Below are 56,315 nucleotides of genomic sequence, written 5' to 3'. Positions count from 1 at the left end.
ACGATGGACACGGGGCCCTCGACCGGCGACGACGCCGAGCCGAGCAGGGCGAGCTCCTCGAGCTGGCACGCGATCTCGGTGATCACCTCGTCGTCCCTGTTCATCAGCTCGGCGAGCACGAGCCCGCCGTCGACGGCCTGCGGCTCGGAGATGATGGCGCCGGGCGCCGCATAGAACGTCGGCGTGACCACCCGGACCAGGTCGCCCTCGGTGGTGATGATCAGGCGGGCACCGGACGCGTCGGTCCAGATGTGCACGCCGACCTCGCCGTCCTTGGCGATGGTCTCCGCCTCGGCGCGGGCCGATGCCACGAGGTCGCGAAAGTCGCTACGTCGCCAGACGTCCAGTCCGATGCAAGCCAGGTTCGATGCCACGGTTGCCTACGCTAACCCGGCGGCGCGCGAAGGACGCGGCAGAAACCCCGGTCCCGGCGACACTCCGGGGACACCCCGGCGACACTCCGGCCCTACTCCGGCGCGTGCTTGTCCAGGAAGGCGTACACCTCTGCGTCGTCCACCCCGGGGAACGCGCCGCGAGGCAGCGCGGCGAGGATCTGCTGGTGCATGCGCCCGGACGGCCAGGCCTCGCCGGACCAGCGTTCGGTGAGCTCCATGGCCGGCCGCTGGCAGCAGGCCGGGTCCGGGCACGTGGAGACCCGCCGCACCTGGGTGGCCCGCCCGCGGAACCATTTGGCGTGCGCGTACGGCACCCCGACGGTGATCGAGAAGGCGCCGGACCCGCCGTCCGGCCCACCGGACGGCGACATCGACCCGGTCTGGGTGGAGCACCAGAAGGTGCCGGCCGGTGTGTCGGTGTACTGGTAGAACTCGGTGGCCCGGTCGCGCCGCTCGAACGCCTCGCGCGCCGCCCAGCGCCGGCAGATCAGCTGTCCCTCGATCGCGCCCGTGACGTCCTGCGGGAAGGGGAGGCCGTCGTTCGCGTAGCCGCGGAAGAGCGCGCCGTCGGCACCGACCCGCAGGAAGTGCAGCGGGATGCCGAGGTGGTGCGTCGCGAGGTTGGTGAGCCGCATCGCGGCGGCCTCGTGCGTGACACCGAACGCGTCCCGGAAGTCCTCCACCGCCAGGTCGCGGTCCCGCTTGCGCGCCTCCAGGAACGGGACCGCCACGAACTGCGGCGCGAGGCAGGCGGCGGCGAAGTACGTGATCTCGACCCGCTGGCGCAAGAACTCGCCGTAGGAACGCGGCCGGTCGTGCTCCAGCACCCGGTGGGCGAGCGCCTGCAGCGCGAGGGACCGCAGCCCGTGCCCTCCAGGGGTCGACGCCGGGGGCAGGTAGATGCGTCCGTTCCGGAGATCCGTCACGGAGCGGGCGGACCGCGGCAGGTCGTCCACGTGCAGCAGCGTGAAGCCCATCTGCTCCGCCATCCGCGCGACCGTGCGGTGCGTCAGCGCGCCGCCCGTGTACCCGGCGGCCCTGACCAGCTGTTCCGCGACCGCCTCGAACTGCGGGTAGTGGTTGTCGCGCGCCTCCCGCTCCAGGCGCAGCTCGGTGTTGGCACGGCGCGCCTCCTCGGGTGTCGCGATGGCCAGCTGCTCGCGCCGCGACAACTCCTCGTGCAGGCCGACGAGCTGCTCCAGCACGGGCATCGGCAGCTTCTGGCTGGGCTTGACGGCGGGCACGCCCAGGGTGGTGAACAGCGGCCCGCGCTGGGCCCGGTCGAGCGCGATCTCCAGGGCCGCGCGGCGCGACGGCGGCTCCGCGCTGAGCAGCTCGCTCATCGGCACGCCGAAGGCCTCCGCGATCGATCGCAGGAGCCCGAGGCGTGGTTCACGCCGCCCGTTCTCCACGAGCGACAGCAGGCTGGGCGCCGAGCCGACCTTCTCGCCGAGCGCGTCGAGGGTGAGCCCGTGCGCGGTGCGCAGGTGCCGGATGCGGCGGCCCAGGGTGATCAGGTCGGTCTCGCCACGCGATGTCGACTCGTTAGTGCTCGGCACGGCGCCTCCAATCGTGTGATGGCCGTCACCCGGCGACACCCGGGACAGACCAACAGGAACCCACTCCTTCACACTACGTGAAGATCGGCGATTCTTGACGGCCTGAGGACTGGAAATCGGGCGGATCCACACACAAGAGTGGAAACAAGCCCGCCACCGTGGCCCGCCGTACGACGATCGGAGCGCACATGTCCGTCCTCGCGAACCCCCGCCGAACCCGGCTCGTCGCCGAGCTCGTCGCCGACATGACGACCGGCCAGGGCTCCAGCACCTCCTCCGAGGCACGGCTGCGCGCCGTGCCGCCCGTCGGGGAGCGGGACGTGCGCGCCTGGGTGGCGAGCGTCGCCGAGCTCACCCAGCCGGACGAGATCGTCTGGTGCGACGGCTCCCCCGAGGAGAAGCAGCGCCTCATCGACCAGATGCTGGCAGCGGGCACGCTCCTCGAGCTCAACCAGGAGAAGCGTCCCGGGTCGTACCTTGCCCGCTCCAATCCCGCCGACGTCGCCCGCGTCGAGTCCCGGACGTTCATCTGCTCGCAGAACGAGGAGGACGCCGGCCCCACCAACAACTGGGTGGCCCCTGCCGAGATGCGCACCGAGCTGAAGGGCGTCTTCGAGGGCTCGATGAAGGGCCGCACCATGTACGTGGTGCCGTTCTCCATGGGCCCGGTCGGCGGCCCGATCTCGCAGGTGGGCATCGAGATCACGGACTCGCCGTACGTCGTCGTCTCGATGCACGTCATGACTCGCGTGTCCGCCGAGATCCTGGGCCTCATCGACGCCGGGCAGCAGTGGGTCCCCGCGGTGCACTCGGTGGGCGCACCCCTGGCCGACGGCGAGGCCGACGTCGCCTGGCCGTGCAGCGACACCAAGTACATAGTCCAGTTCCCGGAGACCCGGGAGATCTGGTCGTACGGCTCCGGCTACGGCGGCAACGCCCTGCTGGGCAAGAAGTGCTTCGCGCTGCGGATCGCCTCGGCGATGGCGCGCGACGAAGGTTGGCTCGCCGAGCACATGCTGCTCATCCGCATCACGTCGCCCGAGCAGCGCCAGTACCACCTGGCCGCCGCCTTCCCGAGCGCGTGCGGCAAGACGAACCTGGCGATGCTCCAGCCCACCATCCCGGGCTGGAAAGTCGAGACCCTCGGCGACGACATCGTGTGGATGCGCCCCGGCCCCGACGGCACGCTGCGCGCCATCAACCCCGAGGCCGGCTTCTTCGGCGTCGCGCCGGGCACCGGCATCGACACGAACCCGACCGCCGTCGCGACCTTCGACCGCGACACGATCTTCACGAACGTCGCCCTGACCGACGACGGCGACGTCTGGTGGGAGGGCCTGACGGCCGAGGCGCCCGAGCATCTCATCGACTGGCAGGGCAACGACTGGACGCCCGCCTCCGACAAGCCGGCAGCCCACCCGAACTCCCGCTTCACCGTGGCCGCCGCCCAGTGCCCCACCATCGCCGACACCTGGGAGGACCCGGCGGGTGTGCCGGTCGACGCGATCGTCTTCGGCGGCCGCCGCGCGACCAACGTGCCGCTGGTCGCGCAGTCGTTCGGCTGGGAGCACGGCGTGTTCATGGGTGCCACCATCTCGTCGGAGCGCACGGCAGCCGCCGAGGGCGCCCTCGGCGAGCTGCGCCGTGACCCGTTCGCGATGCTCCCGTTCTGCGGCTACAACATGGCCGACCACTGGGCGCACTGGCTCGAGGTGGGTGCGGGCATCGAGGAGTCCAAGCGCCCGCGGATCTTCCAGGTGAACTGGTTCCGCAAGGGCGAGGACGGCCGCTTCCTCTGGCCCGGGTTCGGCGAGAACTCGCGGGTCATCGAGTGGATAGTCGGCCAGGTCGAGGCGGGCCGCGGGCTGCGCGAGGACGTCTCCGTCACCACGCCGGTCGGCACCGTGCCCGCTCCGGGCGCGCTGAACCTGGACGGCATCGAGGTGCCCGACGCCGACATGACCGCCCTCTTCGACGTCCCGACGGAGCCGTGGCTGGCCGAGGCCCAGCTGACCGAGGAGTTCTTCGCGCAGTTCGGCGACCACACCCCGGCCGCGCTGCATGCCCAGCTGGACGCCCTGAAGGAGCGTCTGGCCCACTGATCTCGGCCGGCCGGCGACGCGACAACCATGGGTGGCTACCCGTCGCGCCGTCGGCCGTCCGAACCAAGTTCCCCGGCCGGGTTATTGAGGCATCCCGGCCGGGGATCTCTTTCGGTACGGTCGACCCTCCGTCAGCCGCAGTGGCCGGGGAGGGAGACGATCCGGGTCGAGCCGCCCCAGACGATGGCGCCCCGGGCGGCGACGCAGTCCCCGTTCACGCCGCGGATGTACGCCTTGCCGCTGCGGTAACGAGACGTGCCACCGGTGTGGGCGGAGAGCTCCCCGTTCCAGATGGTCACCGCCGTCGTCGTCTGCTGTCCCCAGGCCGGGCCGGCGTGCACCACCTGGGCGCACTTCGTGGCCGTGCTGCGGTTGTGGTAGAGGTTCGCCCACGCGACGGTGCGGCCACCGGCCTTGATGGCCCGGTGCCTGACGAGGGTGCCACCGCATGTGTCCGCTGCCTGTGCGGCGGGTGCGGCAACGACCGGAGCCATGCTGACGGGCGCCGCCACCGCGGGCACCGCCACTGCCGCGGCACCAGGCAGTGCCAGGGTGAACGCCGTGACCAGAGCCATGGCGCGCTTGCCCCAGGGCTTCTGAAGTGCAGTGATCATGTCTGTCCCCTTCGATCGACATGCGCGACGATCGCACGCGCGGCAACCGTAGAGCCGGCCGCCCGGGACCCCTCCCGGCCGATTGCAACCGAGCGGCCCGTCAGTACCGCATGCCCATCAGGCCGCGGACGTCGTCGAGGGTGCGGTCGGCGATCGCGTTCGCCCGGGCGTTGCCACGCGCGAGCACCTCGGCGAGGTGTCGCGGCCCCGCCGAGGCGAGCTCCCGGCGTCGGGCACGAAGGGGGCGCAGCCCCTCCACCACCGCCTCGCTGACGATCTCCTTGAGCCGCCCCGCACCAGCCGAACCCACCTCGTCGGCGAGCGCCTCCGGGGATGCCCCGGTGAAGTGGGCGCCGATCTGGAGGAGGTTCGCGATCTCGGGCCGACGGTCCGGCTCGTAGGTGATCACGCGGTCGGCGTCGGTCCTGGTACGCCTGAAGTAGGCGACCGTCTCGTCGTCGGACGCGCGCAGCTCGAGCGCGTTCCCGCGCGACTTGGACATCCGGTGGCCGTCGCTGCCGAGGATCGTGGTCGACGGCGCGATGAGCGCGTCCGGTTCGGGGAAGTACGGCCGCGCCGCCGCGTACCGCTGGTTGAAGCGCCGGGCCACGGTGCGCGTGATCTCCAGGTGCGGCAGCTGGTCCACGCCGACGGGCACGAGGTTGCCGTGGCAGAACAGGATGTCGGCGGCCTGGTGCACCGGGTACGTGAACAGCAGGCCGGAGGTGCCCCGCTTCTGGCGTGTCAGAGCGGCCTCCGCCTCGGCCTTCACCGTGGGGTTGCGCTCCAGCTCGGCGACCGTGACCAGCGACAGGAACGGCAGCAGGAGCTGGTTCAGCGCGGGTACCGCCGAGTGCGTGAAGACGGTGCTGCGCTCGGGGTCGAGCCCCGCCGCGAGATAGTCGAGCAGCACCTCGCGGACCGTGCCGGGCAGGTCCCCTGCGTCGTCCCGGTCGGTGATGACCTGATAGTCCGCGACGATCAGGAACACCTCGACGCCCAGGTTCTGCAGGCGCACGCGGTTGGCGACGGTGCCGAGCAGGTGTCCGAGGTGCAGCGCGCCGGTGGGGCGGTCCCCGGTCAGGACGCGGTACTCCCCCGGGCTCCGGGCGATCAGCTCCTCCAGGACGGCGCTGCGCTCGCGGGCCGCCGCGGCGGACCGGGTGGTGCTGCGCGGTTCGCGGGGTGTGCCCGACGGCGGGGTGGTCGCCTCGGGCGTGGTGGTGACGGACATGTGGGTCTCCTTCGGTCAAGGAGCTGCCCACGCACGGCTTCGGGCACAGAAAAGTCCCGGGCTGCGGCGAGCAGCTCGGGACGTGTGTGCGGGGTGGGCGCGTCAGGTCACGGCTGCGAGTGCAGCCGCCACCAGTTCAGCCCGTGCGTCATGCGCCCAGGTTATGCGGAGGTCCGGAGTTCAGCAATGCCCGCGGGTGCCCGACGGCGGGACGACGCCACGTCGTCGGGCAGCGAGAATGGGACCGTGCCGAACCACGCCGACGCCCCAGCCCCGCCCGAGTCCCCGCTCGCGCACATCGTGTACTTCGAGCCCCGCATCCCCGGGAACACCGGGTCCGCGATCCGGCTCGCGGCGGTCACCGGGGCCCGGCTGCACCTGGTGGAACCGCTCGGCTTCGACCTCTCGGAGGCCAAGCTGAAGCGAGCGGGCCTCGACTATCACGACCTCGCCGTCATGGACGTGCACCCGTCGCTGGACGCGACGCTCGACGCGCTGCCGGACGCCCGCGTCTTCGCGTTCACGACCCGGGCCACCACACGTTTCACCGACGTCGAGTACCGGCCGGGCGACGTCCTGCTGTTCGGGCCCGAGCCCACCGGCCTGCCGCCCGAGGCGCTCACGCACCCGCGGGTCACCGACGAGCTGCGGATCCCGATGCTGCCCGGCCGCCGGTCGCTCAACCTCACGAACGCGGCGTCGATAGCGGTGTACGAGGTGTGGCGGCAGCTGGGTTTCCCCGAGGGCGCTTGACCGGCGAGCGATCGCACAAGTGAGCTACGGCCGGACGACGAGCACGCGGCCGGGCGCCAGCTCGTACCTCCCGGGCAGCACGCCGGGGCTCGCGGGGCCGGCCTGCGCGACCACCGTGACGGGCGGCTCGGCCACCACCCGGTCCGACGTCGGGAACCACGTGCGGCCGGGGCTCACCAGGATGAGCATGCCGTCGATGTGCCCGGTCGGGCTGAACGTAGCGGAGCCGTCCGGGTAGCGGCCGATGCCGGCATCGGTGAGGCGGTCGGCGGTTCCTGCGACGTCGGGCACCGCGATGCCCACCTCGCTCACGGAGAGCAGGTCGCCAGGGCCGAACGGGATGAGCTGAGCACCGGGTACGTGCGGGCTCGAGGCCTTCGCACCCGACACGTTCCCGGCGCTCAGCGGCTGGAGCAGATCACGGCGCGCGATGACCTCCAGGACCGACCGGTCCGGCCCGGGGAAGTAGAGCGACCGCGCGTTCCAGGCCGGCTGCGCCTCGAACTCCGTGCGGTCGCCGTCGCTCAGCAGCCCGGGACCCGCCGCGAGGAAGGCTCGGGCCGCGTCGAACCGCGCGTCGTCGATGAGGAAGGCGTAGTGCTGGTCGCCCTCGGCGTCGGCGTCCTCCCGGAACCGGACCACCGATCGGCCGACGGTGACCTCCACCGCGCCGATCTCCTTCCGCACCGGTAGGCGAAGGACCGTCTCGTAGTACGCGGCGGTCTCCGCGATCGATCGGGTCACCGAGTCGACGCTCATGATCTGCATGCGGCCCAGCCAACAACCTCAACCTTGGTTGGGGTCAAGCACCTCTTTCGCGCCCGCCGGGGCAGGGGCTAGGCCAGCAGCCAGGACACCGAGCGGCGCAGCAGCTGCTGATGTCCCGCCGAGGCGTACGAGCGCGCGTCGTGGCCCAGGGCCGAGTACACGCTCCGCCCGCCGTGCGCGTCGTTGACCCACAGGATCGGCTGCTCGGCGCCGTCGTCGTCCGGGGTGGTGCCGAGGATCCGCGTGGCCGGGGCCACCCGCAGGCGGCAGTACCGCTCGTCGAGGGCCTCGACGGCGTCGAGGCCCTCCGTGACCGGGTGCCCCTGCCCCAGCTCGAACCGCGCCTGGCCGATGGGCGGGTGCATCGACTCGCCCGGCACCCAGCGGCCGCCGAGCACCGCGGACCAGTCGGGCGCGTCGTAGAACGTGTTCGCCGCCTGGTGCAGACCGAGCACCGCTCCCCCTGCCCGCGCCCAGCCCGCCAGCCGGGCATGGAAGGCGAGCCAGTCGTCGTCGGACCCGTCGAAGCCGGGGTCCCGGCGGCCCGAGCCGCCGTTCACGACCAGCAGGTCCACGGAGTCCAGGTCGTCCAGCGCGTCCCGGAAGAGTCCCCGGACCTCGACGACGCCCAGGTCACCGATGATCCCGGCAACGACGTGCGACGTCGCCGCATGGTCGTGCCAGGGGTCCTCGTAGCGCCCGCGGCCGGCCAGGATGAGGATGCGCTTCGTGGTCACGGTGCGATCCTGCCACGACGTCCGCGCCAGTCTTAGCCTGCGTCGCGGAGATAGCGGTCGAGCGCCTCGCGGACAAGTGTGCTTCGGCTTACACCCCGCTGCTTCTCAAGCTCGTCCAGAAGCAGGTCGAGGTTCTCACTGATCGCGACATTGAGCCGGGGCGACCGCGTTCCCTTCGGCCCACCCCCGAGCCGTGGGCGGCCACCGACGTTGCGTTCGACCTGCTCGACGTTCACACCGGCGGCTTCGAGCAGCGCGCGACCCGCAGCAGCCGCATCGTTGCCACGCCGCACCCGACGCGGCTTGAGCTCAGCATTCTCGGCCCACTCAACGAGCGAGTCCTCGGCCGGCTGGTGCTTGTCAGTCATCGTGATCACTTCCCCGTCTCCTCATCGAAACCAACGCTCAGACGCGTGCTCTCACGCAACCGCATCACATGAAAAACGTTGATGCCGCTCGGCGGTGTCACCGTCACCATCACTTCCAAGGTCCCGTACCTGCTGGGACCGATGTAGAGCGTCGGACTGCTTTGAAAGCCCTCCCTCGGAGGTTCGAAGTCTTCGTAGACCGCCTCAGCATGAAGCATCGCGTAGAGCGCTTCGTCGTGGGGGATCCCATGCTTGTCAGCGCTAGGCGCCCAGGTCACTGCCACCCAGGTATTGTCATACTAAACCTGTCCGGCCGCGCGGGGAACCATCGCACTCGCAAGAGCCTCCCGTCCCGATGCCGCCGCCTACGGCACCACCAGGATCTTGCCCCGCGCCGCCCCCGACTCGAGGCGCCGGAACGCCTCGACGGTGTCGTCGAGCCCGTAGCGCTGGTCGATCCGCGGCACCACGGCGCCGGTCTCGAGCAACCCGGCCAGCTCGTCCAGGTCCGCTCGCCGGCCAGGACGCCAGGAGAAGACGCCCATCCGGGTCCCGGTCAGCCTGCCGACGACCGGGCCGAGCAGCGCCTTCTCGGCGAACGAGCCGATCCGCCGGGCGATGAGCACGTACCGGCCGCCCGGGGCCAGCGACCGGCGGAGCGCCACCAGGGAACGGGTGTCGGCGATGTCGAGGACGACGTCGAACCGCCGGTCACCTCGCGTGCAGTCCTCACGGGTGTAGTCGATCACCTCGTCCGCGCCCAGCTCCCGGAGAAAGCCGAGCTTGTCGCCGTGGTCGACCGCCGTGACCACCGCGCCACGGGCCTTGGCGATCTGTACGGCGAACGGCCCGACGCAGCCGCCGGCGCCGTTGACCAGCACCGTCTCGCCCGGCCGGATCGGCCCGGCGGCCCGCAGGCCCTGCAGGGCGAGCGACCCCGAGTGCGGGACGGTGGCGGCGACGTCGAACGGGACACCGTCCGGCAGGGGTGCCAGGGCCGACGCCGGGACGAGCACCCGGTCGGCGAGCGCGCCGTGCCCGCTCTCGAACAGGTCCGCCCAGACGCGATCGCCCGGCCGGAGCCCGGCGACGTCCGGACCGACGTCCTCGACCGTCCCGGCGACGTCGACCCCCACCCGGCGGTTGTTCGGCCGGGTGAGGCCGGTGCCGAGGCGGGCGAGGCGCGGGAGGCCGAGCAGGTGATCGAGGTCCGCCATGTTCAGGGAGGCGGCAGCGACCCGGACCACCACCTCGCCGGGACCGGGGACCGGGTCCTCGACCGTGGACACGCGGAGGATGTCGACCGGGCCGTAGTCGTCCCGGAGCACGGCCCTCACGTGGTGCCGCCCGCGGCGACCGGCACGCGCCGGAGGGCGAGGAAGTCGGTGACACCGAAGAGTCGGGCGACTCCGCGGTCCCGCCCGGACAGGTAGGGCATGGCCTCGGCCGGCTCGACGACCTGCGGCGCCACCCGGTGCGTGTGCCCCTCGACCCGCAGCTCCGCGGAGCCCGCCGCACGGATGTTCCGCAGCCAGTCCACGTCCGGCCCGTACGGGAGGTAGACGAGGAAGTCGTCATCCATCGGATACACGCCGATCGGTGTCGCGTACGGCGCGCCCGACCGTCGGCCGACGTGCCGGATCACCGCGGCGGACGCGCCAGGCTCCCCCGCGGTCCGCAGCTCGATCGGACGGCCGAACCGCTTGCCGAACCTGCGGATGACACCGAGCCCGCGACGGTTCTTCGTGCGCATGGACAGCACCAGGGCGAGGAACCCAGCGAGTGCCACCACCAGCAGCGCTACGACCGTCCAAAGGATCCAGGTCCACATGACGTCCACCTTCTCGAAGAGACTTACGGTGTAAGCCTTACGACGTAAGGTAGGCCGGTGCGCCGAGCCCGTCAAGGGTTCGGCCGACGTAGGATCGCGAGATCATGACTTCACCCAGGACGACGAGCACCACACCGCGGAGCGCCCTGACGCGCGCGCGGGTGCTCGAGTCCGCGGTCGCCCTGGCCGACCGCGACGGTCTCGGGGCGCTCACCATGCGCAGCCTGGCCCGCGAGCTCGGGATCGAGGCGATGTCGCTCTACCACCACGTCGCCAACAAGGAAGACCTGCTCGACGGCGTGGTCGACGTCGTCGCGGCGGAGATCCAGGACGCCGTCGGCCGGCTGGAGCCCCTCGCCGACGACGCGCCCCCGTCCTCGTGGAAGCCGACGATGCGCCGGCAGATCCTCACGGCCCGGGCGGTGCTGCTCCGCCACCAGTGGGCGTCGACGGTCCTGGAGACCAGGAAGTCCTTCAGCCTGCACGTCGTGCGGTACTACGACTCGCTGATCGGGCTGATGCGGCGCGGTGGCTTCTCGTACGACCTGGTCCACCATGCGATGCACGCGCTGGGCAGCCGTGCGCTCGGCTTCTCCCAGGAGCTCTTCGAGCCCGACGGCGCCACCGCGGGTTCGGCGGCCGGCGGCGGCACCAAGGAGGGCGCCGACGCCGCCACCACCGCGATGCTCATGCAGATGGCCGACCAGGTGCCGCACATGGTCGAGATGCTCGCCGCCGTCAGCCACGACGGCGCGGATCCCACCCTCGGCTGGTGCGACGACCAGACCGAGTTCGAGTTCGGCCTGGACATCATCCTCGACGGGCTCGACCGGCTGGCCGAGCGCGAGAGGCACTGACCCAGGTCAGCGCAGCTCAGCGCAGCGGGTCGAACGGCCGGATCTCCTCGGGCACCTGGCCGGTGGTGATCAGCGCCGCCAGCGCCCGGCCCGTCGCCGGGCCGAGCACCATGCCCCACATGCCGTGACCGCCGGCCACGTAGACGCCGGGTGCGGCCGTCCGGCCCACGAGAGGCAGCCCGTCCGGCGTCACCGGCCGGGAACCCACCCACTCGTCCTCGCGGGAGTCCAGGTCCACACCCTCGAACAGGCCCCGGACGGAGCTCACTATCGCGTCGACGCGGGCGGGCTGGAGCGGCTCGTCGGGCCCGCGGAACTCCATGGTCCCGGCGATCCGCAGCCGCCCCTGGTAGGGGGTGCAGGCCACGCGCCTGGCCGGGAAGTAGACGGGGTGGTCGATCGGCGGGCCCTCCACGGGCACGCTGAACGAGTAGCCCCGTCCGGCCTGCACCCGGGTCCGCACCCCGAACCGCTGCGCCAGCTCCGGGAGCCACGCGCCAGTGGCGAGCACCACGGCGTCGGACTTCACGGTGTCGTGTCCGCGGACGGTCACCTCGACCCCGCCCGGCACCGCACGGACACCCTCGACACGGGCGTCCGAGAGCACCTTCGCGCCGCGTGCACTGACCGACGTCGCGAGGGCCTGCACATAGGCCCCCGGATCGATGTACCGCTGACCCTCGAGCGTCCAGGTCGACTGCACCGCCCGGGAGAGGTGCGGCACGCGGACGCCGTCGGGCATCCTCGAGAGCCGGATCTCCCGGCCCGCCCGGGCCGATTCACGCAGCTCGTGCACGAACGGACGCGACTCCCGCTCCCGCTCGAACCCGACCACCCAGCGGCTCGGGTGCGACGTCGCGTGCACGCCGCCTGCCTCGAGCTCGTCGTACGCCTCGAGCGCGACCTGGTCGATCGGGGTCAGGGCCGCCATGGCGCGCTGCCACGCGCCGTGCGTCGCGTTCGCCATGAAGCGCGCGAGGAACGACCACAGGGCGCCGTCCAACCGGAAGGGGACGCTGAGGGCCGCACTGGGGTCCAGCATCGCCTTGGGCCCGTAGGCCCAGAGCGACGGGTCGGCCAGCGGCATCACCAGGCCGGGAGTGAGCCAGCCGGCATTGCCCCAGGACGCCCCGGCCGCGACGCCGTGCCGGTCGAGGACCGTCACCTCCACGCCGCGTTCCTGCAGGTGCCAGGCAGTCGCGAGGCCGACCATGCCGGCTCCCACGACTGTCGCGGTCTTCATCTCGGACATGCTCGTACTCCTTCTCTCCAGGGCCGTACCTCAGTACCCCTCCCCGTCGAGCGGCGGACCCTCTCATCGTCCCGCCACAGGATCGATTCGGCGCGACAGCTCGGTGAAGTGCGGTGAAACGTGTGGTGTGGATTCGCTGCAGACGCCGGGGCGGCGCCGGGCCGACGCCGGGCAGGCACCGGGCCGGCGTCTGACGGGTGCCGGCCCGGTGTCGGGTGTGGCATCAGGCGAGGGGCTGCGCCAGGGGCTCGATCGCCGCGATCTCGTCCTCGGTGAGGGGGCCGGCCGAGAGCGCCGCCACGTTGTCCTCGAGCTGCGCCACCGACGACGCGCCGATGAGCGCCGACGTCACGCGCGTGTCGCGCAGCACCCAGGCGAGCGCGAGCTGGGCGAGGGTCTGGCCGCGGCCCTCGGCGATCTCGTTGAGCGCCTTGGCCCGGCCCAGGTAGTCCTCGGTGAGCGCGCCGGACGAGAGGAACGGCGAGTCCGAACGCGCCGCACGGGACCCCTCCGGCGCCGCACCGGCGAGGTACTTGTTGGTCAGCAGGCCCTGCTGCAGCGGGGAGAACACGATGGTCCCGACGCCCAGCTCACCGACGACGTCGAGCAGCGACTCGCTCTGCCTGCCGTCGTAGGGGTCCTCGTGGGCGGGGTTCTCGATGTGCCGGTTGAGCATCGAGTAGGACGGCTGGTGGATGAACAGCGGGACACCCAGGTCGCGGAGGACCTGTGCCGCCTCGCGCGTCCGCGCCGGCGAGTAGTTCGAGACGCCGACGTAGAGCGCCTTACCCTGCTGGACCGCCGCGGCGAGCGCGCCCATGGTCTCCTCGAGCGGCGTCGAGGGGTCCGGCCGGTGGTGGTAGTAGACGTCGACGTAGTCGACACCCATCCGGGCGAGCGACTGGTCGAGGCTGGACAGCAGGTACTTGCGCGACCCGTGGTCGCCGTACGGACCGGGCCACATGCCGTAGCCGGCCTTCGTCGAGAGGATCAGCTCGTCGCGGTAGGGCTTCAGGTCGGCGGCGAAGTGCCGGCCGAAGTTCTCCTCGGCCGACCCGTGGGGCGGGCCGTAGTTGTTCGCCAGGTCGAAGTGCGTGATACCCAGGTCGAGCGCGCGGCGCAGGATGGCGCGCTGGGTGTCGAACGGGCTGGTGTCGCCGAAGTTGTGCCAGAGCCCGAGGGAGAGCGCGGGCAGGTCCAGGCCGGAACGGCCGGTGCGTCGGTAGGTCATGGTGTCGTAGCGGTTCTCCGCTGCGAGGTACCGGGGTTCGAGAGGCATGCCGTAATCGTGGCACGGCATGCCCGAACCTCCGCACCTGTCAGAAACCCCCGCACGTGTCAGACGCTCAGGTCACTCGGGTGACCTGAGCGTTTGACACGTGGGGCTGAGCCTTGGGGTCAGCAGTGGAGGTTGCCGCCCGGGTCCACGCCCAGCGCGCTCGTGAAGCGCAGGTACGTGTCGACGCGGCTCTGCACCTGGGCGGGGTTGCCGCCGTTGCACTCGATGCTGCCGTTGATGCTGCGGATCGTCTCGCCGAAACCGCGGCTGTTCACGATCGCCGCGTGCGGCGTCATGGTGCCCGGGCCGTTCTGGGTGTTCCAGTACCAGAGGCCGGTCCCCCAGGCGATCGCCGCGTCGGTCTGCACGAGGCGCGGGTTGTTCAGCAGGTCGATGCCGAGCGCGTCGCCCGCCGCCTTGTAGTTGAAGTTCCAGCTCAGCTGGATGGGGCCCTTGCCGTAGTACTGGTCGCGACCGGCCGGGCAACCGTAGGGCTGGGACAGGTCGCAGTAGTGCGGGTAGTTCGCCGTGTTCTGCTCGACGATGTGCACCAGGCCGCCGGTCTCGTGCGAGACGTTGGCAAGGAACGCGGCGGCCTCGCGCTTCTGGATGGTCTCGCTGCCGCTGTTGGCGAAGCCCGGGTAGGCGCTGAGCGCGGCGACGAGCCCGGAGTAGGTGTAGAACGAGTTCCGGTTCGGGAAGAACTGGTTGAACTGGGCCTGGCTGACCGGGAAGTCCTCGGCGCCGGGCGGGTCGACGGGCGGCTCACCGCCACCGCAGGTGCCGGTCCGCTCCCACACTCCCCACTCGCCGGTGGTGCCGGGCGTCTCGCCCTGCGTCCACCACTTGGCCCGCCATGCGGCACCGGCGTGCGTGACCTGGTTGCCGCCGACGTAGACGGCGCTGCCGCTCCAGGCAGCCGCGCTGCAGCTGGCCACGGCGGCCTGGGCTGCCGGGGCGGGGGCCGCGGCTGCTGCTCCTGGCACCAGGAGCGCAGCGACGAGAGCTGCGATCAGTAGCGGTGCGCGACGAGATCTCACGGGGAACCACCTCGCTTCCGGTTCTGGGTCATCGGGCTTCGACGACCGATTTGTTCAGGAACCTAGCAAGGTCGTGGTCGCGGGAGAGTGAGGGATTCCCACACGAACGACTCGTACGTGGTGGACGACGCAGCGGGTGCCGCACCGTCGGCACCCCCTCGACAAATGGTCCGCTCACGCCGAATCGCGGACCACCAGGACCGGCTCGAAGATCGCGTGGGGGCTCGGCCAGCGTCGTGCTCGACCAGCGGTTACGTCAGCCCCAGCTGCGCCATGACGAGGTCGAGCTTGGTCGTCAGCTTGTCCAGCGCGTGCTGTTGCGTCCTCCGGTGCCCGCTCGCCGAGATCCAGTTCAGGACCAGCAGCACGATCACGGACATCACCAATATCTCCATGACCAGGAGAGTAACCGCGCGCCCCTGGGTGCGGGCCCGCGAAGTCGGCGAGGTCAGGCGCTCAGGTGACGGCGCCCATGTGCCAAGGGATGAACTCCTCGGCGCCGATCCCCAGCTCCTCGCTGACGGTCTGCTCCCCCGACGCGACGGCCAGGATCCGGTCGAAGATCTGCCGCCCCACCTCCGCAACCGTGGCGGTGCCGTCCACGACGACGCCCGCGTTGATGTCCATGTCCTCGGACATCACCGAGTACATCGGAGTGTTGGTCGCCACCTTGATGGACGGCGTCGGGCGGCACCCGAAGACCGAACCGCGGCCGGTGGTGAAGACGACGACGTTGGCGCCGCCCGCGACCAGGCCCGTGACCGACACCGGGTCGTAGCCGGGGGTGTCCATGAACCCGAACCCGCGCTCGGTGATGGGCTCGGCGTACTCGTAGACGGCCGCGAGGTCGGCCTGGCCGCCCTTGGCGACCGCGCCGAGCGACTTCTCCAGGATCGTCGTGAGGCCGCCGGCCTTGTTGCCCGGCGACGGGTTGTTGTCCAGCGTGCCACCGCCCGCCGCGACGTAGCCGCGCCACCAGTCGATGCGGTCCAGCAGGCGCTGCGCCACCTCGGGCTTCACCGCGCGGGCCGTCAGCAGGTGCTCGGCGCCGTACACCTCAGGGGTCTCCGCGAGGACCGACGTCGCCCCGTAGGCGACCAGCCGGTCCGAGGCCCAGCCCAGCGCGGGGTTGGCAGTGATCCCGGAGTAGCCGTCGGACCCGCCGCAGTTCAGCGCGAGCACCAGCTCCGCGACGTCGCACTCGACGCGCTCGCGCGCGTTGACCAGCGGCAGCATCTCGCGGACGGCGGCGACACCCGCCCGGACGGAGGCCCGCACGCCGCCGGCCTCCTGGATGGTCAGCGAACGCACGACTGTGTCGTCGGGGATCGAGGCCAGCAGCCCCTGCTTCGCGTCGTCGGGCGGACCGACGGTGGGCATCCCCAGGTCGGCGACCTGGCCCGACCGCGCCGACAGCGCGGCGCCCGGCACCATCTCGCAGCCCAGGCCCAGCACCAGCAGGCCCGCGACGTTCGGGTGGGCGGCGTACCCGCGCAGCGTGCGCAGCAGGATCTGCCCGCCCTCCGAGTCCGGCACCAGGCCGCAGCCCGAGGTGTGGGTCAGGGCGATGACGCCGTCGACGTTCTCGAACTCGTCGAGCGCCGCGCCGCTGAACTGGTCGGCGATCATCTTCGCCGTCGAGGCCGAGCAGTTCACGCTGGTCAGGATCGCGACGAAGTTGCGCGTGCCGACCCGCCCGTTCGCCCGCCGGAAACCGCGAAAGGTGGGGCGGGCGCCGTCGGGCACCGGGAGGTCGGTGTGGGTGCCACCGAGGGGTGTCTCACGCGTGCCCTCCTCGAAGCCGAGGTTGTGCGAGTGCACGTGGTCACCCGGGGCGATGTCGGCGGTCGCGACCCCGATGACCTGCCCGTACTTGTGCACCTCGGCGCCGGCGGGCACGCTGCGCAGCGCGATCTTGTGGCCCCGCGGCACCGGCTGCCCGACGGCGACCGGGCCCGTCCCCGAGGCGGAGACCTCGGCGCCCGGGCTCAGGTCGCGGGTCGCGACGGCGACGTCGTCACCCTCGCGAAGAACGAGCAGATCGACCTCAGACACCTGTGACACCCCTCTGTATGAACCGTTTCATCGTAACGGGACCCGCTCCCCAAACAGTTGAGTGCGGGGTATTTGTTGCCTGGACGGTCCCAGATCAACAAATACCCCGCACTCAGCGAAGGAGTCAGTCGGCTATTGCCGCGTTGACCTCTTCGATGAGCTGCGCGGCCGCCTCGTCCGGGGTGATGCGCTCGAAGAGCACCTCGGTGTTGACGCGCTCCATGATGTCCGCGAGGTCCGCGGAACCGTGCGGCGGTACCGGCGGGGTGTCGACGATCTCGTCCTCGATGTCCGCCATGAAGTCGGCGACCTTCTGATCGGTCGGCGACAGGTCACCGAGGATCGACTCGCGCACCTCGGTGTTCGCCGGCAGACCGCGGTCGGTCAGCATGATCTTCGCGGCTTCCTCGGAGTTCAGGAGGAAGTCGACGAACTTCGCCGAGGACTCCGGGTACTCGGTGTCAGCGGAGATCGAGTAGAACATCGCCGGCTTGTAGTACATGCCGGTGCGCTCGCCCTCGGACTCGCCCGGCAGCCGCAGCAGCTCGAGCTCGTGGCCGGACGAGTCGGACAGCGCGCCCAGCTGGTTCGTCCACCAGACGCCCATGGCGCCCTGGTTGGTACCGAGCAGACCACCCTCGGGGCCGGCCGCCTGGTACTCGACGGTGCGGGCGGCGTCGGGCTGACCGCCACCCTTCATCAGGTCGAGCGAGACCTGGAAGAAGTCCGCGATGGTCTGCTCGGAGACGCCGAGCTCACCCTCCGGGGTGAACAGCGACTCACCGCGCTGACGCGCCATCACGTTGAGGCCTGCCTCGTTGAAGCCGTAGTCCTGCGCGCCCCAGACGCCGTCGCCCGCGCCCTTGGAGATCGCGTTCGCCGTGGTGACGTAGTCCTCCCAGGTCCAGGTGGTGTCGTCAGGCACATCCACGCCGGCGTCGGCGAAGATCTCCGGGTCGGCGACGAGCGCGTAGGCGTTGATGCCGGTCGGGATGCCGTACTGCGCACCCTCGATCTGGCCGCCGGCCAGGACGCCCTCGTCCACCTTCGACGTGTCGATGTCCAGCGCGCTCAGGTCCGCGAGCACGCTCTTGGTCGAGTAGTCGGAGATGTAGCGCTCCTCCTGCGTGATGACGTCCGGGGTGTCGCCTGCGGCCACCGAGGTGGCGAGCTTGTCCCAGTAGCCGTCCCAGTCGGTGAAGTCCGGGACCACTGTGATGTCCGGGTTCTCGGCCTCGAAGGCGTCGATGATCTGCTGCGTGGACTCGTGGCGGGTGTCGGAACCCCACCACGAGAACCGGATCTCGCAGGGGCACTCCTCGGCGGCGGCCGGCGGGTCGTCGTCGCCTCCCCCGCCGATACCCGAGTCGCCGCCCCCGCACGCCGCGAGGGTCAGCGCCATGACCGCGATACCCGCGGCCGAGCCTGCGAGACGCTTGCCGCGCCTCGTTCGTAGTCCGTTGCCGGTGGTGCTCATGAATTTCTCCTTCGGTGACGTTGACGTCGTTGTCGGATCGCGGGCAGAGCTACTGGGCCGCTACTTGATGCCGGTGGTCGCTATGCCCTTGACCAGGTATTTCTGTCCGAAAAGGAAGGCGATGAAGACAGGTATGAGCGACACGATCGACATCGCGAAGAGCGATCCCCAGGAGCTGTTGCCCGTGGAGTCGACGAACGTGCGCAGGGCGATCGGCACCGTGTACATCTCGGGCCGGGTCAGGAAGATCAGCTGGCTGAAGAAGTCGTTCCAGGTCCAGATGAACGTGAAGATGGCGGTGGTGGCGAGGGCCGGCATCGACAGCGGCAGCATGAGCTGCAGGTAGATGCGCAGGTGGCTGGCACCGTCGAGCGTCGCCGCCTCGTCCAGCTCGCGCGGGATGCCGCGGAAGAACTGGACCATCAGGAAGATGAAGAACGCGTCGGTGGCCAGCAGCTTCGGCACGATCAGCGGCAGGAACGTGTTGATCCATTCCAGCTGGGAGAACAGCACGTACTGCGGGACGATCACCACGTGGATCGGCAGCATGATCGACATGAGCATGACCGCGAACCACAGCCGCTTGCCCTTGAACTCCAGCCGCGCGAACGCGTAGGCCGCCAGGGAGCACGAGATCAGGTTGCCGAGCACCGACCCGAGCACCACGATCGCCGAGTTGATGAGGTAGTGGCTGAACGGGTGCAGCAGCGCGTTCCACCCGTCCGTGTAGTTGGACAGGTCGATGTCGGTGGGGATGAGCCCCGGCTCCCGGAAGATCAGCGCGTTCGGCTTGAACGAGCTGGCCACCATCCAGAGCAGCGGGTACAGCATCACGAAGCCGAAGGCGATCAGGCCCGCGTGCTTCAGCACGCTGCCCACCTTGGCTCGCAACTGCCGGCCGCGAGGGCGGACGGTCGGACGGCGGTCCTCGGTACCGGGAGGCACGTCGCTGTCGGACGGCGGAAGCGCTGCCGTCGGCACTGTGTGGGTGGACGTCGAGGCAGTGGACGTCGAGGCGTCAGTCATCGTAGAAGACCCAGTACTTGGAGGCGAGGAAGTTGACTACCGTCATGCCGCCGATGATCAGCAGCAGGAACCAGGCCATCGCTGACGCGTAGCCCATGTCGAGCGACCCGAACCCCTTGAGGTAGAGGTACAGCGTGTAGAGCAGCGTCGAGTCGGACGGGCCGCCGTTGCCGCCGCTCACCACGAACGCCCTGGTGAAGGACTGGAACGCCTCGATGAGCTGCAGCACGAGGTTGAAGAAGATGATCGGCGTCAGCAGCGGGAGCGTGACCGACCGGAACTGGCGGAACTTGCTCGCGCCGTCGATCGAGGCCGCCTCGTAGTACATGGCCGGGATCTGCCGCAGGCCGGCCAGGAAGATCACCATGGGAGCGCCGAACGTCCAGACGTTGAGCGCCATGAGGGTGCCGAGCGCGTAGTCCGGGTGCGAGACCCAGCCCTGGCCCTCTATGCCGAACAGCGCCAGCACCTGGTTGACCAGGCCGTCCGCGCCGAAGATCTGGCGCCACAGGATGGCGATGGCCACCGACCCGCCGAGCAGGGAGGGCAGGTAGTAGACGGAGCGGTAGATGGCGAGCCCGCGCATGCCCTTGTCGAGCAGCAGCGCCAGACCCAGGGCCGCGGCGAGCTGCAGCGGCACCGAGACGAACACGTAGGTGAACGTGACGCCGAGGGAGTTGACGAAGCGCGGGTCGTCGAACATCCGGGTGTAGTTCTCGAAGCCCACCCACTCGGGTGCCGAGAGCAGGTCGTAGTCCGTGAAGGACAGGTACAGGGACGCGCCCATGGGTCCGGCCGTGATGAGCACGAGACCCACGAACCAGGGCGCGAGGAAGAACAGCGCCCAGCGGCCGTCGCCCTTCTTGCGCGGGCTCACAGTCTTCTTGCTCTGCGAGAGCTCCTGGATCACTGACACGTGTTCACCCCCGCGCAGCTGGACGGGGGCTCGGACCACCAGGGTCCGGGCTCGCGGTTCGGGTGGTGCATCGGATTGTCCTCCCGGATCGTCGTCGATCCCCGGCCTCTTCAGTGAGAAACCGGTCTCTGGTGGAGGAACGTACCACACGAGGAACCGGTTTCCCATGGTGTACCGTCACATCGGGAAACCGGTAGCAGGGGCGCCGCGCCGAAGAAGGCTCAGGACGCCCCGCGTCGGTCGGACGAGGGTTACGGACGGAGAGCAGATGGTCAGCGGCAGCGCACGGGGCGCCGGTCAGCGCACAGGTCAGCGCCGTGTCACGGCCACGATCGGGGATGTCGCGACGGCGGCCGGCGTGTCACGGGCAACCGTCTCGCGCGTGATGAACGGGCGGAGCACCGTCGACGCGACCATCGCGGAACGCGTGCGGGTGGCGGCGGCGGGGCTGAGCTACCGGCCCAGCAACGCCGCGCGGAGCCTCGCGCTCGGCCGTACCCAGACCGTGGCCCTCGTGGTTCCCGACCTCGGTAATCCGGTGTTCCAGCAGATCCTGCGGGGCGTCATGGACGGCGCGGCCGAGGACGGCTACCGCGTGCTCGTCGCGGACACGGTCGAGGACGACCAGCAGGAAGGCGCCATCGCGCTGGAGGCCCGCATGCGCTGCGATGCCCTGGTGCTCGTGTCGCCGCGCATCGGGGACGCCGAGCTGGCGGCGCTCATCGCCGACGTCGAACCGGTTGTACTGGTCAACCGGGAGACCGGTGGAGCGGCGCCCAGCCTGGTCGTGGACTACGAGGACGCCGCTCTCCAGGTGGTCGAGCACCTGGTGGCGCTCGGCCACCGCCGCATCGTCTACCTCGGCGGCCCGGTGCGGAGCGCCTCCGACGAGCTGCGCCGCGCAGGCCTCGCCCGCGCCCGGATGCAGCACGCGGACCTCGAGATCATCGACCTGCCCGCCGGACCGGACATCCAGGCGGGTCACCTCGCCGCGCCCGCCGTCCTGGCAACCCGAGCCACCGCAGCGGTGGCCTTCAACGACCTCGTCGCGTTCGGCCTGCTCGCAGGCCTGAACGAGGCAGGAGTGGCCGTACCCGCCGACATCTCGGTGGCCGGCTTCGACGACATCGAACTGTCCCGCTACGCCACACCCGCGCTGACGACGGTCGCGGTGCCGCAGGCCGAGCTCGGCCGACACGCCTGGAGGGAGCTGCACGCCGTGATCGACGACGATGCCCACCCCGCAAGCTCTGCTCGATTCACGCCCAGCCTGGAGGTGCGCGGGAGTACCGGGCCCGTACGGCAGGGCCCGGAACGCGTGCACATCACGGACGACGACGTCGCCCGCACGCAGCGGGAGGAGATCCCCACCGTGCCACCAACGGCTGCCCCGACCTGGTCGGTACCCGCCGATCCTGAGACCGAGACGGTCATGCTGACCTGCGGCGACGGGTTGGAGCTGGTCCGGCGCGACGCGGGCGACCGGATGCCGAAGGTGCACGCCCGGCGTCCCTACCTGCACCCGGTGCACACCCTGGCGGGCGTGCCGCTCACCGAGGTGAGCCCGGTCGACCACCGGCACCACTACGGCGTCGGCATCGCGGTGCCCGACGTGAACGGGACCAGCCACTGGGGCGGCCGCACCTTCATCGAGGACGTCGGTCCGACGCTGCTCAAGAACCACGGCCGCCAGACGTCGGAGGGCATCCGCGTCGAGGCCTCGCCCACCGCCCGCCCGCCCGGTACGGGCGCCGAGGCCGGCGAGGTCCTGGTCGAGGACGTGCTGTGGTCCGACGAGCACGGCGAACCGCAGCTGCGCGAGGAGCGCCGCATCACCGCGCGCCTGCTCCCCCAGATCCCCGGGTCCCCCGCCGCACCCGGCTGGGTGCTCGACTGGCGCTCCACCCTGCACGCCGACCACGGCCCCCTGGAGATCCGTTCTCCCGCCACCAACGGCAGGCCGGGTGCGGGCTACGGCGGCCTGTTCTGGCGCCTGCCCATCGCCGAGAGCACGTCCGTCATGTCGGCGGGCGGCACCGGTGAGAACCGCGCACACGGCAGCTCGTCGCCGTGGGTGGCGTTCGTGCAGCGGCACGGCGGCCGGTCCACGACCCTCCTGCTGGTGCAGCCAGGTCAGGTCCGGCCGTGGTTCCTGCGTAGTGCCGAGTACCCCGGCGCCTGCCCGGCGCTCGCCTGGGACTCGCCGCTGCTCGTCCCGGCGGGCAGCTCCCTGCAGCTCGACCTCGTCGCCGTCCTGCTCGACACGGAGCTCACGAGCTCGGCCGCCGCCGCGCTCGCGGCCCACCTGACCGACGGAGGCGAACGGTGAGCCTGCCGAAGATCGCCGTCGTCGGCATCCACGGCCACGGCAGCTCGCACCTCCGGAAGGTCGCGGACCTGGAGAACAGGGGGCTGGCGCGGCTGAGCGCCGTCGTCGACCCGCGGGAGCCCGATGACGCCCCGGCGTCGTGGTTCGCGAACCTGGGTGACCTGCTGTCGGCGGACGCCGACGCGCTGCCCGACATAGTGGTGCTCTCCACGCCCATCCACACGCACCTGCCGCTCGCGCGGGCGGCGATGGAGGCGGGCATCGACGTGCTGCTCGAGAAGCCGACCACCGCCTCGCTCACCGAGCATGCCGAGCTCGTGGCCGTGGCGGAGCGGACGGGGCGGCTCTGCCAGGTCGGGTTCCAGACCTTCGGGTCGCACGCGCTGCCCGCCGTCGTCGACATGATCGCGCGCGGCGAGGTGGGGCAGGTGACCGGGATCGGCGCGATCGGGACCTGGGTCCGGACCGCCGCGTACTGGGCGCGCTCGCCCTGGGCGGGGCGGCGCCGCATGGGTGACCGCGCGGTGGTCGACGGCGTGGTGACCAACCCGCTCGCGCACGCCGTCGCGACCGCCCTGTGGGTCGGCGGCGCCCGGGCCAGCACGGACATCGCCTACGTGAACACCGACCTGTGGCGGGCCAACCCGATAGAGGCCGACGACACGTCGTCCCTGCGGGCCGTCGGCACGGACGGGACACGGTACGGGTTCGGGCTCACGCTCTGCGCGGCGGAGCGCACCCCGGCCCGCGTCCTGGTGCTGGGGACCGAGGGCGAGATCGAGCTCGAGTACGAGCACGACGTGGTGCGGCTGCGCACCGGACGCGTCGTCGCGGAGAAGCAGTACGGCCGGACGGACCTGCTGGAGAATCTCCTCCTGGCCCGCACCGGGGAACGGCTCCTGTGCGACGTGCGGGACACCGGCGCTTTCATGCAGGTGCTCGAGGCCGTGCGGACCGCGCCCGACCCCGCGCCCATCGGCGACGCGTACGTGGACTGGGCGGACGGGATCGCCGCGGCTCCCGACGGCGGCCCACCGGTGAAGCTCGGCGGCACCCAGGGCAACCCGGAGGGCGACTCGCGCCATCCGGTGGTGCACGACGTCGCCGAGTGGTGCGAGCGGGCCGCACGCGAGCAGCGCACGTTCACGGAGCTCGGCGCCCCCTGGACGGTCGGGAGCTGACACACCCGACCGTGGGAGGGTGCTCGTGTGTTGTCCGTACTGACTGCCATCGTGTCCATGGGTTGCATAGTCGCGCTGGGCTGGGTGATCCAGCGGCGGGGCCTCCTCGCCGGCCACCGGATCTCCCGCGGCACCAGCCGGGACGCCCCGAGCGACGAGGCGGCAGACGGCGCAGGAGCACGCGCGATCCTGGCGACGCTGTCGTTCACGATCTGCGCCCCCGCGCTGATGTTCAGCACGCTCGCCGGCACCGACCTCGCGCACGTCGTCTCGCGCGGTGCCGCCGTCACCTGGGCCACCACCGCGGCGCTCGCGCTGTTCACGGCCGGGGTGGCCCGGTGGGTGCTGCGGCTCCCGGCAGGCCCGACCGCCGTGACGACGCTCGCCGCCGTCTACGTCAACGGTGGCAACATCGGCATCCCGCTAGCGGTCTATCTGTTCGACGACGCACTCGCCGTGGTGCCCACCCTGCTCTTCCAGCTGCTCGTGCTGGCGCCGCTGACGCTCGCGGTGCTCGACCGCTCGGGGGCCGCGTCAGGGGGCGTGCCAGGGGGCGGGCCAGGGGGCGGGCCCGGGAGTCCGGCAGCCGGTGCGCGCCGGGCCACCGCACGGTCCGGCTGGACGTCGGTGGTCCGCGTGCTGCTCGCGGCCGTCCGGAACCCGATAACGGTCGGCACGCTCGCCGGGCTGCTGGTCGCGGTGGTGAGCGAGCTGACCGGGGTCCGGCTGCCCGAGGTCGCCCTCATCCCGTTCGACCTGATCGGTGCGGCGGCCCCGCCCCTCGGCCTGCTGACGTTCGGCATGACGCTCGCGGTGCCGATGCCCGCGCTCACGCCGCCGGGGGCGGGCACCGGGTCGCGGCACAGCTCCGACGGCGCACCAGCGGCGAGCCCGGACGGGGCTCCGGCGACTCCGGCGTCGACCCCCTGGTGGACGGGCCGCGACCGGCTGCTCGTGCGGGCAGTGGTCGCCCTCGCCGTCCTGGTACGCAACGTCCTGCACCCGCTCGCGGCGTGGGCAGTCGGCACCGCCGTGGGGCTGGACCCGGCGGCCCTTGCCCTCGTCGTCACCATGGCCGCGCTGCCCACCGCCGTGAACGTCACGACGTACGCCACCCGGTACGGGGTGTTCGACGGCGTCGCGGCGCGCGCGACGGTCTGGACGACGGCGCTGTGCGTGCCCGTCCTGGTGGCCGTCGGCGCGCTCACCGGCTGACGGCGGCTGCCGCGGGGGCCCGCGCTCCGGGGTGATTCCCGCACGTCCTGATCCCCGGGTCTTGTGGTGGAGCGGGCTGGCTGGCATCGTGTGAGAAACCGGTTTCCCATGGCGGGCGGCCGGTGTCATGGACGAAGGAGTCACATGCGAACACGACCATCCCCGCACCCACGCCGCGCCGTCGGCCCGACGTCGGGGAACGCCCTCGCGCTGCCGGCCGGCAGCCCTCTTACCCGGTCCTTCGTGCTGCCGCTGGCGCTCACCGTCGGCATGGCCGGCGCGCTGGTCGCCGTCGGGCAGCCTGTGGAGGCGAGCCCCGTCGCAGGGCCAGCGGCGGCCGCCGTCGGCCACACCTCGGGCGGATACCCGGGACACGGGCAGCACACCGACCTGGGCCGCGCGACCATCGCGGCCGACGACGGGTGGGCCGCCTGGTCCGGCCCGACGTTCCCCGAGCGTGTGGAGCGGCAGGCCACGCCGACGACGGGCGGCGCGGCGGCGGCGCCCGCCGAGGTCTACGAGGTGGACACCTGGCAGGAGCTGCGGGACGCCCTCGCAGGCCGGGCGGGCGGCAGCCAGACCGACGCCCGTACCAACCAGGTCCCGCGGATCGTGTACGTCACGGGCGAGATCGATGCCTTCACCGCGGCGGACGGGACCCGGCTGACCTGCGAGGACTTCGCCGCGCAGGTGACCGTCGGGGACACCGGCGAACCGTTCTCGATGGACGACTACATCGCGCACTTCGACCCGTCCGGCCCGTGGGGCTGGACCGCCCCGTCCGGCCCGCTGGAGGAGGCGCGGGTCAGGGCCGCGAGCGTGCAGGCCGCCCAGACGCAGCAGCACGTCGGCTCGAACGTGACGATGGTCGGCGTGGGCGACGACGCCCGGATCTCCGGGGCGAACGTCCGGATCCGGGACGCGCACAACGTCATCCTCCGGAACATGCGGTTCTCCGACGGCTACGACTGCTTCCCGCAGTGGAGCCCGGGCGACGGCGACGCCGGCAACTGGAACTCCGCCTACGACAACGTGTCGCTGTGGACGTCGACCAGCGTGTGGGTGGACCACTCCACGTTCGACGACGGCGCGCACCCCGTCGAGTCGCTCCCCGTGGTCTTCGGGCGGCCGTTCGAGGTGCACGACGGCCTGCTCGACATCACGCACGGCTCCGACCTGGTGACGGTGTCCTACAACGAGTTCCTCAAGCACGACAAGACGATGCTGATCGGCTCGTCCGACTCGCGCCTCCAGGACCGCGGGCAGCACCGCGTGACGCTGCACCACAACTACTGGCAGGACATCGGGCAGCGCGCGCCGCGGGTCCGGTTCGGTGACGTGCACGTCTACAACAACTACTACCGGCAGACCCGCCGGCAGGCCGAGGCGGGCGGGTTCCAGTACTACTGGGGCGCCGGCAAGGAGTCGAGCCTCGTCGTCGAGAACAACGCGGTCTCGCTGGCGCGCGGGACCGATCCCGCGCTGGTCGTTGGCGCGTACGGCGGCACGATGATCAGCGAGTCGGGCACGGTGCTGAACGGCCGGTCGGCGGACCTCCTGGCGGCGTACAACGCGACGACGTCGACGCCGCTGGCCGAGGAGGCCCGCTGGTCGCCGTCCGACGCGTACCGGTACCGGCCGCTGCCTGCGGCGGCGGTCCCGTGGGTGGTCACGACGTTCGCGGGCGCGGGCGTCCTGGACCCGGACCTGCCGAGGTAACGCCGCCGCCACCGCGAAGTAGAGCGTGCGTCCGGACGCACGCTCTACTTCGCGGAGCTCGGGTCAGGCGCCCAGATCGAGGTCCGCTATGCGGACCGGGTCGCCTGTCTCCAGCGAGCGGTTGCCCGCGTAGCCCACCGACGACGCGCGCACGCCGTCGACGTAGCCGGCCACCCGGCCCAGCGGGTCCGGCTCCGCAGCCGGCGCGAACACGCTGGCCAGGAGCAGCGCGTCGCCGCCACCGTGCCCGCCGCCGCCGCGCACGATCGGCCGCTCCTCGGCCCGCTCCCAGTGCCGCTGCACCACGAGCCGCTCGCCGATCGGCCGCACCGGATCCTGCTCGAACACCTCGGTAGCGCTCGGGTCGAGGATCGCCGCGCCGTTCTCGCCGAACTCCACCGAGCCGCGCTCGACGACCTCGAGCTCCGCCCGGCCGCGCGTGCCGTTCACCACCACGCGGTAGCCCTCCCAGGGCGCGTGCGCGGTGAGCGAGTAGGTCAGCAGGGCGCCACCCTCGTACTCGACGACGAGCCCCAGCGTGTCCTCGGTAGTGATCCCCTCGTCGAACACCGACCGGTTACGCACATAACCGTCCACCGCCTGGGCCTCTGGCCCGTACAGCGTGGACAGCCACTCGTTCTTCTCCACGGAGAGCTGCCACGGGTCGATGCCGCGCTCGTTCAGCGCGCGCTCGGCGTCGGTGGGCTCGTAGCCGGTCTCGTGCGCGCCGTCGTCGCCGTAGAAGCGCCGGCCGCCCGTGGCGAAGACGCGCCGCGGCACACCGTCGATCCACCAGTTGACCAGGTCGAAGTGGTGGCTCGACTTGTGCACCAGCAGGCCGCCGTTGTTGACCTTCTCGCGGTGCCAGCGCCGGAAGTAGTCGGCGCCGTGCACGGTGTCGAGGGCCCAGTCGAAGTGCACCGACAGCACGCGGCCGATCTCGCCGCTCGCGATGACCTGGCGCAGCGCGCTGTTGCGCGGCGAGTAGCGGTAGTTGAACGTCGTGACGAGGTCACGCCCCGTCTCGGCGACGGCGTCCACGATCTGGCGGGCCTGGTCCGGGTGGGCCGCGAGGGGCTTCTCCACGACGACGTCCGCGCCGGCCCGCAGCGCGCGCGCCACCAGGTCGCCGTGCGTGCGGTCGATCGAGGTGACGATCACGCGGTCGACGGACTGCTCGGCGATCGCCTTCTCGAGGTCGTCCGGCGCGTACACGGGCCGGATGCCCCCGAGCGCGGCCGCCACGCGCGCCTCGTACGCCGCCGCGCGCACCGGGTTGGGCTCGACCCAGGCGACGATCTCCCCGTCCGGCGCGTGCGTGCCGATCAGGGCGTTGATGTACATGGACGCGCGGTGCCCCGTTCCGACCACCGCGTAGCGGCGGCGGCCCTCGGGCAGCGGGCCCGACGGCGGCACCGGCTCCTGTGTCGGACCGGTGATCGGCTCGGTGGTCGGCTCGATGGTGGGCTCAGTGATCGGCTCGGGCATCGGTGAGGAGCTCCTTCGGTCGTCGTCGACGTCGGGTGGGAGGGATGGGATTGAAACGATACGGCGCTGGGAAAGCGCTGTCCATGCCCTCCGGGCCAACCGCCCGGACTCACCGTTCGGGGGTCAGCACCACCTGGCCGGCCCACGCGAACCCGCCGCCGAACCCGAACAGCAGAGCGGGCACACCCGCCGGGATCCTGCCCGCGTGCCACCACTTGGACAGTCCCAGCGGGATCGACGCCGCCGACGTGTTGCCCGACTCCGTGATGTCCGTGACCACTACCTTGCCCTCCAGCCCGAGCGCCTTGGCCAGTGGCTCGATGATCCGCAGGTTGGCCTGGTGCGCGACCAGCACCTCGATGTCGTCGAGGCTCAGCCCGGCCGCGGCCACGACCTCCCGCGCCCGGTCGGCGGCACGCGTGATCGCCCACTTGAAGACCGCCCGGCCGTCCTGCTGGAACTTGACCTCCGGCGCCTCGATGCGCACCGCGGGCGTGAGCTCCGGCTCCGAGCCCCACACCACCGGTCCGACGGCGGGCACGTCAGCGGCCCGCAGCACCGCGGCGCCCGCGCCGTCGGCCGTGAGGATGCACGTCGAACGGTCGGTCCAGTCGGTGTACGCGGTCAGCTTCTCGGAGCCGATCACCAGGGCCGTACGCGCCGACCCGGTGCGGATCGCCTGGTCGGCGAGGCCGATCCCGTGCGCGAAACCCGAGCAGGCCACGTTGATGTCGATGGCCGCCGGGCCCACGACGTTCCGCAGGTCCGGCGCCTCCTCACCCTCCGGCGTCGAGGCCCCCGGCTGGACTCCGGTACGCAGCGCGTACGCGACCCGCCCGGCGGTGTTGGGCGAGCGGTCGTCGTTGGTCGCCGTCGCGACGATCACCAGGTCGACCTCGTCGGCGGTCACACCGGCGTCGGCGAGCGCGTGCTCGGCGGCGGCGGTGGCCATGTCGGCGACGGTGACGTCGTCGGCTGCCATGTGGCGGGTGACGATGCCGGTACGCGACCGGATCCATTCGTCGTTGGTCTCCACCAGTCCGGCGATGTCATCGTTCGTGAGCGTCCTCGGCGGCTGGTGGTGGCCGAGACCGATGATGCGGGAGCCGGCAGCGCCGGTCGGGAGTGCGATTACGGGCGACGTAGCCATGGGTTCAACGTAACGCGCTGAGGTCGAACGGCTCGACAGCCAGACCCGGAACCCGCCCCCTGGCGGCCCGCACCACGCGCTCCTCGGCTCCCGGCCCCGTCTCCAGCGTCTCGCCCACCTCGCGGAGCGCGCCGCGCAGCTGGGCGTCGTACCGCTCGCCCATCGCCGCGTTGCGGCCCTTGTACGTCCACGCGACCAGGTTGGCCAGGTCGAACCGCGGTCGGCACGACCGGCAGGACATGATGCCCGGCGGGCGGCGGAACCGCGTCGTCCGGTGGCCCGCCGGGCACGCCCCGACCCATGGCCCGTCGATGGACGGCGCGGACGGGTCGACGCACCGCCGGCCCGAGCACCCGATCCGCACCGCCACCTCGCGCCACACCGGCCCGTGCTTCGCCTTCGGCCCCGCTAGCGCGTGCGCCACCTCGTGCAGGATCGTGTCCCGCACCTCTCGCTCGTCATGGATGCGGGTGAGCGGCGCGGAGAGACTGATGCGCCTCTTGCCGTAGCTGCACATCCCGGCGCGCCGTACGGCGTCGTCGAACTCGAAGGTCCAGGCCTTCAGGCCGTGCTGGTCCATCAGCTCGCGCGCCAGGCGCGAGGCGGCGACAAGGTTCATGCGTACCCCTGCGGTGATCGTGATGATTGTGTCCGGCCGTTCCGAACGCTGTCGAACCTACGGGGCTCCACTGACACCCACGCGAGGTTATCCACAGCCTGTGCAAGCGAGCCGCGGAGCCACCGGCCCGGGGTCCGTCACGGACCCGATCTCCGCGTCCCGGACCTGGTTGACCTGCCCTCTCGTCGTGGAAAGTCGTGGCATCATCCTGGGCCATGGATCATCAAGGGCAGTTTCGTCGCGCCGCGCTCGCCCTGGGGAACGTCCCGGACGATGAGATCAGCAGGTTCATCGAACACCTCCGACTGTCGATCCGGTTGAGCGGCGGCTCCCGCGGTGTTCCGGTCGGACAATTCCGTGGGCTGCCCCGGCTGCCGGTGGACGAAGGCTGGCCGTCCGACGAGTTCGGTCGGTTGCCTTTCATCTTCTCCGTCGACTGTGCGCTGCTGCCGAGGATCGACGGCTTCGACCTGCCGGTAGACGGCTCGCTGCTGTTCTTCCTGAACCACGAGAAGGACCACCTGGCCACCGAGGCCGGAGACCAGCAGTTCTCACGAGTCGTGCATGTCCCGGCCGGCACCGAGACCGCGGTCGCAGAACCCTCCGACTTCCAGCCCGTCGGCGAGCAGTACGACGTCAGCGCCACGCTCTGCGTGGAGCTGCCCACCTGGATCGCGCCGGACGAGGACAAAGAGGAGGAGGACGAGGAGGACCAGTCGCCCTTCCAGCAGCAGCTGGCCCGTGACCTCCAGCGCGAACTGCCGCACCTGGACGAGCTCTGCGCTCTGGCCCACGACCTCTGGCCGCCGGACGAAGGGTTCGCCAGCGCATATCTCGGCGGGTACGTCGACGATGAGGTGATCGAGAGCCTTGCGGGGCGGACGCTCGTGGTGCGCGAGATGGCCGGCGAGGTCGTCATCCCGAAAGGGCGGTGGTATTCCCATCTGGAACAGGAGCAGTACCGGCTGACGAGTGAGTGGATGTCGCTCGTCGTCTTCTCCCTGGACGACGAGTTCTATTACGGGAGCTTCGCGATCCGCCACGACGACCTGGCAGCCGGCCGGCTGGACAAGGCGTTTTCCGTGACCACGGTCAGCGAGTACCAATAGTCGTGCCGGCGGCCCGGACCTCGCTGACGTGCGGGGAGCCCTACGCTCCGTCGGCCGGCGGGATCGGGAAGTTGGTCCGGAACACGTTCGACGGGTCGTATGTGGCCTTCACCGTGCGCAGCCTGGCGAGCGTCGGCTCCGGGAACGCCTCCAGCAGCCGTTCGGGCCGGCTGTCGGTGTCGAAGGAGAGGTACGAGCCGTCCATCACGGGCCCGATCTCGGCGTCCCACGCCTGGTTGATCCGGTCCTGGTCTCCGGCGAGCGCCGAGAGCGCGAAGTTCTGGTGCCGGTGCGCGTACGCGGTAGCGGAGGGCGCGACGTCGTTCCCGGCGCCGCCCGTCGCCCGGATCGACGTGAAGTACGACTCCCCCGTGGCAAGCAGCCGCTCGATCGCCCGGCTGGTGCCCTGGTCGAGGTGGGTCAGCAGGCCGGAGCGGGCGGACGGGTCACCGCCGCCCGAGTGGTGGGCGTCCTCCTGCCGGACGACTCCCGAGTAGGGCAGCAGCTGCGCCTGGTGGCCGAGCAGCGGACCTGCGTCGGCCAGCAGCTCCAGCTGGGCGATGGCCTCGTCCGGGTCGGCGTCGGCGCCCTCTGCCGCGATCACCGTCATGAGCTGGGCCATCGGCGCCTGACCCCCGCGTCCCCGCCCCAGGATCATGAACGACGTGAGCCCGCGCGGGGCCGCCTCGACGGCGGCGCCCCACTTCTCCAGCAGCCCCGCCGTATCGGTCGCGTCGAGCGTCATCTGCGAGAAGACGACGTCGCCGACGGCTCCGGCCTCGATCTCCAGCCAGGTCACCGCGCCCATGTTCCCGCCGGCGCCGCGCAGCGCCCAGAACAGGTCTGGGTGCTCGTCGCGGGAGGCGTGCAGCACGCGACCGTCGGCCGTGACCACCTCGGCGGCGACCACGTGGTCGATCGTCAGGCCCTGCAGCCGGCCCAGGAACCCGATGCCGCCGGTGGTGCCGAGCCCGCCGACGCCCACGCCGCCGTAGTCGCCCGACGTGATGGCCCAGCCGCGCGGTGCGAGCGCCGCCGCCACCTCGCCCCAGGTGGCCCCCGCGCCGATCCGCACGCGGCGCGTGGCCTCGTCGACCACCTCGACCGACCGCAGGCCCCGCATGCTGAGCACCACGCCACCGTCGTTCGTGGACCGGCCGGAGATCCCGTGCCCGGCCGAGCGGACGGCGAGCTCGACGCCCTGCTTCTGCACCCAGGCCAGGCCCGACGCGACCTCGTCCACACCCTGTGGACGCAGCACGAGGCCCGGCGCGCCGGAGCGCAGGTAGTTGTGCCGCACCGCCTCGTACTCGCGGTCGCCCGGCTCCACCGCCCGCGCCGCCAGCTCCGGCGGGAGCGAGTCGTAGTCGATCCCCTGCCGTCGCGCGGTCAGCGCCACCGCACCACGGCGGGCGGACGCCGGCACGGTGCCGGCCGACCGGCGCTCCGCCGCCACCGCCTCTCGCACCGCCGGGGCCACCTCCTGCGCGTACGCCCGGATCTGGTCCGGGTCGTCGCCCATGACGATGAACCCGCTGACGCCGTCCTCGAGCGCCAGGAGCGTGAGCTCCTCGACCCACTGGTCGGCGGGACCCTGCAGCGGGCCCGACGAGCGGTCGGTGATGGCCCCGCCCAGGTTCAGCAGACGGCGGATCTCGCTCGGCGAGCGCCCGGCCTCCTCCGCGGCCTCGTCGATGGTCGTGTTGCCCCGGGCGAGGTCGCCCTCCTTGAAGTAGGGCAGGGAGGGCAGCCAGCCGTCGGCCTTCGCGCCGGTGAGGCGGAGCATCCGCTTCTTGTACGCGCCGAGCCAGATCGGGATGTCGTGCGCGGGGGCGGGGCCGCGCTTGGCACCGTCGACCTGGTGAAACTTTCCCGGTACGCGCAGCGGGGTGCGGTTGGTCGCGTCCCAGATGCCGCGCATGATCTCGATGCCCTCTTCGAGGGCGTCCACGGACTCGGCGGGTGTGCGGCGGGTCGCGCCCATCGCCGCCATCGCGTCCCAGAAGCCGCCGGCGCCAACGCCCATGTCGAACCGGCCGCCGCTGAGCAGGTCGAGGCTCGCGGCCGAGCGGGCCACGAGGGCCGGCTGGCGCATACCCAGGTTGAGCACGTTCCCGGAGATGTGGATGCGCTCGGTCTGCGCGGCGACCCAGGACATCAGGGTCCACGTGTCGAGGAACGACGGCTGGTACGGGTGGTCCTGGAAGGTGACCAGGTCGAGGCCCAGCTGCTCGGAGAGCTGCGCCAGCCGGACGGGCGCCTGCGGGTCGCTGTTGGTGGGAGTGATGAACGTGCCGAAGAGCAGCTCGTGCCCGTAGTCGGTCATGCGTGCGGTGTCCCTCGTGTCGCCTCGTCCGCCGCACCTCGCGGCAGATCGTCTGTCCAGAAGATGATATTAGCAACAACTCTTCTGAGAGACCGCACATTCCCGTAGGATGGGCGCATGAGCACCACGCCCACCGAGACCCGCGCGGACCAGCACTCCCTGTTCGGCTGGTCGCTCGCCGCGCTCCTGCGCGACTGGAGCGCCCGGGTCGACGCCGCGGCCGACGACCTGCCGCAGGGCACGCGCGGCTACCAGCTGCTCACGGCGGTGGTGCACGGCAACCTGCCGAGCCAGGCGGCGCTCGCCGCCACGCTGGGCATCGACCGCACGGTGATGACCTATCTGCTGGACGCGTTCGAGGGCTGCGGGCTGGTCGAGCGGCAGCTCGACCCGGCCGACCGGCGCGCGCGGCGCATCGTCGCCACGGACAAGGGCCTCGAGGTGCTCGCCGCGATGCAGGCCCGCGTCACGGCCGCGGAGGAGGAGCTGCTCTCGGGGCTCGAGCCGGAGCAGCGCCTGCTGCTCCGCCATCTCCTGGAGCGCGCCGCCACCGGCACCGGCCCGGACGACAACCCGTGCCGCACGGTCGTCGAAGCGACCACGCAGCACCCCCGCCGGGGTCAGCGCTCGCCCAGGCCCGTCTCGCGGTAGAACCCCTCGATGTGCTCGCGCATCAGGCGCTCCGCCTGGACGCCGTCGTGCCGCGCGACGGCGTCCAGGATCGCGCGGTGCTCGGCGCAGAGGCGCGCGGCCGTCCTCGGCCATTCCTGGACGGCCTCCGCGCCCGCCGTCACGTAGGAGGCGACGGCGGCCCGCATGCCGCTCAGGATGGCCTCGACGAGCTGGTTCCCGCCCAGGCGGGCCAGCTCGATGTGGAAGTCCTGGTCGTGCTCCAGGAAAGCGGCGGCGTCGAGACCGGGGTCCGCCATCGCCTCTACATGCTCCCGCGCCCGCGCCAGCGCGGCGTCGTCGGTCGCTCGTGCGGCGGCGTCGCGCACCGCACCGGCCTCCAGCAGCACGCGCGTGCGGACGACGTCGGACACGGGCAGCGTGCCCGACGCCACGTGCAGCCGGACCGCCGCGCCGAGGCCGGCGGCAGGCCGGTCGATCACGGTGGCCCCCGCGCTCGGGCCCGAGCCGACTGCGGTGCGCACGATGCCCATCGCCTCCAGGATGCGGATCGCCTCGCGCACGGACGGGCGGGACACCCCCAGCTCTTCCGCGAGCGCCCGCTCCGCCGGGAGCCGCTCGCCGATGGACCACTTGCCCGCGCTCAGGCCTGTCTCGATCTGGGCCAGGACGCGCTCGTGGGTTCTCACCGGGCGATTGTACTTCTGTGGTCTGTCCACAGTGGGCTATGGTGAGGTAAGACCTCGAAGGAGAGTGCCCATGCGCATCGCCCTGGCTTCCACCTGCATCGCCGACGCCATGTTCCCGCAGGCCCCGAGGGCCGTCGTGACCCTGCTGGAGCGGCTGGGCCACGAGGTGGTGTTCCCGGCGGGCCAGGCGTGCTGTGGCCAGATGCACGTCAACACCGGCTACCTCGCCGAGGCCGTCCCGGTGGTCCAGAACCACGTGCGCACGTTCGCCCCCGTTGCCGACGGCGAGTGGGACGCCGTCGTCGTGCCGTCCGGTTCGTGCACGGGGTCGATCCGGCACCAGCAGTCGATGGTGCTGGAACGCGCCGGGCTGCACTCGGAGGCGCGGGCCGCGAGCGCCGTCGCAGAGCGCACGTACGAGCTGTCCGAGCTGCTGGTCGACGTGCTCGGCGTGACCGACGTCGGCGCCTGGTTCCCGCACCGCGTCACCTACCACCCCACATGCCACTCGCTGCGGATGCTCGGGGTGGGCGACAAGCCCGAGCGGCTGCTGCGGGCGGTCGAGGGGCTGGAGCTGGCACCACTGGCCCAGGCCGAGGGCTGCTGCGGGTTCGGCGGGACGTTCTCGCTGAAGAACGCGGACACGTCCGCGGCGATGCTCCAGGACAAGGTGGCCACGGTCGTCGACACGGGGGCCGAGGTGCTCACCGCCGGCGACTGGTCATGCCTGATGCATATCGGCGGCGGCCTGTCGCGGGGCGGCACGGGCGTGCGGCCCATGCACCTGGCGGAGATCCTCGCCTCGACGCGGGAGTCGCCAGTGGTCCCGGGGCAGACGGGCACCGGCCGGTCCGGCGCCCAGCAGGAGGTGGCCCGATGAGCACGTTCCTCGGCATGCCCGCCGCGCGCGACAGCCGCGGGTCCGGCCCGGACGCCGCGCCAGGGACCCTGTCCGGCGTCGGGCGTCCGGAGGACCCGCTGCACTGGGGCGCCTCGTTCCCGGACGCCGCGAAGGCCGCCCTCGACAACGGTCAGCTGCGGCGCAACCTGGGCAAGGCGACGTCGACCATCCGGACCAAGCGGGCTCGCGTGGTCGGCGAGGTACCCGACTGGGAGGCGCTGCGCGACGCCGGTTCCGCGGTGAAGACGGACGTCATGGCGCGGTTGCCGGAGCTGCTCGAGGAGCTCGAACGCAACGTGACCGCGCGCGGCGGGGTGGTGCACTGGGCACGGGATGCCGCGGAGGCCAACCGGATAGTCGCCGACCTGGTGCGCGCCAAGGAGACCGACGAGGTGGTCAAGGTCAAGTCCATGGCCACCCAGGAGATCGGGCTCAACGAGGCGCTCGCCGAGGAGGGCATCGCGGCGGTCGAGACCGACCTCGCGGAGCTGATCGTGCAGCTCGCCGACGACATGCCGTCGCACATCCTGGTGCCCGCCATCCACCGCAACCGCACCGAGATCCGCGACATCTTCCTGGAGCGGATGGCGGACGCCCCGCCCGACCTGACCGACGTGCCGCGCGAGCTCGCCATGGCGGCCCGCGCGCACCTGCGGCGCAAGTTCCTCTCCGCGAAGGTGGCGATCAGCGGCGCCAACTTCGCCGTCGCGGACACCGGGACGCTGGTCGTCGTGGAGTCCGAGGGCAACGGCCGCATGTGCCTGACGATGCCCGAGACCCTGATCACCGTGATGGGGATCGAGAAGCTGATCCCCACGTTCGACGACCTCGAGGTGTTCCTGCAGCTCCTGCCGCGGTCCTCGACGGGCGAGCGGATGAACCCGTACACGTCGATGTGGACAGGCGTCACCCCGGGCGACGGGCCGCAGGAGTTCCACCTGGTGCTGCTCGACAACGGCCGCACCAAGGTGCTCGCCGACGAGGCCGGGCGCGCGGCGCTGCACTGCATCCGCTGCTCGGCGTGCCTCAACGTCTGCCCGGTGTACGAGCGGGTGGGCGGGCACGCCTACGGCTCGGTCTACCCCGGCCCGATCGGCGCGATCCTCACGCCGCAGCTCACCGGCGAGAAGTCGGACCTGCCGTACGCGTCCACGCTGTGCGGCGCCTGCTACGAGGTGTGCCCCGTCAAGATCGACATCCCGTCGATCCTTGTGGAGCTGCGCGCCCGCGAGGTGGCCCTGTCGGGAGCGTCGCCCGAGACCGCTGACCGGGTCTGGAAGGCGGCGATGAAGGCGGCATCCTTCGCGATGGCGGACGGTGCACGGTTCCGCCGCGCGGCCCGGGTCCCGCGGCTGCTGCGCGCGATCTCCCGCAACGGCGTGATCAGGCGGCTGCCGTTCCCCGGCTCGCTGTGGACCCGGTCCCGGGACCTCCCGGAGCCGCCGAAGCAGACGTTCCACGACTGGTGGGACGCACGAGAGGACGGGCGATGACCAACGCCAAGGACGAGATCCTGTCGCGCATCCGGGCGGCGCTGGGTTCGGACGCCGGTTCCGCCGCCGCTGGTCCCGCTGGCTCCGCCGGTTCTGCCGGGTCGACGGCGGCCCCCACGGTGGTGCCCCGCGAGTACCGGTCCGCGGGCGAGCACGCCCCGGGATCCGACGTCGTGCTGGAGCTGCTGGTCGACCGGCTGGAGGACTACAAGGCACACGTCCACCGGACGACCGCCGCAGGCCTGCCGGGCGTGCTGGCGCAGGTGCTCGCAGAGAGATCGGCAGAACGTCAGGAGATCGGCAGCTCGGACTACCGATCACCTGACATTCTGCCGACCACACACGCGCCGCGCCGCGCCGTCGTCGTGCCCCACGGGCTCGACGCCTCCTGGCTGTCCGCGCTGGACGACGCCGACGTGCGCACCGACTCTCGCGACGCACCCCTGTCGGCCGCCGAGCTGGACGAGATCGACGCCGTCGTGACGGCCGCCCGGGTCGCCGTCGCCGAGACCGGCACGATAGTGCTGGACGGCGAGCCCGACCAGGGCCGGCGCGCGATCTCCCTGGTCCCCGACGTGCACGTGTGCGTGGTCCGGACCGACCAGGTGGTGCAGACCGTCCCCGAGGCGGTGCGGCTGCTCGGCGCCGAGCCCGGCCGGCCGCTGACCTGGATCAGCGGGCCGAGCGCGACGAGCGACATCGAGCTCGAACGTGTCGAGGGCGTGCACGGCCCCCGGACGCTGCACGTGGTGCTGGTGTCCTGAGGGCGCTTCGACCAGCAGGGGTCAGGGGTGCAGCCTGGCGCCCTTCACCACCTTGTCCACGACGCGGCGCTCGCCCGCCACCGCCACCCCGACCAGGTCGAGCTTCTCGGTGGCGACGCTCGCGACGGCGGCCCGGTTGTCGACGTCGTTCCCCGTAGCGAACAGGTCCGCCGTGTAGACGCCGATCCGCAGCCCCCGTGTGGCGGCGCGCTCGCGGATCGCGGCGAGCTGGTCGACGTCGGCCACCATGACCATGACCGGGGTGCCGAGCATCGCGAGGTAGTCGCGTCCGTCGGCGTCGCGGTACGTCTCCCCCACGAGCTCCGGGTAGGCGGCGGTCACGGCGCTGGCCAGGAAGGCGGTCACGTTGTTCTCCTGCCAGCCCAGCAGGTTGTCCCGCAGGACGATCACGATCTTGGCTTGTTCGAAGGTCATACCGCTCACACTGCGGCCGCCGTCGGGCTGAATTCTTGTACGTTCTTGATCATGAGTCGGGATGTCGTGCGCGCCTGGCGGCCGGAGCTCCCCGGCATCGCCGAGGTGCTGCACGCCGCCTGGCACGAGCATGCCTACCCGGCCCATACCCACGACACCTGGACCGTGTTGATCGTCGATCGCGGCCTGATCGGCTACGGCCTGGACGGGCAGGAGCACGCGGCCGAGCACACCGGGGTCACCGTGCTGCCGCCGGGAGTGGTGCACGACGGGCGGTCGGTGACCGCCACCGGCTTCCGCAAGCGCGTGCTCTACCTGGAGCCCACAGTGCTCGACGACGGCCTGGTCGGCCGGGCCGTCGACGCGCCGCTGGTCCCGGACGACACGCTCCGCACCCGGTTCGCCGGCCTGGACCGGGCGCTCACCGCGCGCGAGGACGTGGCGGCCGAGAGTCTGCTCGCCCTGGTCACGGAGGGTCTCGCCTGGCACCTCTCCGGCCGTCCGACGCCGCCGCGCGAGCCCGGCGGCACCACTACCGCGCGACGGGCCCGCGACCTGCTCGACGCCGACCCCGCGCGGCCGGTCCGGCTCGCCGAGGTTGCCACCGCGCTCGGCGTCACCGTGCCGCACCTGGTGCGCGCGTTCACCCGTGAGCTCGGCCTCCCGCCCCACCGGTACCTGGTCGGACGGCGGCTCGACCTGGCCCGCCGTCGGCTCCTGGCCGGAGAGCCGGCGGCCGACGTCGCGGTGGCGACCGGGTTCCACGACCAGGCGCACCTGACCCGGCACTTCCGCCGCCTCCTGCGCACCACGCCGGGCCGCTACCAACGCGGCACGGCCTGAGCCCACCCACCGCTGGTCGAGCTTGTCGAGACCCGGTTCGTCAGGTGACGGGTCTCGACAAGCCCGACCAACGGAGGGGCCTCTGGCGGGAGCGCCAGGTCAGGGCTTCTGGCCTACCTCGTCCACGATGCCGGACTCCAGGAGCGCCACGTCGTACATCGCTCCGTCCTCGGTTGCCGGCACACCGTCGGCAAGCTTGTCCGGTGCCCAGAGCTGGCGGAAGCCCAGGAACTCGTTCGTCTCCTCGTCGAAGATCAGCTCGTCCCGAGTCCCCTGGGCGTACGTGAACCCGACCGCGATCCCGGGTCGGCCCGCCGCATCAGCGGTCTCACCCGTGACCGTCACTCCCGAGATCAGGGCGACCGCCCCGAAGACGGCACTGCGTGCCTGCGGCGGCAGGCTGCCGAGCGCCAGAAGCTCCTCAGCCCGCTCGAAGGTTCCGGTGTCGGGGATCGCTTCCGGCCACTCGGTCGGATACGGATCCAGAGTGGGCACCGCGTTGTCCCGCAGGTACTGCAGCATCACGTCGACGTCCCCGTCCGTGGGGAGGTCCTGCGGGTAGGCCGGCAGGTCCGCGCACCACGACTCGTCGCCCTCGGCGCACGGCGTGAGCTGCTCCGACCCGCGCCTGCCGTCCGGGTAGAGCTCGTTCGGCTCGGTCCAGCCCTCGCTGAGCCCCGTGTGCAGGCCGTCGACCGAGGTCCACGTCTCGTCGCTGCCCGTCGTCAGGACCTCGACACCATCTGACATCTCGTAGTAGCTCGAGACGGACTTCGTGTACACGAACTGGTCCGGCCGCGGAGCCCACGGCTCCTGCTCCGCCTCGGCCGCTGCCGCGTCCTGCAGCACCGCGGCCGCCGCCGCGTCGATCCCCAGGCCCGGCTGCTCGCCGTCGCCCGATCCACCCAAGGTCGGCCCCAGGACCATCGCACCGGTGAGGGCCGCCGCCACACCACCGACCAGGGCGACCCGCCGGCCCCACGGCCGAGGCATCCGGATCACGTCACCGGCCACTGCTCGATCGGGCGCACCTGCGCCGCCGTCGGCCACGAACCCGGCCACCACACGCTCGCGCAGCGCGGCAGGCGCCCCGCCCGGCGGGTCGAGGTCTGTCCCAGCAGCCCGCAGCATCGTCATCTCGTCGTTCATCGTCCCGCCTCCAGCTCGTCCGTCGCGCCCGCGCCGAGCGCGGCCCGCACCTGTCGTCGCGCGCGGTGCAGCCGGGACCGGGCAGTACCCGGCCGGATGCCCAGCGTCTGCGCTATCTGTTCCTGTGTGAGGTCGCCCCAGGCCTCCAGCAGCAGCACGTCCCGGTCGCCCGGGGTCAGCCGTCGCAGCGCCTCCGCGAGCTCCGGCCCTGCGGCGCTCGCGCTCACGCGCTCGGCCACGCGGTCCGCGGGCGACTCCTCGGTGTGCCTGACGTCGGACCGGGACCAGGCCCGCAGCCGCGCCTCCTCGGACCGGTGCCACCGCGCGATCTCCTTGGTGGCGATCCCGTAGAGCCAGGGGCGGGCGTCCGGCCGCGACCGGTCGTACGTACGCCGGCGTCGGAACGCGATCGCGAAGGTCTCCGCCACGACGTCCTCGGCGTGCTCGGCCCCGACCCGCCGGTAGGCGTACCGGTACAGCCCCGCCGCATACCTGTCGTAGAGCACCGCGAACTGCTCGGTGTCCTGGTCGGCGGCAGCGATCACCGCGGCGTCGGTCATGATCTGCGGAGCAGCCACCAAGCCGATCGGGACCTTGGCGCCGGCCCACACGCCAACCCGCGGGACCGTTCCCGCGCTCACGTCGGGCGTCCCGCCGTCGGCCCGGTACGAACGTGTCTCATATCGCTTCCCCTTCACCTCGCCGCACCCACTGTCACCCCTGTATCGCCGCGAGGACACCAAAGTGTTCGCGCCCACTATCGACGGCGCGCGCAGCGGGCCGCCGCGTGCGGGAGAATTGCCTCTCGTGACCGACCCAGCGCCCGAGCCCACTCTCTTCGACCTCCCGCCGGGTGCCCGGCGTCCCCGGGCACGCGTGGTGCTGCTGACCGGGCCGTCGGGGTCGGGCAAGACGTCGCTCACGCAGCGCCTCGGGCTGCCGGTGGTGCAGCTCGACGACTTCTACCTCGACATCGACCATCCGGGCCTGCCGCAGCGGTACGGCAGCGTGGACTGGGACAGCCCCGAGACCTGGGACGGCAAGGGCGCGCTCGCCGCGCTGCACGAGCTCGTGACGGAGGGCCGCGCCGACGTCCCGGTGTACGACATCCCGACGTCGCGCCGGACGGGCATCCGCCGGCTCGACATCGGCGACTCGCCGCTGGTCCTCGCCGAGGGCATCTTCGCGGCGCACCTGGTCGACGTCTGTCGCGCCGAGGGCCTGCTCGCGGACGCGATCTGCCTGTCCCGGCCGCGGCTGGTCACCTTCTGGTTCCGGTTCCTCCGGGACGTCGCCGAGGCCCGCAAACCGCTCGGCACGCTGCTGCGCCGCGGGACCTCGCTACTGCGCGCGGAGCCTGCGATGATCGAGCGGTGGGTTGCGCTGGGCTGCCGCGAGACTTCACCCGCCCAGGCGGAGAAGGACATCCGGAATCTCCTTGTGCAAAAGTCCTTGAACACGTAATCCTCGCGTAACCGAATTGCCACGTACCCCACATGCGCAGGCCTCACCCTGGGCACAGGAGGTGGTGTCTGTGATCCAGCGCAACAACTTGCGTGTGCTCTCGCTGTACGAGGGCTTCTTCAGCGGCGGGGCTCGTGTCCTGCACTCGACGGTGGTCGCCGGTCTGCATCAGGGCGGTCGTCAGCAGCATTCTGTGCTGAGCCTGCACCACGAGGTCAGGCGTGAGGCCACCCTCCAGCGCATGGAGGACGACCCCCGGTACCGCGCTCTGCGCGCCGCGGGCGTCCGGATCGGTTCACTGGGCCGGAGCACCGACGCGGGCCACGACCCGCGTACCTTCACGGAGACGGAGCTCGCGGCCGCCGTGCGCCAGGCCGAGAGCTCGCACGTGGTGCTGTCGCTCAAGGAGCAGCCGCTCCGGCTCGTGAACCAGGACGCGTTCCCGAACCGTCCGGTGATCGCGTGCCTGCACCGGTCCGATCCCGAGCACCAGGGCGACGCCCTCGGCGACCTGCTGACCGCGGCGGACCGCGGCCGGCTCGCCGCCGTCGTCTGCTGTGCGGAGTCGACGCGGGATGCGTACCGCGAGGCCGGCGTGCCCGCCGACCTGCTGCGAGTGGTGCCGAACGGCATCAACCTCGCCCGGTTCCGCCCGGTCCAGGGCGCGCGCCGGCTGGCCCTGCGGGGTGCGGCGGGGGTGCCCAGCAACGCGACGGTGGTCGTCTACGCCGCGCGGTACGACGAGATGAAGAACCCCGAGCTCTTCCTCCGGTCGGCCCGCACGTTCCTCGAGCTGGAGCCCAACGGCCACGTGCTGATGTGCGGCGCCGGCATGACGGCGGCCAACCCGGCCCTGCAGAGCGACCTCGCCCGGATCTTCGGCGACCGGCCCGACCTGCTGGCCCACCTGGACCTGCTGGGCGTGCGGCACGACATGGAGCTGATCTACGCGACGGCGGACGTCGTAGCGCTCACCTCGACGTTCGGCGAGGCCGCGCCCCTGTGCCTGATCGAGGGCTCGATGTGTGGGGCGGTGCCTGTCACGACCCCCGTGGGCGACGCGCCGTCGATAGTGGACCGCATAGGTTTCGTGACGTCGTTCGACCCCGCCGAGATCGCCGCGACGTGGATCGAGGCCGCCGCCCGGCGCGAGGAGCTGGAGTCGGCGCGAACCGCCGTCCGACCCCGGTTCAGCCACATCCGGATGATCGCCGGCTACTCGACGATCATCGAACGCACCCACCGCGAGGCGGCCTTAAGGCCCCTCCGCGTCTGACCCGATGACCGCAGGGGCGTCGGACACGGCAAGATGACCTCATGTCCGACGCCCCCGTCACCCTGAGCCAGGTCGCCCGAGAGGCCGGCGTCTCACTAGCCACGGCGTCGCGCGCCATCAACGGGAGCGCTACCCGCAGTGTCCGCGCCGACCTGCGCGAACGCGTCCTGGAGACGGCCCGCCGGCTCGCCTACTCGCCGGACCCGAGCGCGCAGGCCATGGCCCGCGGCCGGACGTCGGCGCTCGGGCTCGTGGTGCACGACATCGCCGACCCGTACTTCTCGACCATCGCGGCAGGCGTCGCCCGCGCCGCCGAGCGCGAGGGCCTGATCGTCACGCTCTCATCCACGGAGCACAGCCCCGAACGGGAGCTCGCCTTCGTCGAGCTGGCCCGGCGGCAGCGGTCCCGCGCGATCATCCTCGCGGGTAGCCGCGGCGTGCCGCCCGAGGCCCTGCCGGGGAAGCACTCGGCGGAGGTCGTGGACCGGCTGCGGCGCGAGGCCGGCGCGCTGGAACAGGCGCTGACCACGTTCCAGCGGGCCGGAGGTGGCGTAGCGACGATCGGGCAGGCCGTGGGCGGGCTGCCCGTCGTGGAGATCGACAACGCCGGGGGCGCGGGCGACCTCGCGCGGGCGCTGCACCGGATCGGGTACCGGCGGTTCGGGGTGCTGGCGGGACCGCCCGGGCTGCGTACCGCTGCCGACCGGACGAGCGGTTTCCTGAGCACGCTCGCCGAGCTGGGCTGCCCGGTGCCCGACCGCGACGTCGTGCGCGGCAGCTTCACGAGGGACGGCGGCCACGAGGCGATGACGGCGCTGCTCGGGCGGACGGCGTCCACCGAGGCAGTGGCTGCGGAGAGCACGCCGGAGGTGGTGTTCGCGGTCAACGACGTCATGGCAGTGGGCGCCATGGCCGCCGTCCGCGACGCGGGCCTGAGCGTGCCGCACGACGTCGCCGTGGCCGGGTTCGACGACATCCACACCCTGCGCGACGTGTCCCCCGGGCTCACGACCGTGCGGATCCCCCTGGACGAGATCAGCGAGGCGGCGACCGCGCTGGCGCTGGGCCGCAAGGACGAGACGCCCGCACCGGTGCGCGGCGAGGTCGTGCTCCGTGACTCCACGCCGGGGACGGCCGGCTGAACCGCAGGCTGACGGTGCTCCCCGCGCCGTCGGCCCGGCTCCGCGCCGCGGAACCGCGGACGCCGCATGTACTCACCGCGAGTCGTGCGCTACGCTTTCTGGGAAAGCGCATTCCCAAGCCACGACGATGGAGTCTCGCCCGTGACCACACTTCGCATCGCCATGAACGGCGTCACCGGCCGCATGGGTTACCGCCAGCACCTCGTGCGCTCGATCCTGCCGATCCGCGACCAGGGTGGCGTCGCGCTCCCCGACGGTTCCCGGGTCCAGGTCGAGCCCGTGCTGGTGGGCCGCAACGCGGACAAGCTCAAGGAGCTCGCCACGCTGCACGACGTGGAGCACTGGACCACCGACCTGGACACGGCGATCGGTGACGCCGACATCGTGTTCGACGCCGCCATGACGAACCTGCGCCCCGCGACACTGTCGAAGGCGATGCGGCAGGGCAAGCACGTGTACACCGAGAAGCCGACGGCGGAGACCCTCGCCGAGGCGATCGAGCTCGCGCGGCTCCAGGCGGAGACCGGCGTGACCGTCGGCGTCGTGCACGACAAGCTGTACCTGCCGGGCCTCGTGAAGCTGCGCCGCCTCGTGGACGAGGGCTTCTTCGGCCGCATCCTCTCGCTGCGCGGCGAGTTCGGCTACTGGGTGTTCGAGGGCGACTCGCAGGCCGCCCAGCGGCCCTCCTGGAACTACCGCAAGGAGGACGGCGGTGGCATGACCACCGACATGTTCTGCCACTGGAACTACGTGCTGGAGGGCATCCTCGGGCAGGTCAAGACGGTGACGGCCAAGACGGTCACGCACATCCCGACCCGCTGGGACGAGTCCGGCAAGGAGTACGCCGCGACCGCCGACGACGCCGCGTACGGCATCTTCGACGTCACCACCCCGGGCGGGGACGACGTCGTCGCGCAGATCAACTCGTCCTGGGCCGTACGCGTGTTCCGCGACGAGCTCGTCGAGTTCCAGGTGGACGGCACGCACGGCTCCGCCGTCGCCGGCCTGCGCGAGTGCCGCGCCCAGCACCGCTCGCACACCCCCAAGCCCGTGTGGAACCCGGACCTGCCGGTCACCGAGCCGTTCCGCGACCAGTGGCTCGACGTCCCCGCGAACGCCGACCTCGACAACGGCTTCAAGCTGCAGTGGGAGGAGTTCTTGACCGACGTCGTCGCCGGGCGCCCGCACCGCTTCGGCCTGCTGTCGGCGGCGCGCGGTGTGCAGCTCGCCGAGCTCGGCCTGCAGTCCTCCGCGGAGGGCCGCCGGCTCGACGTCCCGGAGATCACCCTGTGAGCGGGGCGGCAGTCACGTTCCCCGTGTTCGACGGCGACGGCCGGGTCACCGGTTCGGAGACCGTCGAGCTGAGCGCCCCCGGCCCCTGGACGAAGCCGTCACGGCCCATCGAGTCCCGCATCGCCTTCGCGGCGGCCCACGTGGTGCCGCAGGTCGGGGCGGAGAACGTCCCGGGCGCGCCCGCCGTCGTCGACTGGGACTCCACGCTCGCCTACCGGCACCGCATCTGGGAGCACGGTCTCGGCGTCGCCGACGCGATGGACACCGCGCAGCGCGGCATGGGGCTGGACTGGGCAGCGACGCAGGAGCTCGTGCGGCGGTCGGCGGCCGAGGCCGCCTCCGTGGGCGCACGCGTCGCCTGCGGCGCGGGCACCGACCAGCTCACGCCGGACGTCGTCGCCGGGCTGGAGCCGGGCAACGCCGGGCTGGCCGCGGTGGCCGACGCGTACCGCGAGCAGGTGCACCTGGTGCAGGACGCCGGGGCGCAGGTCATCGTCATGGCCTCGCGCGCGCTGGCGAAGGTCGCCCGCGGGCCCGAGGACTACGCCCTCGTGTACGACGCGGTCCTCGCCGACGCCGAGCAGCCGGTGATCCTGCACTGGCTGGGCACCATGTTCGACCCGGCGCTGGCCGGCTACTGGGGCTCGGACTCCGTCGACGACGCCACGGCGACGTTCCTCGACCTGATCCGGGCACACCAGCCGCGGATCGACGGCGTCAAGGTGTCCCTGCTCGACGCGACCCACGAGGTGGGCCTGCGCCGTTCGCTGGCCGAGCTGTCGTCGGGCGCCTCCAACGTCCGGCTGTACACCGGTGACGACTTCAACTACCCCGAGCTCATCGCCGGCGACGAGCAGGGCCACTCGGACGCGCTGCTCGGCATCTTCGCCGCGATCTACCCCGCCGCCTCCACGGCGCTGCAGGCGTTCGACGCCGGGGACGCCGAGGGCGGGCACAAGATCCTGGCCTCGACCGAGGCGCTGGGCCGGCACATCTTCGCCGCGCCCACGTACTACTACAAGACCGGGATCGCGTTCCTGTCCTGGCTCAACGGGTTCCAGCCCGGGTTCTCCCTGGTCGGCGGGCTGCACTCCGGCCGGTCGCTGCGGCACCTCGTCGAGCTGGCCCGTCTGGCCGACGGCTGCGGCATGCTGCTCGACCCGCCGCTGGCCGCCGCACGGCTTCGAGCCCTTCTCGCGACATACGGGGTGACCGCATGAGCCGCGCCTCGCTGAACACCGCGACCGTCAAGCACGCCTCGCTCGCCGAGGCGTGCGAGGCGGCGGCCACCGCGGGCTTCGGTGCGGTCGGGCCGTGGCGCAACCTGGTGCAGGACGTCGGGGCGCGGCAGGCGGCCCGCATCATCTCCGACGCCGGGCTGCGCGCGTCGTCCCTGTGCCGCGGCGGGTTCCTCACCGCTGCCGACGACGCCGGGATCCGTGCAGCGCTCGACGACAACAAGCTGGCGATCGAGGAGGCCGCGACGATCGGCACCACGGAGCTGGTCTTCGTCGTCGGCGGGCTCGCCGGGTCGACGCCGGGCGGCGCCCCGACGTCCGGCGTGGACCGCGACCTCGTCGCCACGCGCGGCCGCGTCGCCGACCGGATCGCCGACCTGGTGCCGTTCGCGGCCGAGCACGGCGTGCGGATAGTGCTCGAGCCGCTGCACCCGATCTTCGCCGCCGACCGGGCAGTGATCTCCACCCTCGCGCAGGCGCTGGACCTGGCGGCGCCGTTCGCGGCGTCCGAGGTCGGCGTGGTGGTCGACACCTACCACGTGTGGTGGGACCCCGCGCTCCGGAAGTCGATCGCCCGGGCAGGGCGGGAGGACCGCATCGCGTCGTACCAGGTGTGCGACTGGGTGCTGCCGCTCGCGGCGGAGCCGCTGAACTCGCGCGGGCACGTCGGCGACGGGTACATCGACTTCGCGACGATCACGGGCTGGGTGCGCGACGCGGGCTACGTCGGCGACATCGAGACCGAGATCTTCAACGAGGAGATCTGGTCCCGCCCGACGCGGGAGACGGCAACGACGGTCCTGACCCGCTACGAGAAGCACGTGGCCCCACACCTGTAGCCGAACCCCCTTCGAGGTCTAGGTTGCTCCGCTCTGAAGCGTTTCAGAGCGGAGCAACCTAGACCTCGAAGGGGATGTGTGACCGCCGCTACCGTGCCGGGCGGAGGATGAAGCGGCAGAGGCCCCATACCGCGTACAGGAGCGGCGCAGCGGCGAAGCCGAGGCCCACGACCGGGCGCACCGCCAGGACGGACAGCAGCAGTCCGAGCACGAGCAGGACGCCCGCCGAGAGGTACCAGCGCCGGCTGCCGAGCACGAGGGCCGCGAGGAGCACCTCGCGCAGGCGCGTACCGGGCACGTCGTGCACGGCGGCCAGGGCGAGGACGGCGGTCAGCACCGCCCCCACGGCGAGGGTCACCAGCACCGGGATCACCAGCGCGCCGAGGGGGCGGCCCCAGAAGAAGGCCACGTCGACGGCGGCCACGACGACGGCGCCCGTGGCGAGCGCCCCGATCGCGAGGCCGCGGCGCAGGTGCCGGCGCCAGGCGCGCGCGAAGGTGCGCACCACCGCCGTCGAACCGTCGGAGCTGAAGGCACCGAACACCGCGAAGGCCGCGGCGAGTGCCGGGCCGAGCAGCGGCGCTGCCAGGGCGACGTACGGCCAGGTCGCGGCCGGGTCGGTCGCCGCGACCAGCACCACGAGGGGCAGGCACGCGATCGCCAGGAGCAGGTTCGTCATCAGCCCCGTGTAGACGGTGCCGAACACCATCTCGTACGTCTCCGGACCGATCAGCTGCCGGCGGCGCGGCGTTGCCGCTGCGCCGACCCCCGCCGCCTCCATCGTGGTCACCCCTTCACGCCGGTCGTCGCGATGCCCTGGACGAAGTAGCGCTGGCCGAGCAGGAAGATGAGCGCGATCGGCAGCACGGACAGCACGGAGCCCGTCATGATCAGCGCGTGCTCGGCGTTGTACTCACCGATGAACGACTGCAGACCGAGCTGGATGGTCCACAGCGGGCGGTCGCGCAGGTAGATGAGCGGGCCGAGGTAGTCGTTCCAGGTCTGGACGAACGTGATGATCGTCAGCGACGCCAGAGCCGGCACGGACAGCGGCATGATGATGCGCCACCAGATCCCGTACTCGGACAGCCCGTCGATCCGGGCCGCCTCCGACAGGGAGTCGGGGATGGACTCGTAGTACTGCTTCATCAGGAACACGCCGAAGGCGCCGAACGCCTGGAGCAGCATGATCGCCCACAGGGTGTTGTTGAGGCCCCAGCTGGAGATCATCTGGAACTGCGGGATCATGTACGACTGCCACGGCACCGCGATGGTCCCGATGTACAGCAGGAACAGCGCGTCACGGCCGGGGAAGCGCATCTTGGCGAAGCCGTAGGCCGCGAAGCTGCCGGTCAGCAGTTGCAGGAAGGTGACGGCGACGGACAGCACAAGGGTGTTGCGCACCCACGTGACCATGTCGGCCTTGACCCAGATGTCGATGTAGTTGCGCCACTGCACCGGGTCGGGGATCCACTGCACCGGCGCCGTGAACACCTCGTTGTTGAGCTTCAGCGACGAGATCACCATCCAGGCGAACGGCAGCATGATCCCTGCCGCCGCGATGATCATCATGACGTAGAGCAGTACGCGACCGGCCCTCTTGGGTGTGTTCGGCCGGGCGGTGGACGTACGGGAGGCCATCACGCATCCCTCCGCTTGTTGTAGAGGAACTGCACCACGGTCACGAGGATGCAGATGAAGAACAGGACCACTGCGACGGCCGAGGCGTACCCGAACTCGAACTGCTCGAAGCCCTTTTGGTAGATGTACTGGCTCAGCACGAGCGTCGCCTGACCCGGACCGCCGTCGGTCATGACGAGGATCAGGTCGAAGACCTTGAAGCTCTGGATCGTGACCATGACGGTCACGAAGAACATGGTGGGCCGCAGACAGGGCAGCGTGACGTTCCAGAAGCGCTGCCAGGAGCTGGCACCGTCGATCCGGGCGGCCTCGTGCAGCTCACCGGGAACGGTCTGCAGGCCGGCCAGGAACAGGAGCATGTAGTAGCCCATGTCCTTCCAGGTGCCCACGATGATCACGGCGGGCATCGCCCAGTCCTTGGAGACGGTCCAGCCAGGGAGCTCGCCGTCGACGAACAGGCCCAGGAACTGGTTGATCGGCCCGAACTCCGGGCTGAACAGCATGTTCCACACCACGGCGACCGCGACGATCGAGGTGATGTAGGGGAAGAAGGCCACCGTGCGGAAGAACGCGGCGCCGCGCAGCTTCTGGTTGAGCAGCAGCGCGAGGCTGAGGGAGACCACGATGGTGATCGGGATGTGCAGCGCGGCGTAGTAGAACGTGTTGCCGAGCGCGGTGTGGAAGCTCTTGTCGCCCACGAGCCGCGTGAAGTTGTCGAAGCCGACCCACTCCGCGGTCCCGAAGATGTTCCAGTCCGTCAGGGACATGTAGAACAGCGTGATCACCGGCGTCAGGGTGAGCACCGCGAAGCCGAGGAAGTTCGGCAGGATGAACGTCCAGCCGATCAGCGCGTTGCGCACCTTCAGCGACGTACGCGGCGCTCTGAGCTGCCGCGGGGGCTCCGGCTGCGAGAACCCGAGGGTTCGCTCTTTGCCGACGACCGGTGTCGTCATGGGGAATATCTCCTCTGAAGTACTGATGTTCCGGGGGCCCGCGCGGGGCCAGCTCTTCGTTGTGGGCGCGACCGCCGCGACCAGGTGTCCGGGCAACGGTCGCGCCCACAACCAAGCAGGGGGTTAGCCGACCTCGTTGGCCACGCGCTCCTCGGCCTCGGTGATCGCCTCGTCCACAGGTGTGGACTCGGACATGACCGCCGAGTGCAGCTCACCCAGGATCGTCTGGATGGCCGCCGTGTTCTGACCCACCGGGTTCTCCGGCAGGGTCTCGTGCGTGGTGTAGGAGAAGCGGGACAGCTCGTCCTGGGGCACGCCCTCCAGCGAGAAGATCGCGTCCGCGACCGCGTCGTCGATGAGAGCCGGCGTGATGCCGATCTCGGCGAGTGCGGCGGCGCCTTCGGGGCCTGCGGCGAACTTCAGGAAGTCCTTCGCGGTGGCGATCTTCGACTCGTCGATCCCGGCGTTGATGCCCATGGTCGTCGGGTCACCGAAGCTGACCGGCGTGTTCTCCGTGCCGGTCGTCGACTCGTCGAGCTGCGGGATGGGCGCGATGCCCCACTCGAACGTGTTGGCCGCACCCGAGGCCTGCTCGGCCACGAGCGTGCCGATGTACCACGAGCCCATCGGCATCATCGCCGCCTTCTGGGTGCCGAACTGCGCCTGGTAGGTCAGCTCGTTCGTGGTGACCGTCGCGTAGGACGGCTGCGAACCGGCGTCCTGCATGGCGAGCTCACGCTCGTAGTACGGGGCGAGGTACGAGAAGTCGCCGCCGTCGATGGAGGCGCCCTCGGTCTGCGCGAGCGCGAAGCCCTGCACGGTGGACTGCCAGCTGTGCAGGTAGGTACCGGTGACCTGCTTCTCGTCGAGGCCCTTGGTCAGCTTCTCGGCGGCGTCGGCGTAGTCGTCCCAGGTCCAGGAGCCGTCGGGCAGGTCGACACCGGCCTGCTCGAACATTGCCTTGTTGTAGTAGAGCAGCCACGTGTCCTGGCGGTAGGGCACCGCGAAGGTCTTGCCGTCGACCGCCATCGGCTCGAGGCCACCCGTCGCCGGGTCGAGCTCGGCGGCCAGGTCCGAGATGTCGAGGAGCGTGCCGCCCTCCTGGAACGTGACGTAGTTCTTCAGGTTCTTCACGATGAAGACGTCCGGCGCCGCACCGGCCGACAGGTCGGCCGTGAGTGCCGTGTCGTAGTCGTCGCCCGCCGGGTACTCCTTGAGCTCCACGGTGACGTCCGGGTTCGCCTCGTGGTAGGCGTCCGCGAGCGTCTGGAACTCCGGCGTGGACGCGAAGTCCCAGCCGGCCAGGGTGATGGTGACGGGGCCCTCGGGGGCCTCCGGCTCGGACTCGGCGCCGCACCCGGTAAGGGCCAGCGACGCGGCGGCTGCAACGCCGACCGCGCTCATGAGCTTGCGGTTCATTCCTACTCTCCTTCGAGTAATTCCGCTCCCACGACGCCTTGCTGGCTGTTGTCGGGAGCGGCGTGTGTGGTCAGGGCAGGGTTGCCGTGGTCTGTTCCCCGTCCGGCCAGGTCACGGCGGCCTGTCCGGCGGTGAGCTCGAGGCGCGGCTGCCCGATGGCGGGCGTGCGCGCCAGGTAGATGCCGACGGCTACCCACCCGTCCGGGACCGGCACGTACCGCGACCAGGGGGTCGCCGTAGGGCCGGCCAGCGGGGTGGCGTCGTCGGAGGTCGTCTCGCCGCACACCGGTGCGACGTCGCCCAGCAGCGGGACCACCGTGGAGACGAGCCCCGGACCGGCGGACCAGCCGCCGATCCGCAGTGCCGTGGCCTTGGCGGTCCCGACCTTCTCGGCCTGGGAGAGCGCCGAGACGCGCACCAGCCGCACCTCCCAGGCGCCGCGGACCAGGGACACCGTGGTGATCCGGCCCGCGGGGGTCGAGGTGCCCGGCCGGCCGGAGCCGTGGTCGGGGACTGTCGGGTCAGCCACTACCCAGTGGGCCTCTGCCGTCGAGGACAGCACGGCTGCGGTCTCGACGGGCTCGGCCACCGGTCCGGTCTCGAAGCCCGTGCGGTGCGTCGCCAGGCCTTCGGCATCGAGCAGCACGACCGACTGGTCCACGGGTGAGGCCCACGCCTCGGCGTCGAGCAGCGGAGAGGTCGCCGTCGAGTAGCCGAGCCGCGCGTAGAGGGGTGAGTCGCCGACGTCGGCCCCCGGCACCGCGTGGTCGGTGCCGTGGTTGATCACGCGAACGATGCCGTCGTCCTGCGTGGCGCTGATCGCCCAGCCGGGCGCGGCGGCGATCGCGAGCACGTCGCCGACATCAACGGGCAGCGACTCGGGGGCCGCCGTCCACACCTCGTGGGACGCAGGGAGCGCCAGGCCGAGCAGGCCCTTGCTCGCCCAGTAGGGCGACCCGGGGCCGCTGTACCGCTGCGCGATGGGACGCCACGGGCCGTGCCAGCCGAGGGTGAGCAGGCCGTCCGGTCCCGGCACGTCGTGCTCGGCGAAGTGCCGCACGATCCGCGTCGCCGCCTCCCTGATCTGCCCAGGGCGACCGACTCCGGCGAAGGCACCGGCCCAGAACGGCGCGGCGGCCGCGAAGCGGTAGGCGAGGCTGCGGCCCTGGATGAGCGGACCGCCGTCCGACCCGACGAGGGCGAACGCGTCGTCGAGGTAGCGCGCCAGGTGCTCCCGGTCGGCCGCCGACCGGGTGGTCAGGTCGTCGCCCGCCGCCGATGCGACCTCTGCGGCGCCCGTCATCCGCTCCCACAGGGTCGGGTACAGGTGCAGGGCCCAGCCCGCGTAGTGGTCGAAGCTCCGCTCGGGACCGTCGGCGAACCAGCCGCCGGGACGGTGGAACCGGTCGTGCGCCGCGAGGTCGTGCACCATGTCGTCGGCGGAGAACGGGCCGCCGACCGACCGCAGGAACGTCTCGACGACGATCCGGAACCACACCCAGTTGTTGTCCGGGTAGTCGAGATCACCGACGACGGACGCGAGGTACTCGACGGTCCGCTCCTGCACGTCGGGCGACAGGCGGTCCCAGATCCACGGCCGCGTCATGTCGAGGATCAGGGCGAGCGAGGCTGCCTCGACCTTGGCCTGGCCGTGCTCCTCGGGCCGGGTCCAGCGCTCGGGATGTGCGGGGTCGGTGCCCGCCGCCAGCCCTGCCGCGTACCGCGCGGCCAGACCCGTCGGGTCCGCCCCGTTCTCGCCCGCGAGCCGGAAGCCGGCCAGCAGGAACGTGCGCGCGAACCCCTCGAGGCCGTCGACGGCGGTGCCGTACCCGCCGGGCTTGCCGGGCAGCGTGATGAGCGACCCGCTCGGCGAGGCATAGGGCTGGACCCCGGCCAGGAGCCGGTCGGCGTAGGCGGCGAGCCAGGCACGGGCCTCTGGCCCGGTCTGCATGACGGGGACGTGGCGGCTCATGCGACGAACTCCATGTCGGCGCGGGTCACGGCGCTCCGTGGGGAGCCGCCCCGCGCGTACCGCTCCAGCTCGTCGAGCGCGGCGGCGGTCATCCGCCGCGTCTCGGTCCCGAGCGAACCGGCGATGTGCGGCGTGATCATGACGTTGGGCAGGTCGTACAGCACCGACGACGCCGGCAGCGGCTCCGGCTCGGTGACGTCGAGCATCGCGTAGATGCGGCCGGTCGCGCACTCGCGCTCCAGCGCGGCGGTGTCCACGACGGCGCCGCGGGCGGTGTTGATCAGGGTGGCGCCGTCCGGCATGAGCGCCAGCTCGCGCGCGCCGATCAGCTTGCGCGTCGAGGGCAGCTCGGGGACGTGCAGGGAGACGATGTCGGACGCGGCCAGCAGCTCGTCGAGCGGCACCAGTCGCGCACCGGCCTCGGCCACGGCGGCGGCGTCCGCGAACGGGTCCGCGACGAGGAGCTCGCGCGTCTCGGGGCCGGAGCCCTGCACGGTCAGCCGCGCCACCACCTGGCGCCCGGTCCGGGAGAAGCCGACGATCCCGACCACCCGGTCCCGGTTGGACAGGACCTCGTGCTCGCCCAGGTACGACCAGTCGTCGCGCCGCGTGCGGGCGATGTTCGCGAGGAACGGCGCCTTCTTGCCCGCCATGAAGATCGCGGCCACCGTGAACTCCGCGACCGGCAGCGCGTTCTCCGCGACGGCGTTGGTGACGAGCAGCCCGCGCCCCCACACGGCGTCGGACACGAGCGGCCGGACCGTGCCGGCGCAGTGCAGCACGGCGCGCAGGTTCGGCGCGAGGTCGAGGACCTCCGCGGTGATCCGGGGAGCGCCCCACGAGGTGAGGAGCACCTCGACGTCTGCCAGCCGTTCCTTGGCCTCGGGCGTGTCGTAGGCGGTGACGCGTACCGGCTCGCCGAGCCGTGCGAGCTCGCGCAGCCGGGTTTCCTCCTCAGGACCGAACTGCATCTTCCGCGCTCGGTCGTCCATGACGAGCAGGACCTCAGGTCGCCGCACCACCGCTCTCCTCCCCATCGAGTTCACGTTCGCCTGATCATCCAGCCGAACAGTTCCGATCAACTACGATCGGACGATGGCCCATTGAAGCCCACGCCACCTGGCCTTGGCAAGCCCCTGGCCCTGGGCGGGGAAATCCTCTACGATCATTTTCGATCACTGGAGGACAGCACATGACAGCAGCGCCGCTGCCTGCTCCCGACGTCGCCGACCGCGGCTTCTGGGCGTCCGACCGCGTCGTCGAGGCCCTCGCGCCAGCCGTGGCGACGGCGGACGCCGAGCGCGGAACTCCCTGGCCGCAGACCCTCGCCTCGCAGTACGCCAGGTTCTTCCGCGACGGTGACCGCACGGTCTACGAGGCGAACGTCGCCGCCCGGCACGCACGCCTCACCCGCGCCACGCTGGCGGCGCTGCTCGACCCGCGCACTGACCGTGTCGACGAGGTGGTCGACGGAGTCCTGCTGCTGTGCGAGCAGTCGACCTGGTGCTGGGCCGCCCACGACGACACGCACACCCGGTTCGGCCGGGTCACGCCGACCGTCACCGAGCCGTACCTGGACCTCGGGGCGGGCGAGGTCGCCGCTCAGCTCGCGTGGATCGACCACCTGATCGGCCCGGTGCTCGACGACCGTGCCCCCGGCGTGCGGTGGCGGATCCGGCAGGAGACCCAGGCCCGGGTGCTGCGGCCCTTCACCGAGCGCCGCGACTGGTGGTGGCTCGGCGTCGACCACCCGATCATGAACTGGAGCCCGTGGATCCAGGGGAACGTGCTGGCCGCCAACCTCGCACTGGAGGAGGACCCGGACCAGCGCCGGGCGGTCACCGCGCTCGTCGCGGAGGGGATAGCCGCCTACTGGGCGTCGCTGCCCGCCGACGGCGGGGTGGACGAGGGCTACAGCTACTGGTGGCAGGGCGCAGCCCGCGCGCTGGAAGCGCAGGACCTGCTCCGGTTCGCCGGGATCGAGCCGGAACCGGCGGCGCTCGACCGCATCCACGCGACCGTCACGTTCCCGCACTCCATGCATCTCGGCGGCGACTGGTACGTCAACGTGGCCGACAGCGTCGCGCGCCCGCTCGCGACCTGGCCGTGGAACGTCGTGCACGCCTGGGCGCTGCGCGTGGGCGACGGCGACGCCGCCCGGCACGCGGCCTCCTACCGCGGGCTGCCGGGTGGCCTGTTCGACGAGCGCTCCTCCCTCCCCCGGGCCGTCCGGATGCTCTCCGACGCCGCGTGGGCCGAGGCGCCGACCGCCGCTCCGCCCCTGGTCGGGCGGGCGCACTTCCCCTCGACGGGGATCGCCGTGACCCGCTCGGCGCCCGGGTCCGCGCGCGGCCTCGCGGTCTCGGTCAAGGGCGGGCACAACGGCGAGAACCACAACCACGTGGACGTGGGCTCGGTCATCGTGGCGCTCGACGGCGTGCCCCTGGTGGTCGACGCCGGCAAGCCCACGTACCGCGCCGGCACCTTCGGACCGGACCGGTACGAGCTGTGGGCGCTCCGCGGCGACTGGCACAACGTCCCCCGGATCCGCGGGGTGGAGCAGGCCCCGGGCGAGCAATACGCTGCCCGCGGCTTCGAGGTCTGGGACGACGAATCGCCGAGCCACCGTTGGTCGAGCCTGTCGAGACCTGGTGAGTCGCTTGCGGGGTCTCGACAGAGAGCAGGAGCTCACCGCCGGGTGCCTGGGCGATCGCGCTGAAGGCGCCCGACTCGTCCGCCTGGCCCGAGGGCTGGCCGTCCAGCTCGCGCTGGGCC

Annotated in this window: 52 protein-coding genes (1 of these 52 running past the window's edge); 20 read left to right on the top strand and 32 right to left on the bottom strand. The window is 71.7% G+C overall.

Translation table 11 applies throughout. From position 1 onward, the window contains the following. Together AB0F70_RS20185 and AB0F70_RS20180 are read right to left on the bottom strand one after the other, a co-directional pair. Nucleotides 1-374: the 5' portion of a hypothetical protein gene (locus tag AB0F70_RS20185; protein ID WP_357452239.1), read on the bottom strand. The gene continues 304 nt to the left of window position 1, outside the view; the window shows 374 of its 678 coding nt (coding positions 1-374); the start codon lies at nt 372-374; the stop codon falls past the left edge of the window. A 92-nt stretch (nt 375-466) separates the two neighbouring features. Further along, the gene (locus tag AB0F70_RS20180; RefSeq protein WP_357452236.1) at nt 467-1,954 is read right to left on the bottom strand and encodes a helix-turn-helix domain-containing protein; all 1,488 of its coding nucleotides are present in this window, start codon (nt 1,952-1,954) and stop codon (nt 467-469) included. A 188-nt stretch (nt 1,955-2,142) separates the two neighbouring features. Here AB0F70_RS20180 and AB0F70_RS20175 point away from each other — a divergent pair, with 188 nt between their 5' ends. Next, the gene (locus AB0F70_RS20175; RefSeq protein WP_357452233.1) at nt 2,143-4,056 is read left to right on the top strand and encodes a phosphoenolpyruvate carboxykinase (GTP); all 1,914 of its coding nucleotides are present in this window, start codon (nt 2,143-2,145) and stop codon (nt 4,054-4,056) included. Nucleotides 4,057-4,187: 131 nt separating this feature from the next. Here the strand turns inward: AB0F70_RS20175 and AB0F70_RS20170 are convergent, their stop codons facing one another. Both AB0F70_RS20170 and trpS read right to left on the bottom strand, forming a co-directional pair. Further along, complete coding sequence (locus AB0F70_RS20170) at nt 4,188-4,670, bottom strand: hypothetical protein (RefSeq protein WP_357452230.1); 483 nt, start codon at nt 4,668-4,670, stop codon at nt 4,188-4,190. 100 nt (nt 4,671-4,770) lie between these two features. Next, nucleotides 4,771-5,904 carry a tryptophan--tRNA ligase gene (trpS, locus tag AB0F70_RS20165; RefSeq protein WP_357452227.1) on the bottom strand — a complete coding sequence of 378 codons (1,134 nt, stop codon included), beginning with the start codon at nt 5,902-5,904 and terminating at the stop codon, nt 4,771-4,773. A 246-nt stretch (nt 5,905-6,150) separates the two neighbouring features. On the opposite strand from trpS, the gene AB0F70_RS20160 reads away from it, so the two are divergent. Beyond that, nucleotides 6,151-6,657: a tRNA (cytidine(34)-2'-O)-methyltransferase gene (locus tag AB0F70_RS20160; protein ID WP_357452224.1), complete on the top strand. Its 507-nt coding sequence runs from the start codon at nt 6,151-6,153 to the stop codon at nt 6,655-6,657. 24 nt (nt 6,658-6,681) lie between these two features. Here the strand turns inward: AB0F70_RS20160 and AB0F70_RS20155 are convergent, their stop codons facing one another. The 6 genes from AB0F70_RS20155 to AB0F70_RS20130 form a co-directional block, all read right to left on the bottom strand. Next, on the bottom strand, nt 6,682-7,425 hold the full coding sequence (locus AB0F70_RS20155) for a hypothetical protein (protein WP_357452221.1): 744 nt from the start codon (nt 7,423-7,425) through the stop codon (nt 6,682-6,684). Nucleotides 7,426-7,493: 68 nt separating this feature from the next. Further along, a complete protein-coding gene (locus AB0F70_RS20150; RefSeq protein WP_357452218.1) occupies nt 7,494-8,162 on the bottom strand; it encodes a ThuA domain-containing protein in 669 nt (222 codons plus the stop codon). Nucleotides 8,163-8,194: 32 nt separating this feature from the next. Next, nucleotides 8,195-8,530 carry a ribbon-helix-helix protein, CopG family gene (locus tag AB0F70_RS20145; RefSeq protein ID WP_357452364.1) on the bottom strand — a complete coding sequence of 112 codons (336 nt, stop codon included), beginning with the start codon at nt 8,528-8,530 and terminating at the stop codon, nt 8,195-8,197. A gap of 5 nt (nt 8,531-8,535) precedes the next feature. After that, the gene (locus AB0F70_RS20140; RefSeq protein ID WP_357452215.1) at nt 8,536-8,814 is read right to left on the bottom strand and encodes a hypothetical protein; all 279 of its coding nucleotides are present in this window, start codon (nt 8,812-8,814) and stop codon (nt 8,536-8,538) included. Nucleotides 8,815-8,895: 81 nt separating this feature from the next. Further along, a complete protein-coding gene (locus AB0F70_RS20135; protein ID WP_357452212.1) occupies nt 8,896-9,867 on the bottom strand; it encodes an NAD(P)-dependent alcohol dehydrogenase in 972 nt (323 codons plus the stop codon). Further along, a complete protein-coding gene (locus AB0F70_RS20130; protein WP_357452209.1) occupies nt 9,864-10,361 on the bottom strand; it encodes a nitroreductase family deazaflavin-dependent oxidoreductase in 498 nt (165 codons plus the stop codon). The genes AB0F70_RS20135 and AB0F70_RS20130 overlap by 4 nt, the downstream gene beginning before the upstream one ends. A 104-nt stretch (nt 10,362-10,465) precedes the next feature. On the opposite strand from AB0F70_RS20130, the gene AB0F70_RS20125 reads away from it, so the two are divergent. Beyond that, a complete protein-coding gene (locus AB0F70_RS20125; protein ID WP_357452206.1) occupies nt 10,466-11,218 on the top strand; it encodes a TetR/AcrR family transcriptional regulator C-terminal domain-containing protein in 753 nt (250 codons plus the stop codon). A 16-nt stretch (nt 11,219-11,234) separates the two neighbouring features. On the opposite strand, the gene AB0F70_RS20120 is transcribed toward AB0F70_RS20125, so the two are convergent. The 8 genes from AB0F70_RS20120 to AB0F70_RS20085 form a co-directional block, all read right to left on the bottom strand. Then, nucleotides 11,235-12,470, bottom strand: a complete 1,236-nt coding sequence (locus tag AB0F70_RS20120; protein ID WP_357452203.1) for an FAD-dependent oxidoreductase — start codon at nt 12,468-12,470, stop codon at nt 11,235-11,237. Between the two features lie 223 nt (nt 12,471-12,693). Then, the gene (locus AB0F70_RS20115; RefSeq protein ID WP_357452200.1) at nt 12,694-13,749 is read right to left on the bottom strand and encodes an aldo/keto reductase; all 1,056 of its coding nucleotides are present in this window, start codon (nt 13,747-13,749) and stop codon (nt 12,694-12,696) included. Nucleotides 13,750-13,868: 119 nt separating this feature from the next. After that, a complete protein-coding gene (locus AB0F70_RS20110; RefSeq protein ID WP_357452197.1) occupies nt 13,869-14,789 on the bottom strand; it encodes a glycoside hydrolase family 19 protein in 921 nt (306 codons plus the stop codon). Nucleotides 14,790-15,040: 251 nt separating this feature from the next. Continuing rightward, on the bottom strand, nt 15,041-15,184 hold the full coding sequence (locus tag AB0F70_RS20105) for a hypothetical protein (protein WP_357452194.1): 144 nt from the start codon (nt 15,182-15,184) through the stop codon (nt 15,041-15,043). A gap of 61 nt (nt 15,185-15,245) precedes the next feature. Continuing rightward, entirely contained in the window at nt 15,246-16,844 is a 1,599-nt protein-coding gene (locus AB0F70_RS20100) for an altronate dehydratase family protein (protein ID WP_357452191.1), read from the bottom strand. A gap of 124 nt (nt 16,845-16,968) precedes the next feature. After that, nucleotides 16,969-18,321 (bottom strand): extracellular solute-binding protein, encoded by a 1,353-nt coding sequence (locus AB0F70_RS20095; RefSeq protein WP_357452188.1) that lies wholly within the window; start codon nt 18,319-18,321, stop codon nt 16,969-16,971. A gap of 60 nt (nt 18,322-18,381) precedes the next feature. Then, entirely contained in the window at nt 18,382-19,347 is a 966-nt protein-coding gene (locus AB0F70_RS20090) for a carbohydrate ABC transporter permease (RefSeq protein WP_357452185.1), read from the bottom strand. After that, complete coding sequence (locus AB0F70_RS20085; protein ID WP_357452361.1) at nt 19,340-20,224, bottom strand: sugar ABC transporter permease; 885 nt, start codon at nt 20,222-20,224, stop codon at nt 19,340-19,342. The genes AB0F70_RS20090 and AB0F70_RS20085 overlap by 8 nt, the downstream gene beginning before the upstream one ends. A gap of 307 nt (nt 20,225-20,531) precedes the next feature. Here AB0F70_RS20085 and AB0F70_RS20080 point away from each other — a divergent pair, with 307 nt between their 5' ends. The 4 genes from AB0F70_RS20080 (at nt 20,532) to AB0F70_RS20065 (ending at nt 26,707) form a co-directional block, all read left to right on the top strand. After that, on the top strand, nt 20,532-22,592 hold the full coding sequence (locus AB0F70_RS20080) for a DUF6807 family protein (RefSeq protein ID WP_357452182.1): 2,061 nt from the start codon (nt 20,532-20,534) through the stop codon (nt 22,590-22,592). Beyond that, complete coding sequence (locus tag AB0F70_RS20075) at nt 22,589-23,773, top strand: Gfo/Idh/MocA family oxidoreductase (RefSeq protein ID WP_357452180.1); 1,185 nt, start codon at nt 22,589-22,591, stop codon at nt 23,771-23,773. The genes AB0F70_RS20080 and AB0F70_RS20075 overlap by 4 nt, the downstream gene beginning before the upstream one ends. Nucleotides 23,774-23,803: 30 nt before the next feature. Beyond that, nucleotides 23,804-24,988, top strand: coding sequence for an AEC family transporter (locus AB0F70_RS20070; protein ID WP_357452177.1), 1,185 nt, complete (start codon nt 23,804-23,806; stop codon nt 24,986-24,988). A gap of 144 nt (nt 24,989-25,132) precedes the next feature. Beyond that, complete coding sequence (locus AB0F70_RS20065; protein ID WP_357452174.1) at nt 25,133-26,707, top strand: pectate lyase; 1,575 nt, start codon at nt 25,133-25,135, stop codon at nt 26,705-26,707. Between the two features lie 63 nt (nt 26,708-26,770). Here AB0F70_RS20065 and AB0F70_RS20060 read toward each other — a convergent pair whose 3' ends face one another. The 3 genes from AB0F70_RS20060 to AB0F70_RS20050 form a co-directional block, all read right to left on the bottom strand. After that, the gene (locus AB0F70_RS20060; RefSeq protein ID WP_357452171.1) at nt 26,771-28,195 is read right to left on the bottom strand and encodes a Gfo/Idh/MocA family oxidoreductase; all 1,425 of its coding nucleotides are present in this window, start codon (nt 28,193-28,195) and stop codon (nt 26,771-26,773) included. 109 nt (nt 28,196-28,304) lie between these two features. Beyond that, complete coding sequence (locus AB0F70_RS20055; RefSeq protein ID WP_357452168.1) at nt 28,305-29,345, bottom strand: 3-oxoacyl-[acyl-carrier-protein] synthase III C-terminal domain-containing protein; 1,041 nt, start codon at nt 29,343-29,345, stop codon at nt 28,305-28,307. Between the two features lie 4 nt (nt 29,346-29,349). After that, nucleotides 29,350-29,964, bottom strand: a complete 615-nt coding sequence (locus AB0F70_RS20050) for a SprT-like domain-containing protein (RefSeq protein ID WP_357452165.1) — start codon at nt 29,962-29,964, stop codon at nt 29,350-29,352. Between the two features lie 197 nt (nt 29,965-30,161). Between AB0F70_RS20050 and AB0F70_RS20045 the strand changes: the two genes are divergently transcribed. Further along, nucleotides 30,162-31,073 (top strand): DUF1963 domain-containing protein, encoded by a 912-nt coding sequence (locus AB0F70_RS20045; protein WP_357452162.1) that lies wholly within the window; start codon nt 30,162-30,164, stop codon nt 31,071-31,073. Between the two features lie 40 nt (nt 31,074-31,113). Here the strand turns inward: AB0F70_RS20045 and AB0F70_RS20040 are convergent, their stop codons facing one another. After that, nucleotides 31,114-33,399, bottom strand: coding sequence for an LLM class flavin-dependent oxidoreductase (locus AB0F70_RS20040; RefSeq protein ID WP_357452159.1), 2,286 nt, complete (start codon nt 33,397-33,399; stop codon nt 31,114-31,116). A gap of 117 nt (nt 33,400-33,516) precedes the next feature. Between AB0F70_RS20040 and AB0F70_RS20035 the strand changes: the two genes are divergently transcribed. Further along, entirely contained in the window at nt 33,517-34,050 is a 534-nt protein-coding gene (locus tag AB0F70_RS20035) for a MarR family winged helix-turn-helix transcriptional regulator (RefSeq protein ID WP_357452156.1), read from the top strand. Here the strand turns inward: AB0F70_RS20035 and AB0F70_RS20030 are convergent. After that, the gene (locus AB0F70_RS20030; RefSeq protein WP_357452153.1) at nt 34,020-34,718 is read right to left on the bottom strand and encodes an FCD domain-containing protein; all 699 of its coding nucleotides are present in this window, start codon (nt 34,716-34,718) and stop codon (nt 34,020-34,022) included. The genes AB0F70_RS20035 and AB0F70_RS20030 overlap by 31 nt on opposite strands. 70 nt (nt 34,719-34,788) lie before the next feature. Between AB0F70_RS20030 and AB0F70_RS20025 the strand changes: the two genes are divergently transcribed. The 3 genes from AB0F70_RS20025 to AB0F70_RS20015 are packed head-to-tail and all read left to right on the top strand — an operon-like array spanning nt 34,789 to nt 37,876. Then, complete coding sequence (locus AB0F70_RS20025) at nt 34,789-35,598, top strand: (Fe-S)-binding protein (protein WP_357452150.1); 810 nt, start codon at nt 34,789-34,791, stop codon at nt 35,596-35,598. Beyond that, on the top strand, nt 35,595-37,112 hold the full coding sequence (locus AB0F70_RS20020) for a LutB/LldF family L-lactate oxidation iron-sulfur protein (RefSeq protein WP_357452147.1): 1,518 nt from the start codon (nt 35,595-35,597) through the stop codon (nt 37,110-37,112). The genes AB0F70_RS20025 and AB0F70_RS20020 overlap by 4 nt, the downstream gene beginning before the upstream one ends. Continuing rightward, nucleotides 37,109-37,876: an LUD domain-containing protein gene (locus tag AB0F70_RS20015; protein ID WP_357452144.1), complete on the top strand. Its 768-nt coding sequence runs from the start codon at nt 37,109-37,111 to the stop codon at nt 37,874-37,876. The genes AB0F70_RS20020 and AB0F70_RS20015 overlap by 4 nt, the downstream gene beginning before the upstream one ends. Before the next feature lie 21 nt (nt 37,877-37,897). On the opposite strand, the gene AB0F70_RS20010 is transcribed toward AB0F70_RS20015, so the two are convergent. Further along, nucleotides 37,898-38,311, bottom strand: a complete 414-nt coding sequence (locus AB0F70_RS20010; RefSeq protein WP_357452141.1) for a DUF2000 domain-containing protein — start codon at nt 38,309-38,311, stop codon at nt 37,898-37,900. A gap of 51 nt (nt 38,312-38,362) precedes the next feature. Here AB0F70_RS20010 and AB0F70_RS20005 point away from each other — a divergent pair, with 51 nt between their 5' ends. Beyond that, entirely contained in the window at nt 38,363-39,154 is a 792-nt protein-coding gene (locus AB0F70_RS20005) for an AraC family transcriptional regulator (protein WP_357452138.1), read from the top strand. A 99-nt stretch (nt 39,155-39,253) separates the two neighbouring features. Here AB0F70_RS20005 and AB0F70_RS20000 read toward each other — a convergent pair whose 3' ends face one another. Next, the gene (locus AB0F70_RS20000; protein ID WP_357452136.1) at nt 39,254-40,303 is read right to left on the bottom strand and encodes a CU044_5270 family protein; all 1,050 of its coding nucleotides are present in this window, start codon (nt 40,301-40,303) and stop codon (nt 39,254-39,256) included. Beyond that, the gene (locus tag AB0F70_RS19995; RefSeq protein WP_357452133.1) at nt 40,300-40,944 is read right to left on the bottom strand and encodes an RNA polymerase sigma factor; all 645 of its coding nucleotides are present in this window, start codon (nt 40,942-40,944) and stop codon (nt 40,300-40,302) included. Before AB0F70_RS19995 ends, AB0F70_RS20000 begins: the two co-directional genes overlap by 4 nt. A gap of 166 nt (nt 40,945-41,110) precedes the next feature. Between AB0F70_RS19995 and AB0F70_RS19990 the strand changes: the two genes are divergently transcribed. The 6 genes from AB0F70_RS19990 to AB0F70_RS19965 all read left to right on the top strand — a co-directional run bounded on the left by AB0F70_RS19990 (nt 41,111) and on the right by AB0F70_RS19965 (nt 47,555). After that, complete coding sequence (locus AB0F70_RS19990; protein ID WP_116673411.1) at nt 41,111-41,767, top strand: ATP-binding protein; 657 nt, start codon at nt 41,111-41,113, stop codon at nt 41,765-41,767. Between the two features lie 70 nt (nt 41,768-41,837). After that, on the top strand, nt 41,838-43,043 hold the full coding sequence (locus AB0F70_RS19985) for a glycosyltransferase (RefSeq protein WP_357452130.1): 1,206 nt from the start codon (nt 41,838-41,840) through the stop codon (nt 43,041-43,043). Nucleotides 43,044-43,084: 41 nt separating this feature from the next. After that, nucleotides 43,085-44,185 carry a LacI family DNA-binding transcriptional regulator gene (locus tag AB0F70_RS19980; protein WP_357452127.1) on the top strand — a complete coding sequence of 367 codons (1,101 nt, stop codon included), beginning with the start codon at nt 43,085-43,087 and terminating at the stop codon, nt 44,183-44,185. A gap of 162 nt (nt 44,186-44,347) precedes the next feature. Then, the gene (locus AB0F70_RS19975; protein ID WP_357452358.1) at nt 44,348-45,478 is read left to right on the top strand and encodes a Gfo/Idh/MocA family oxidoreductase; all 1,131 of its coding nucleotides are present in this window, start codon (nt 44,348-44,350) and stop codon (nt 45,476-45,478) included. 68 nt (nt 45,479-45,546) lie between these two features. After that, a complete protein-coding gene (locus tag AB0F70_RS19970; protein ID WP_357452356.1) occupies nt 45,547-46,698 on the top strand; it encodes a dihydrodipicolinate synthase family protein in 1,152 nt (383 codons plus the stop codon). Next, the gene (locus AB0F70_RS19965) at nt 46,695-47,555 is read left to right on the top strand and encodes a sugar phosphate isomerase/epimerase family protein (protein WP_357452124.1); all 861 of its coding nucleotides are present in this window, start codon (nt 46,695-46,697) and stop codon (nt 47,553-47,555) included. The genes AB0F70_RS19970 and AB0F70_RS19965 overlap by 4 nt, the downstream gene beginning before the upstream one ends. Before the next feature lie 88 nt (nt 47,556-47,643). On the opposite strand, the gene AB0F70_RS19960 is transcribed toward AB0F70_RS19965, so the two are convergent. The 6 genes from AB0F70_RS19960 to AB0F70_RS19935 all read right to left on the bottom strand — a co-directional run bounded on the left by AB0F70_RS19960 (nt 47,644) and on the right by AB0F70_RS19935 (nt 54,559). Beyond that, nucleotides 47,644-48,336, bottom strand: coding sequence for a DUF624 domain-containing protein (locus AB0F70_RS19960; protein ID WP_357452354.1), 693 nt, complete (start codon nt 48,334-48,336; stop codon nt 47,644-47,646). 5 nt (nt 48,337-48,341) lie between these two features. Beyond that, nucleotides 48,342-49,196 (bottom strand): carbohydrate ABC transporter permease, encoded by an 855-nt coding sequence (locus tag AB0F70_RS19955; RefSeq protein ID WP_357452121.1) that lies wholly within the window; start codon nt 49,194-49,196, stop codon nt 48,342-48,344. Beyond that, complete coding sequence (locus AB0F70_RS19950; protein WP_357452118.1) at nt 49,196-50,149, bottom strand: sugar ABC transporter permease; 954 nt, start codon at nt 50,147-50,149, stop codon at nt 49,196-49,198. Before AB0F70_RS19950 ends, AB0F70_RS19955 begins: the two co-directional genes overlap by 1 nt. A 123-nt stretch (nt 50,150-50,272) precedes the next feature. Further along, entirely contained in the window at nt 50,273-51,568 is a 1,296-nt protein-coding gene (locus AB0F70_RS19945) for a sugar ABC transporter substrate-binding protein (RefSeq protein WP_357452115.1), read from the bottom strand. 70 nt (nt 51,569-51,638) lie between these two features. Continuing rightward, entirely contained in the window at nt 51,639-53,540 is a 1,902-nt protein-coding gene (locus AB0F70_RS19940; RefSeq protein ID WP_357452112.1) for a DUF2264 domain-containing protein, read from the bottom strand. Beyond that, nucleotides 53,537-54,559, bottom strand: coding sequence for a hydroxyacid dehydrogenase (locus tag AB0F70_RS19935; RefSeq protein WP_357452109.1), 1,023 nt, complete (start codon nt 54,557-54,559; stop codon nt 53,537-53,539). Before AB0F70_RS19935 ends, AB0F70_RS19940 begins: the two co-directional genes overlap by 4 nt. Before the next feature lie 173 nt (nt 54,560-54,732). Here AB0F70_RS19935 and AB0F70_RS19930 point away from each other — a divergent pair, with 173 nt between their 5' ends. After that, the gene (locus AB0F70_RS19930) at nt 54,733-56,259 is read left to right on the top strand and encodes a heparinase II/III family protein (protein ID WP_357452106.1); all 1,527 of its coding nucleotides are present in this window, start codon (nt 54,733-54,735) and stop codon (nt 56,257-56,259) included. The last annotated feature ends 56 nt before the right edge of the window (nt 56,260-56,315 follow it).

The organism is Promicromonospora sp. NPDC023805 (assembly GCF_040639635.1).
GTDB lineage: Bacteria > Actinomycetota > Actinomycetes > Actinomycetales > Cellulomonadaceae > Promicromonospora.
This window is presented reverse-complemented; position numbering and strand designations above follow the sequence as displayed.

Bases quoted from the DNA above. Each gene is read 5' to 3' on its own strand.
- AB0F70_RS20175 (WP_357452233.1), top strand. From the start codon at position 2,143: ATGTCCGTCCTCGCGAACCCCCGCCGAACCCGGCTCGTCGCCGAGCTC.
- AB0F70_RS20170 (WP_357452230.1), bottom strand. From the start codon at position 4,670: ATGATCACTGCACTTCAGAAGCCCTGGGGCAAGCGCGCCATGGCTCTG.
- trpS (WP_357452227.1), bottom strand. From the start codon at position 5,904: ATGTCCGTCACCACCACGCCCGAGGCGACCACCCCGCCGTCGGGCACA.
- AB0F70_RS20155 (WP_357452221.1), bottom strand. From the start codon at position 7,425: ATGCAGATCATGAGCGTCGACTCGGTGACCCGATCGATCGCGGAGACC.
- AB0F70_RS20145 (WP_357452364.1), bottom strand. From the start codon at position 8,530: ATGACTGACAAGCACCAGCCGGCCGAGGACTCGCTCGTTGAGTGGGCC.
- AB0F70_RS20130 (WP_357452209.1), bottom strand. From the start codon at position 10,361: ATGTGGACCTGGATCCTTTGGACGGTCGTAGCGCTGCTGGTGGTGGCA.
- AB0F70_RS20125 (WP_357452206.1), top strand. From the start codon at position 10,466: ATGACTTCACCCAGGACGACGAGCACCACACCGCGGAGCGCCCTGACG.
- AB0F70_RS20120 (WP_357452203.1), bottom strand. From the start codon at position 12,470: ATGTCCGAGATGAAGACCGCGACAGTCGTGGGAGCCGGCATGGTCGGC.
- AB0F70_RS20115 (WP_357452200.1), bottom strand. From the start codon at position 13,749: ATGCCTCTCGAACCCCGGTACCTCGCAGCGGAGAACCGCTACGACACC.
- AB0F70_RS20105 (WP_357452194.1), bottom strand. From the start codon at position 15,184: ATGGAGATATTGGTGATGTCCGTGATCGTGCTGCTGGTCCTGAACTGG.
- AB0F70_RS20095 (WP_357452188.1), bottom strand. From the start codon at position 18,321: ATGAGCACCACCGGCAACGGACTACGAACGAGGCGCGGCAAGCGTCTC.
- AB0F70_RS20090 (WP_357452185.1), bottom strand. From the start codon at position 19,347: ATGACTGACGCCTCGACGTCCACTGCCTCGACGTCCACCCACACAGTG.
- AB0F70_RS20080 (WP_357452182.1), top strand. From the start codon at position 20,532: ATGGTCAGCGGCAGCGCACGGGGCGCCGGTCAGCGCACAGGTCAGCGC.
- AB0F70_RS20065 (WP_357452174.1), top strand. From the start codon at position 25,133: ATGCGAACACGACCATCCCCGCACCCACGCCGCGCCGTCGGCCCGACG.
- AB0F70_RS20060 (WP_357452171.1), bottom strand. From the start codon at position 28,195: ATGCCCGAGCCGATCACTGAGCCCACCATCGAGCCGACCACCGAGCCG.
- AB0F70_RS20055 (WP_357452168.1), bottom strand. From the start codon at position 29,345: ATGGCTACGTCGCCCGTAATCGCACTCCCGACCGGCGCTGCCGGCTCC.
- AB0F70_RS20050 (WP_357452165.1), bottom strand. From the start codon at position 29,964: ATGAACCTTGTCGCCGCCTCGCGCCTGGCGCGCGAGCTGATGGACCAG.
- AB0F70_RS20040 (WP_357452159.1), bottom strand. From the start codon at position 33,399: ATGACCGACTACGGGCACGAGCTGCTCTTCGGCACGTTCATCACTCCC.
- AB0F70_RS20035 (WP_357452156.1), top strand. From the start codon at position 33,517: ATGAGCACCACGCCCACCGAGACCCGCGCGGACCAGCACTCCCTGTTC.
- AB0F70_RS20025 (WP_357452150.1), top strand. From the start codon at position 34,789: ATGCGCATCGCCCTGGCTTCCACCTGCATCGCCGACGCCATGTTCCCG.
- AB0F70_RS20020 (WP_357452147.1), top strand. From the start codon at position 35,595: ATGAGCACGTTCCTCGGCATGCCCGCCGCGCGCGACAGCCGCGGGTCC.
- AB0F70_RS20015 (WP_357452144.1), top strand. From the start codon at position 37,109: ATGACCAACGCCAAGGACGAGATCCTGTCGCGCATCCGGGCGGCGCTG.
- AB0F70_RS20010 (WP_357452141.1), bottom strand. From the start codon at position 38,311: ATGACCTTCGAACAAGCCAAGATCGTGATCGTCCTGCGGGACAACCTG.
- AB0F70_RS20005 (WP_357452138.1), top strand. From the start codon at position 38,363: ATGAGTCGGGATGTCGTGCGCGCCTGGCGGCCGGAGCTCCCCGGCATC.
- AB0F70_RS20000 (WP_357452136.1), bottom strand. From the start codon at position 40,303: ATGAACGACGAGATGACGATGCTGCGGGCTGCTGGGACAGACCTCGAC.
- AB0F70_RS19980 (WP_357452127.1), top strand. From the start codon at position 43,085: ATGTCCGACGCCCCCGTCACCCTGAGCCAGGTCGCCCGAGAGGCCGGC.
- AB0F70_RS19975 (WP_357452358.1), top strand. From the start codon at position 44,348: ATGAACGGCGTCACCGGCCGCATGGGTTACCGCCAGCACCTCGTGCGC.
- AB0F70_RS19965 (WP_357452124.1), top strand. From the start codon at position 46,695: ATGAGCCGCGCCTCGCTGAACACCGCGACCGTCAAGCACGCCTCGCTC.
- AB0F70_RS19960 (WP_357452354.1), bottom strand. From the start codon at position 48,336: ATGGAGGCGGCGGGGGTCGGCGCAGCGGCAACGCCGCGCCGCCGGCAG.
- AB0F70_RS19955 (WP_357452121.1), bottom strand. From the start codon at position 49,196: ATGGCCTCCCGTACGTCCACCGCCCGGCCGAACACACCCAAGAGGGCC.
- AB0F70_RS19950 (WP_357452118.1), bottom strand. From the start codon at position 50,149: ATGACGACACCGGTCGTCGGCAAAGAGCGAACCCTCGGGTTCTCGCAG.
- AB0F70_RS19945 (WP_357452115.1), bottom strand. From the start codon at position 51,568: ATGAACCGCAAGCTCATGAGCGCGGTCGGCGTTGCAGCCGCCGCGTCG.
- AB0F70_RS19940 (WP_357452112.1), bottom strand. From the start codon at position 53,540: ATGAGCCGCCACGTCCCCGTCATGCAGACCGGGCCAGAGGCCCGTGCC.
- AB0F70_RS19930 (WP_357452106.1), top strand. From the start codon at position 54,733: ATGACAGCAGCGCCGCTGCCTGCTCCCGACGTCGCCGACCGCGGCTTC.